The organism is Bradyrhizobium sp. JR3.5 (assembly GCF_054057015.1).
Genome location: NZ_JBSRYV010000002.1, coordinates 4,414,145 through 4,470,622 on the forward strand (window position 1 = coordinate 4,414,145; position 56,478 = coordinate 4,470,622).

At 65.4% G+C, this 56,478-nt stretch carries 47 protein-coding genes and 9 pseudogenes (2 of these 56 only partly in view); 23 read left to right on the forward strand and 33 right to left on the reverse strand.

Annotated features, from left to right (window positions below; genetic code table 11):
* The 13 genes and pseudogenes from ACVWW1_RS38075 to ACVWW1_RS38135 all read right to left on the reverse strand — a co-directional run.
* Positions 1-140: pseudogene (locus ACVWW1_RS38075) on the reverse strand (flotillin domain-containing protein); it reaches 2,753 nt to the left of the window's first position.
* 25 nt (positions 141-165) lie between these two features.
* Entirely contained in the window at positions 166-999 is an 834-nt protein-coding gene (locus tag ACVWW1_RS38080; protein WP_456659422.1) for a phosphoenolpyruvate hydrolase family protein, read from the reverse strand.
* A gap of 3 nt (positions 1,000-1,002) precedes the next feature.
* Positions 1,003-3,214: pseudogene (locus tag ACVWW1_RS38085) on the reverse strand (Tm-1-like ATP-binding domain-containing protein).
* Positions 3,207-3,989: an ABC transporter ATP-binding protein gene (locus ACVWW1_RS38090; protein ID WP_021075866.1), complete on the reverse strand. Its 783-nt coding sequence runs from the start codon at positions 3,987-3,989 to the stop codon at positions 3,207-3,209. The pseudogene ACVWW1_RS38085 and the gene ACVWW1_RS38090 overlap by 8 nt, the downstream one beginning before the upstream one ends.
* Positions 3,982-5,067 (reverse strand): branched-chain amino acid ABC transporter permease, encoded by a 1,086-nt coding sequence (locus ACVWW1_RS38095; RefSeq protein WP_456659423.1) that lies wholly within the window; start codon positions 5,065-5,067, stop codon positions 3,982-3,984. Before ACVWW1_RS38095 ends, ACVWW1_RS38090 begins: the two co-directional genes overlap by 8 nt.
* Position 5,068: 1 nt before the next feature.
* Positions 5,069-6,079 (reverse strand): branched-chain amino acid ABC transporter permease, encoded by a 1,011-nt coding sequence (locus tag ACVWW1_RS38100; protein WP_097673275.1) that lies wholly within the window; start codon positions 6,077-6,079, stop codon positions 5,069-5,071.
* A 121-nt stretch (positions 6,080-6,200) separates the two neighbouring features.
* Complete coding sequence (locus ACVWW1_RS38105) at positions 6,201-7,019, reverse strand: helix-turn-helix transcriptional regulator (protein ID WP_456659424.1); 819 nt, start codon at positions 7,017-7,019, stop codon at positions 6,201-6,203.
* Between the two features lie 138 nt (positions 7,020-7,157).
* Positions 7,158-8,409: pseudogene (locus tag ACVWW1_RS38110) on the reverse strand (ABC transporter substrate-binding protein).
* A 455-nt stretch (positions 8,410-8,864) separates the two neighbouring features.
* A complete protein-coding gene (locus tag ACVWW1_RS38115; RefSeq protein ID WP_456659425.1) occupies positions 8,865-9,587 on the reverse strand; it encodes an SDR family NAD(P)-dependent oxidoreductase in 723 nt (240 codons plus the stop codon).
* Between the two features lie 44 nt (positions 9,588-9,631).
* Positions 9,632-10,876 carry an acyl-CoA dehydrogenase family protein gene (locus tag ACVWW1_RS38120; RefSeq protein ID WP_456659426.1) on the reverse strand — a complete coding sequence of 415 codons (1,245 nt, stop codon included), beginning with the start codon at positions 10,874-10,876 and terminating at the stop codon, positions 9,632-9,634.
* Between the two features lie 112 nt (positions 10,877-10,988).
* Positions 10,989-11,297 carry a helix-turn-helix domain-containing protein gene (locus tag ACVWW1_RS38125; protein WP_456659427.1) on the reverse strand — a complete coding sequence of 103 codons (309 nt, stop codon included), beginning with the start codon at positions 11,295-11,297 and terminating at the stop codon, positions 10,989-10,991.
* A 127-nt stretch (positions 11,298-11,424) separates the two neighbouring features.
* Positions 11,425-11,925, reverse strand: a pseudogene (locus tag ACVWW1_RS38130) (AraC-like ligand-binding domain-containing protein); the annotation flags it as partial.
* 138 nt (positions 11,926-12,063) lie between these two features.
* The gene (locus ACVWW1_RS38135; protein ID WP_456659428.1) at positions 12,064-12,837 is read right to left on the reverse strand and encodes an SDR family oxidoreductase; all 774 of its coding nucleotides are present in this window, start codon (positions 12,835-12,837) and stop codon (positions 12,064-12,066) included.
* Between the two features lie 136 nt (positions 12,838-12,973).
* Between ACVWW1_RS38135 and ACVWW1_RS38140 the strand changes: the two are divergent.
* A pseudogene (locus ACVWW1_RS38140) lies at positions 12,974-13,883 on the forward strand (LysR family transcriptional regulator).
* 37 nt (positions 13,884-13,920) lie between these two features.
* On the opposite strand, the gene ACVWW1_RS38145 reads toward ACVWW1_RS38140, so the two are convergent.
* Together ACVWW1_RS38145 and ACVWW1_RS38150 are read right to left on the reverse strand one after the other, a co-directional pair.
* Complete coding sequence (locus ACVWW1_RS38145; RefSeq protein WP_456659429.1) at positions 13,921-14,070, reverse strand: hypothetical protein; 150 nt, start codon at positions 14,068-14,070, stop codon at positions 13,921-13,923.
* Positions 14,071-14,351: 281 nt separating this feature from the next.
* Complete coding sequence (locus ACVWW1_RS38150; RefSeq protein ID WP_456659430.1) at positions 14,352-15,785, reverse strand: TonB-dependent receptor domain-containing protein; 1,434 nt, start codon at positions 15,783-15,785, stop codon at positions 14,352-14,354.
* Between the two features lie 157 nt (positions 15,786-15,942).
* On the opposite strand from ACVWW1_RS38150, the gene ACVWW1_RS38155 reads away from it, so the two are divergent.
* Positions 15,943-16,206: a hypothetical protein gene (locus tag ACVWW1_RS38155; protein WP_456659431.1), complete on the forward strand. Its 264-nt coding sequence runs from the start codon at positions 15,943-15,945 to the stop codon at positions 16,204-16,206.
* Positions 16,207-16,297: 91 nt separating this feature from the next.
* Positions 16,298-16,573 carry a hypothetical protein gene (locus ACVWW1_RS38160; protein WP_456659432.1) on the forward strand — a complete coding sequence of 92 codons (276 nt, stop codon included), beginning with the start codon at positions 16,298-16,300 and terminating at the stop codon, positions 16,571-16,573.
* A 200-nt stretch (positions 16,574-16,773) separates the two neighbouring features.
* On the opposite strand, the gene ACVWW1_RS38165 is transcribed toward ACVWW1_RS38160, so the two are convergent.
* On the reverse strand, positions 16,774-17,145 hold the full coding sequence (locus ACVWW1_RS38165) for a DUF2946 family protein (RefSeq protein WP_456659433.1): 372 nt from the start codon (positions 17,143-17,145) through the stop codon (positions 16,774-16,776).
* A 197-nt stretch (positions 17,146-17,342) separates the two neighbouring features.
* Positions 17,343-18,548, reverse strand: a complete 1,206-nt coding sequence (tuf, locus tag ACVWW1_RS38170) for an elongation factor Tu (protein ID WP_456659434.1) — start codon at positions 18,546-18,548, stop codon at positions 17,343-17,345.
* Positions 18,549-18,689: 141 nt separating this feature from the next.
* Here tuf and ACVWW1_RS38175 point away from each other — a divergent pair, with 141 nt between their 5' ends.
* Together ACVWW1_RS38175 and ACVWW1_RS38180 are read left to right on the forward strand one after the other, a co-directional pair.
* Positions 18,690-19,532 (forward strand): hypothetical protein, encoded by an 843-nt coding sequence (locus ACVWW1_RS38175; RefSeq protein ID WP_456659435.1) that lies wholly within the window; start codon positions 18,690-18,692, stop codon positions 19,530-19,532.
* 131 nt (positions 19,533-19,663) lie between these two features.
* The gene (locus tag ACVWW1_RS38180) at positions 19,664-20,437 is read left to right on the forward strand and encodes an SDR family NAD(P)-dependent oxidoreductase (protein ID WP_456659436.1); all 774 of its coding nucleotides are present in this window, start codon (positions 19,664-19,666) and stop codon (positions 20,435-20,437) included.
* 191 nt (positions 20,438-20,628) lie between these two features.
* Here ACVWW1_RS38180 and ACVWW1_RS38185 read toward each other — a convergent pair whose 3' ends face one another.
* The 4 genes from ACVWW1_RS38185 to ACVWW1_RS38200 all read right to left on the reverse strand — a co-directional run bounded on the left by ACVWW1_RS38185 (position 20,629) and on the right by ACVWW1_RS38200 (position 26,526).
* A complete protein-coding gene (locus ACVWW1_RS38185) occupies positions 20,629-23,103 on the reverse strand; it encodes a TonB-dependent receptor (RefSeq protein ID WP_456659437.1) in 2,475 nt (824 codons plus the stop codon).
* Positions 23,104-23,428: 325 nt separating this feature from the next.
* Complete coding sequence (locus ACVWW1_RS38190) at positions 23,429-24,103, reverse strand: RraA family protein (protein WP_456659438.1); 675 nt, start codon at positions 24,101-24,103, stop codon at positions 23,429-23,431.
* A 33-nt stretch (positions 24,104-24,136) separates the two neighbouring features.
* Positions 24,137-25,162: an amidohydrolase family protein gene (locus tag ACVWW1_RS38195; RefSeq protein WP_456659439.1), complete on the reverse strand. Its 1,026-nt coding sequence runs from the start codon at positions 25,160-25,162 to the stop codon at positions 24,137-24,139.
* A complete protein-coding gene (locus tag ACVWW1_RS38200) occupies positions 25,159-26,526 on the reverse strand; it encodes an MFS transporter (RefSeq protein WP_456659440.1) in 1,368 nt (455 codons plus the stop codon). Before ACVWW1_RS38200 ends, ACVWW1_RS38195 begins: the two co-directional genes overlap by 4 nt.
* 311 nt (positions 26,527-26,837) lie before the next feature.
* Here ACVWW1_RS38200 and ACVWW1_RS38205 point away from each other — a divergent pair, with 311 nt between their 5' ends.
* Both ACVWW1_RS38205 and ACVWW1_RS38210 read left to right on the forward strand, forming a co-directional pair.
* Positions 26,838-27,680, forward strand: coding sequence for a LysR family transcriptional regulator (locus tag ACVWW1_RS38205; protein WP_456660773.1), 843 nt, complete (start codon positions 26,838-26,840; stop codon positions 27,678-27,680).
* A gap of 246 nt (positions 27,681-27,926) precedes the next feature.
* Positions 27,927-28,277: a hypothetical protein gene (locus ACVWW1_RS38210; protein ID WP_212315747.1), complete on the forward strand. Its 351-nt coding sequence runs from the start codon at positions 27,927-27,929 to the stop codon at positions 28,275-28,277.
* 9 nt (positions 28,278-28,286) lie between these two features.
* Here the strand turns inward: ACVWW1_RS38210 and ACVWW1_RS38215 are convergent, their stop codons facing one another.
* The gene (locus tag ACVWW1_RS38215) at positions 28,287-29,000 is read right to left on the reverse strand and encodes a type 1 glutamine amidotransferase (protein WP_456659441.1); all 714 of its coding nucleotides are present in this window, start codon (positions 28,998-29,000) and stop codon (positions 28,287-28,289) included.
* 73 nt (positions 29,001-29,073) lie between these two features.
* Positions 29,074-30,048 (reverse strand): hypothetical protein, encoded by a 975-nt coding sequence (locus tag ACVWW1_RS38220; protein WP_456660774.1) that lies wholly within the window; start codon positions 30,046-30,048, stop codon positions 29,074-29,076.
* A gap of 449 nt (positions 30,049-30,497) precedes the next feature.
* On the opposite strand from ACVWW1_RS38220, the gene ACVWW1_RS38225 reads away from it, so the two are divergent.
* Entirely contained in the window at positions 30,498-31,040 is a 543-nt protein-coding gene (locus tag ACVWW1_RS38225) for a cytochrome b (RefSeq protein ID WP_456659442.1), read from the forward strand.
* A gap of 67 nt (positions 31,041-31,107) precedes the next feature.
* Here ACVWW1_RS38225 and ACVWW1_RS38230 read toward each other — a convergent pair whose 3' ends face one another.
* A complete protein-coding gene (locus ACVWW1_RS38230; RefSeq protein ID WP_456660775.1) occupies positions 31,108-31,635 on the reverse strand; it encodes an Lrp/AsnC family transcriptional regulator in 528 nt (175 codons plus the stop codon).
* A gap of 87 nt (positions 31,636-31,722) precedes the next feature.
* Between ACVWW1_RS38230 and ald the strand changes: the two are divergent.
* A pseudogene (gene ald / locus ACVWW1_RS38235) lies at positions 31,723-32,839 on the forward strand (alanine dehydrogenase).
* 147 nt (positions 32,840-32,986) lie between these two features.
* Here ald and ACVWW1_RS38240 read toward each other — a convergent pair.
* The gene (locus ACVWW1_RS38240) at positions 32,987-33,775 is read right to left on the reverse strand and encodes an IclR family transcriptional regulator (RefSeq protein ID WP_176533260.1); all 789 of its coding nucleotides are present in this window, start codon (positions 33,773-33,775) and stop codon (positions 32,987-32,989) included.
* 145 nt (positions 33,776-33,920) lie between these two features.
* Here ACVWW1_RS38240 and leuC point away from each other — a divergent pair.
* From leuC to ACVWW1_RS38270, 6 genes and pseudogenes are all read left to right on the forward strand, one after another.
* Positions 33,921-35,329: pseudogene (leuC, locus tag ACVWW1_RS38245) on the forward strand (3-isopropylmalate dehydratase large subunit).
* Positions 35,329-35,994 (forward strand): 3-isopropylmalate dehydratase small subunit, encoded by a 666-nt coding sequence (gene leuD / locus ACVWW1_RS38250; protein ID WP_456659443.1) that lies wholly within the window; start codon positions 35,329-35,331, stop codon positions 35,992-35,994. The pseudogene leuC and the gene leuD overlap by 1 nt, the downstream one beginning before the upstream one ends.
* A complete protein-coding gene (leuB, locus tag ACVWW1_RS38255; RefSeq protein ID WP_456659444.1) occupies positions 35,991-37,124 on the forward strand; it encodes a 3-isopropylmalate dehydrogenase in 1,134 nt (377 codons plus the stop codon). Before leuD ends, leuB begins: the two co-directional genes overlap by 4 nt.
* 153 nt (positions 37,125-37,277) lie before the next feature.
* Positions 37,278-38,189 (forward strand): ABC transporter substrate-binding protein, encoded by a 912-nt coding sequence (locus tag ACVWW1_RS38260; RefSeq protein ID WP_456659445.1) that lies wholly within the window; start codon positions 37,278-37,280, stop codon positions 38,187-38,189.
* Positions 38,186-39,019 (forward strand): ABC transporter ATP-binding protein, encoded by an 834-nt coding sequence (locus tag ACVWW1_RS38265; protein WP_456659446.1) that lies wholly within the window; start codon positions 38,186-38,188, stop codon positions 39,017-39,019. Before ACVWW1_RS38260 ends, ACVWW1_RS38265 begins: the two co-directional genes overlap by 4 nt.
* Complete coding sequence (locus ACVWW1_RS38270) at positions 39,016-39,888, forward strand: ABC transporter permease (protein WP_456659447.1); 873 nt, start codon at positions 39,016-39,018, stop codon at positions 39,886-39,888. The genes ACVWW1_RS38265 and ACVWW1_RS38270 overlap by 4 nt, the downstream gene beginning before the upstream one ends.
* 75 nt (positions 39,889-39,963) lie before the next feature.
* Here the strand turns inward: ACVWW1_RS38270 and ACVWW1_RS38275 are convergent, their stop codons facing one another.
* Positions 39,964-40,170, reverse strand: coding sequence for a hypothetical protein (locus tag ACVWW1_RS38275; protein WP_456659448.1), 207 nt, complete (start codon positions 40,168-40,170; stop codon positions 39,964-39,966).
* Between the two features lie 218 nt (positions 40,171-40,388).
* Between ACVWW1_RS38275 and ACVWW1_RS38280 the strand changes: the two genes are divergently transcribed.
* Entirely contained in the window at positions 40,389-40,646 is a 258-nt protein-coding gene (locus tag ACVWW1_RS38280; RefSeq protein ID WP_097673301.1) for a hypothetical protein, read from the forward strand.
* A gap of 79 nt (positions 40,647-40,725) precedes the next feature.
* Here the strand turns inward: ACVWW1_RS38280 and garD are convergent, their stop codons facing one another.
* The 6 genes and pseudogenes from garD to ACVWW1_RS38310 all read right to left on the reverse strand — a co-directional run bounded on the left by garD (position 40,726) and on the right by ACVWW1_RS38310 (position 48,683).
* Positions 40,726-42,267, reverse strand: coding sequence for a galactarate dehydratase (gene garD, locus ACVWW1_RS38285; RefSeq protein WP_456659449.1), 1,542 nt, complete (start codon positions 42,265-42,267; stop codon positions 40,726-40,728).
* A gap of 107 nt (positions 42,268-42,374) precedes the next feature.
* Positions 42,375-43,826: pseudogene (locus ACVWW1_RS38290) on the reverse strand (aldehyde dehydrogenase family protein).
* A gap of 16 nt (positions 43,827-43,842) precedes the next feature.
* Positions 43,843-45,198, reverse strand: coding sequence for a glucarate dehydratase (gene gudD / locus ACVWW1_RS38295; RefSeq protein WP_456659450.1), 1,356 nt, complete (start codon positions 45,196-45,198; stop codon positions 43,843-43,845).
* 31 nt (positions 45,199-45,229) lie between these two features.
* The gene (kdgD, locus tag ACVWW1_RS38300; protein ID WP_456659451.1) at positions 45,230-46,171 is read right to left on the reverse strand and encodes a 5-dehydro-4-deoxyglucarate dehydratase; all 942 of its coding nucleotides are present in this window, start codon (positions 46,169-46,171) and stop codon (positions 45,230-45,232) included.
* Positions 46,172-46,298: 127 nt separating this feature from the next.
* Positions 46,299-47,204, reverse strand: coding sequence for a LysR substrate-binding domain-containing protein (locus ACVWW1_RS38305; RefSeq protein WP_456659452.1), 906 nt, complete (start codon positions 47,202-47,204; stop codon positions 46,299-46,301).
* A gap of 141 nt (positions 47,205-47,345) precedes the next feature.
* Positions 47,346-48,683, reverse strand: a complete 1,338-nt coding sequence (locus tag ACVWW1_RS38310) for an MFS transporter (RefSeq protein ID WP_456659453.1) — start codon at positions 48,681-48,683, stop codon at positions 47,346-47,348.
* A 214-nt stretch (positions 48,684-48,897) separates the two neighbouring features.
* Here ACVWW1_RS38310 and ACVWW1_RS38315 point away from each other — a divergent pair, with 214 nt between their 5' ends.
* Positions 48,898-49,929 (forward strand): alpha/beta fold hydrolase, encoded by a 1,032-nt coding sequence (locus ACVWW1_RS38315; RefSeq protein WP_456659454.1) that lies wholly within the window; start codon positions 48,898-48,900, stop codon positions 49,927-49,929.
* Between the two features lie 14 nt (positions 49,930-49,943).
* Entirely contained in the window at positions 49,944-50,897 is a 954-nt protein-coding gene (locus ACVWW1_RS38320) for a fatty acid desaturase (protein ID WP_456659455.1), read from the forward strand.
* Positions 50,898-50,900: 3 nt separating this feature from the next.
* Here the strand turns inward: ACVWW1_RS38320 and ACVWW1_RS38325 are convergent, their stop codons facing one another.
* Positions 50,901-51,512, reverse strand: coding sequence for a TetR/AcrR family transcriptional regulator (locus ACVWW1_RS38325; RefSeq protein WP_456659456.1), 612 nt, complete (start codon positions 51,510-51,512; stop codon positions 50,901-50,903).
* A 151-nt stretch (positions 51,513-51,663) separates the two neighbouring features.
* On the opposite strand from ACVWW1_RS38325, the gene ACVWW1_RS38330 reads away from it, so the two are divergent.
* The 5 genes and pseudogenes from ACVWW1_RS38330 to ACVWW1_RS38350 all read left to right on the forward strand — a co-directional run.
* On the forward strand, positions 51,664-52,689 hold the full coding sequence (locus tag ACVWW1_RS38330; RefSeq protein WP_456659457.1) for a histone deacetylase family protein: 1,026 nt from the start codon (positions 51,664-51,666) through the stop codon (positions 52,687-52,689).
* Between the two features lie 234 nt (positions 52,690-52,923).
* A complete protein-coding gene (locus ACVWW1_RS38335) occupies positions 52,924-53,853 on the forward strand; it encodes a Gfo/Idh/MocA family protein (protein WP_456659458.1) in 930 nt (309 codons plus the stop codon).
* Between the two features lie 2 nt (positions 53,854-53,855).
* The gene (locus ACVWW1_RS38340) at positions 53,856-54,926 is read left to right on the forward strand and encodes an aldose epimerase family protein (RefSeq protein WP_456659459.1); all 1,071 of its coding nucleotides are present in this window, start codon (positions 53,856-53,858) and stop codon (positions 54,924-54,926) included.
* 35 nt (positions 54,927-54,961) lie between these two features.
* Positions 54,962-55,841, forward strand: a pseudogene (locus ACVWW1_RS38345) (SMP-30/gluconolactonase/LRE family protein).
* A 58-nt stretch (positions 55,842-55,899) separates the two neighbouring features.
* Positions 55,900-56,478 carry the 5' portion of a TetR/AcrR family transcriptional regulator gene (locus tag ACVWW1_RS38350; protein WP_456659460.1) on the forward strand. It continues 168 nt past the right edge of the window, so the window shows 579 of its 747 coding nt (coding positions 1-579); the start codon lies at positions 55,900-55,902; the stop codon falls past the right edge of the window.

The following is a 56,478-nucleotide window of genomic DNA, read 5'->3' on the forward strand; positions in this document are numbered from 1 at the left end:
CCGAGGAAACCGGTCCGGACGAAGGAAGTTTCCTTCGATGAGCGGTGGTAGAGCCAATTCACCACATAGACGATGATGACGATCGCGACGATTGCGACGATGAGCCAGAGGATCAATTCACCGACCAGCATCCCCGACATCTCTTCCTCCCTTGGTCACGGCGCGTTAGCGCGCGCCGATCGCCTTGAACTTGCGAACCTGATCCGTCAGCGCCCGCTCGACCGGCAAGCGCTCCATCGAGGAGGCGCCGTAGAAGCCGTGGCAGTTGCGGGTCTTCTTCATGATGAAATCCGCATCCGCGGGGTCCGCGATCGGGCCGCCATGCGCGAGCACGATGATGTTCGAATTGACGCTGAGTGCGGCCTCGGCCCAGGCCTCGATGCGGGCAGGGCAGTCGGCGAGCTTCAGCGCGGTCTGCGCGCCGATCGTGCCGCCCGTGGTCAGGCCCATATGGCAGACGATGATGTCGGCGCCCGCGATCGCCATTGCGGTCGCCTCCTGCTCGCTGAACACATAGGGCGTGGTCAGCATGTTCTTGTCATGCGCCTTCGCGATCATGTCGATCTCGAGCGCATAGGACATCCCGGTCTCTTCGAGATTGGCGCGGAAGGTGCCGTCGATCAGGCCGACGGTCGGAAAGTTCTGCACGCCGGCGAAACCGATCGCCTTGAGCTGGTCGAGGAACACGTCCATGTCGCGGAACGGATCGGTGCCGTTGACCCCGGCGAGCACCGGCGTCTTGGTCACGACCGGCAGCACCTCGCCGGCCATCTCGACGACGATCGCATTGGCATCGCCATACGGCATCAGTCCGGCGAGCGAGCCGCGGCCGGCCATGCGGTAGCGGCCGGAATTGTAGATCACGATCAGGTCGACGCCGCCGGCCTCCTCGCATTTTGCCGATAGGCCAGTGCCGGCGCCGCCGCCGACGATTGGCTCGCCGCGTGCGATCATGGCGTGAAACTTCTTCAACAGCGCCGCGCGTTCAAACCTGGGCATGGGTCACCTCGCCACTCTCCGCCGGCCACCGGCGCGTCCGAGCAGCGGACGGAACGCGCTGACGATGGCGGCCGTGAACTCGGGATCGTTGATGTTGCGCTTGATGCGGATGATCTGCCGGTTGCCGGTCTGGCGTACGGTGCGCTCCAGTGCGCGGAACAGCGCCGCGCCGGCGTCGGGGTCCCAGAACGGCTGGCCGGGCGCATCGAGTGCTGAGACGCCGCCCTCGGCCAGGAAGAAACGCACCGGCCCGTCCATCTGGTTGAGACGTTCGCCGATCCAGCGGCCCATCCGCTCATTCTCTTCCGGCGTAGTCCGCATCAAGGTGACCTGCGGATTGTGGACGTGGAATTTGCGCTGCCGATAGCGTTCCGGAATGGTGTCGGGCGCGCCGAAGTTGACCATATCCAGCGCGCCGACTGAGCCGACATAGGGCACGCGGCTGCGGATGATGGCGCCGAAGCGGTCGTCGGTAGCCGGGAACACGCCGCCCATCAGGAGGTCGCAGACCTCGGTCGTGGTAAGATCGATGACGCCGGCGAGCTGGCCGGACTCGACCAGCTTCTCCATCGAGCGGCCGCCGACGCCGGTGGCGTGGAAGACGAGGCACTCGAAATCCTCGCGGAGGTCAGCTGCGATCTTCTGCACGGCCTGAGTGGTGACGCCGAACATGGTGATGCCGATGGCCGGAAGATGAGGGCCCGTATCGCGTGGCTTGCCGGCCTGTTCGTCGAGCCGCGCCTTGACCATGCCGACCATGGCATGGGGCGCCGTTGCCGAGCACCGTGCGCGAGATCGAGTTGAGACCTTGCACGTCGGTCACCGAATACATCATGGTGATGTCGGCGGGCCCGACATAGGGACCGACGTCGCCGGAGGCGACAGACGAGATGATGAGCTTCGGTACGCCGATCGGAAGCGCGCGCATGCCCGGCGCGACCAGCGACGCGCCGCCCGAACCCCCGGCGGAAATGATGCCGGCGACATTGCCCTGGCGGCGCAACCATCGCTCGAATGCGTCCGCCATCGCGGTCACTGAGGCGCCGCGATCGGTGCCGAATACGCTGGAGCCGCCACGGCCGTGGTTGAGGGCAATCTCCTGCGCGGTGACGTCGCAGCTCGTCGCCTTGCCGCTGGTCGAGACGTCGACCAGCCGGGTGCGCAGGCCGCTGGCCGCGATGATATCGCGGATGAAGCGCAGCTCCGCACCCTTGGTATCGAGCGTGCCGACGACCAGCACGACCGGCGGCCCCGATGTCCTCGACGTCGCCGGTTCGCGCCGAGAGCGGGTTGCTTCCTCGAGACGCGTGACGGCGATGGACTGCGTCCGTGCAGCGGCCTCGATACGAGCGATCGGCACCGGTTGCGACCAGCGCGTCGGCAGCACGGGATTGGAGACGTAGATGCGAGTCGGACCCTTGCGTTCCGGCTGCGGCGCGCCGGCCGCCTCAGCTTTTTTCGGCGCCGTCTCGGCATCGATCTCGTCAGCGCCGTGGGTGCCGACGCCGAGCAGCCGCTGCTGCAGCTCGCGGTCGGTCGCAAGGCGGGCGGAGTCGATGATGCGATTGATCCGGCCATTGACCATGATGGCGACGTTGCGCGACACCGCGGTCGCGACGCCGATGTTCTGCTCGATGACCAGGACGGCCATGTCGCCTTCGTCGCCGAGGCGCAGCAGCATCTCCTCGACTTGCGCGACGATCACAGGCGCAAGGCCCTCGGTCGGCTCGTCCATGATCAGGAGCTGCGGGTTGGTGAGCAATGCGCGCGAGATCGCGAGCATCTGCTGTTCGCCGCCGGAGAGCTGGTTGCCGCCGTTGTTCTTGCGTTCGGCAAGGCGCGGGAAGGTGTCGTAGATCCGCTCGATGGTCCAGGCGCCGCGGCGCAGGCCGCCGGCGAGCGCCAGGTGTTCGTCGACCGTCAGCGAACGCCACAGGCGCCGGCCCTGCGGCACGTAGCCGACGCCGAGCCGGGCGATCCGCGCCGGATTCAGCCGCGTGGCCTCTTCGCCGCGAATCCGGATCGAGCCACTGCTGGCGCGAACCAGGCCCATGATGGCCTTGCACAGCGTGGTCTTGCCCATGCCGTTGCGGCCGACCACCGAGAACACGCCGGCATCGAGCGTGAGGTCGACGCCCTGCAGTGCATGCGAATGCCCGTAGTAGACGTCGAGGCCTTTCACCTCGAGTGCGGGAACTGGGCGGCGTTCATTCATGGCCGCCTCCGAGATAAAGCTCCTGCACCTCGGGATCGGACTCGATTTCGCGCGGCAGGCCTTCCTTGAAGATGCGGCCGTTGTGCATCATCGTGACGCTCTCGACGACGCGCAGCGCAACGTCCATGTCGTGCTCGATGATGATGTAGCCGATATGCGCAGGCAGCGAGGTCAGGATCTCGATCAGCTCGCGCCGCTCGGTCGGCGACAGTCCCGCCGCCGGCTCGTCGAACAGGATGAAGCGCGGCGCGCCGGCCAGCGCGAGTGCGATCTCGAGCTGGCGCTGCTGGCCGTGCGCCAGCTCGGCGACGCGCTGGTCCTTGACGCCGGCAAGGTGCACGGCCTGCACCAGCGTTTCGGTCGCGTGCATCAGCGCATCGTTCTGCCCAGGGCGCAGCAACGAGAACCGCCCGCGGGAGACGCCGCGGCAGGCGAGATAGACGTTGTCCTGCACGGTGAGGCCGGGGAACAGCGCCGAGATCTGGTAGGTGCGGCGCAGTCCGCGGCGGATGCGTTCATAGGGCGGAAACTGGGTGATGTCCTCGCCGAAGAAGCGGATCGTGCCGGAGGAGGGCGGGAAGTCGCCGGTGATGCAGTTGAACAGCGTGGTCTTGCCGGCGCCGTTCGAGCCGAGCACCGCGCGCCGTTCGCCGGGCCGCACGGTGATGGTGACGTCGGTCAGCGCCGCCAGCGCACCGAACAGCCGGGTCACGCCGCGCAGCTCCAGGGCTGCGCCGGCGCCGACCACGGACAGTCGCTGCGCGACGCTATCCATGGCGGCCTCCGCCCGAACGTTGCGTCGCGGATGCGCTGCGCCGCCGCCAGCGTTCCCAGAGGCCGATCACGCCGTCGGACGACCAGAACACGATGGCAAGGAAGCCGAGCCCGATCAGCAGCCGGAAGCGATTGCCGTCGAGCCCGAACTTGATCAAGACGTCGAGCGCGAAGGTGCGCAGCAGCACGAAGATGAGGGCACCGATGAACGGACCGATCGGCCGGGTGATGCCGCCGACTACGGCGATGATCAGGACGTCGATGCAGGCGCCGACGCTGACCGAGCCGGGCGAGATCTGCCGGTAGTTCCAGACCTGCAGCACGCCGCCGAGCGCCGCGACGAAGGCGGCGAAGGCGTAGGCCGCGATACGATGCGCGTTCGGATTGAAGCCCAGTGCGGCCATGCGGCGGGGGTTGTCGCGGACGCCTTGCAGCGCGAGGCCGAACGGCGCGCGCGAGACATACTGGACGGCGAAGTAGCAGATCGCGGCGACGCCGAGGGTCACATAATAGAAGGCGATGTCGGCGCGCCAGTCGACGCCCCAGAAATGCGGGGTCGCGACGGTGTTGATGCCGGTGTGGCCGTTGAAGATCGCCCAGTTCTGGTTGGTGAAGTAGTAGAACGCCGCGCCGATCGCCAGCGTGATCATGATGGTGTAGATGCCCTCGGTGCGCACTGCGAGCGCGCCGCCGAGCGTGCCGAACAGCGTCGCCAGCGCCAGCGCCATCGGGGTGGCGAGCCACCACGGCCAGCCGAGGCTGATATTGGCGTTGCCGCTCATGCCGAACACCGCGACCATGTAGCCGGCGAAGCCCGCGATGGTGAGCTGCATCAGGCTGACCATGCCACCATAGCCGGCGAGGAACATCAGGCTCAGCGCGATGACGCCGAGGATCAGCGTGGTGGCGAAGATCTCGATCAGGAAGAAGCCGTTGGCGATCAGCGGCATGATCACGAGGAGCAGCGCGACCAGCCAGGCCGCCGGGTTCTGGAATTCCGGCCAGGTGCGGATCAGGGCGCGGCGGGTCGCGTTGGCGGATGGGTCGGGGCGGAACTGGGTGCTCTGCAGCAACGACATTTCATCGCCTCGCGAGCAGGCCCTGCGGCCGCAGCGCCAGCACCACGACCATGATCAGGAAGGTCACGACGATGGCGTAGGTCGGGATGTAGACCGAGCCGAGCTGCTCGGCGAGCCCGATGATGACGGCGCCGAGCGCAGCCCCCGGGATCGAGCCCATGCCGCCGACGATCACGACCACCAGCGAGGCGAGGAGGAAGCGCGTGTCCTCGCCCGGCGACAGCGACTGGAAGGTGCCGCCGACCACGCCGGCGATGCCGGCAAGGCCCGCGCCGAGTGCGAACACCAGCACGAACACCAGCTGGATCCGCACCCCGGTCGCGGCCAGGATGTCGCGGTCGTCGACCCCGGCGCGCACGATCATGCCGATCCGGGTGCGGTTGAGCGCCAGCCACATCGCGATGCCGATGACGACGGAGGCTGCGAAGATCACGAGCCGCACCAGCGGATACTGCAGATAGACCGGCTCGCCCGATGATTTGATCGCGGTGAGTAGCGGCAGCTGCACTGGGCCGATCAGCCAGCTCGGGGTCTGGACCTGGTAGAAGTCGCCGCCGAACACCCAGAGCATCAGATCCGCGAACACGATCGAGAGCCCGATCGTGACCATGGTCTGCCTGAGGTCCTGACCCTCCATGCGGCGGAACACGGCGAGCTGCAGGATCACGCCAACCAGCGCCGCCGCGATGAAGGCGACTATGAAGGAGAGGATCCACGATCCGGTCCAGGTGCTGATGGCGTAGCCGATATAGCCGCCGAACAGGTAGAGCGAGCCGTGCGCGAGGTTGACGTTACGCATCAGGCCGAAGATCAGCGTGAAGCCGCTCGCCACCAGGAAATACAGCCCGCCGAGCGTGATGCCGTTCAGCACCGCGTTGAGGAATACGCGCTTGCGGCCGATCGCGGCCTCCAGCCCCGGCGGCCAGATCGCGAACACCAGCCACAGCAGCACCGCGACCGCGATGATCACGATCAGCGCCCAGGCCGGATGGCGTTCGATGAACCTGGCCATCTCCGTCGCGTTCCCTCTGACGTGGCGACCGTCTGCCGGGCCGCGTGTCCTTTATCCTACCGAGGGCGAAAGCTTCGGATTTGATCGAGAGTATCTTTTATCGTTTCAGATGGAACCTCCGTTACGGCCGCAACACCTTGGCGGCGCGGCGATAGTCGGTCGGGGCCATGCCGACATTGGCGGCGAAGAAGCGGGTGAAACCGCTCTGCGAGGAGAAGCCGAGATCGAAGCCGATATCGGCGATCGGCGCCTCGGTCGCCACCAGCGCATCCAGCGCCTGCTCCATGATCAGCGTGTTCATGTAGAGGTGAGGGGTGACGCCGGTCTGGGTGCGGAACAGCCGGTAGAAATGCGGCCGCGACAGGCCCGCTTCGCGCGCGATCGCATCGAGCTCGATTTCGGCGCCGGGGCTTTCCGACATCAGCTTGATCGATTTGCGGACGCGGAAATCAGTCACGGCAGCAGCGGCGCGCGCGTCCTGCGCCGCCTGCCAGCTCTCCTCGTGGCAGGAATCGATCAGCTGCCTGAGCTCGCAATCGAGGCTGCGCAGTGACGGCGCGCCGCACACCAGTGCTGCGGTGCGGCGGATCAGCCGGTCGAGCGTCTCGGTGCGCGGAAAGAAGGTGCGGCCGAACCGCAGGCCCTGCGCGCTCGCGGGCTGTGGCGCGAACCATTCGGCATTGACATAGAGCACGAAGAAGATCGCGCCGTGGTCCATGTCGGTCGGCAGAAAATTGTGCGGTTCCCAAGGGTTGACCGCAACCACGGTGTCGTCCTTGAGCAGCAGGCGCTGCTCCGAGACATCGATCTGCGCCGGCGTTCCGCCGACATGAAAGATCAGGTGCCCTTCGCGGTGCGCATGCACGTTGAAGGGACGGTTCAACTGATAGACCGTCGCGCGACCGAACCGGCCGTGGAAGACGGCAAGCGCCCTGCTCATGCCTCCCCTCCCGCGGGATGTTCTTGTCTTTTCGACAAGCGTTCATCATCCGCCCGCGGAAAGCAAGGGCGAGCAGGGCTATTGATGCAACCGCGCGCCTTCGTCACGGCTGGCTTGCTCGCACCTGCAACAAATACGTCAGTACTTCTTGCACTCCGGGACCGTGCGGCTCGGCAGGCCGATCTTGGCGAAAACTGCCGGATCGTAGCCCAGCGTCTGGTTGACGTTCGGGATCACCTTCACGACCTTGCTGAACAGCGCGCCCTTGCCGTCATCGACCACCTCGGTGACGAAATTGGTGCCGATCGCCTGGCGGTTGGCGTCGAGCTTGATCTTGCCGTTCGGTGCGTCGATCTCGATCTTGGCCAGCGCGTCCTTCAGCTTGGCCTGGTTGTTGGAGAGATCGCCATTGACCTGCCGCAGCGCCAGGATCAGCGCCATGGTCGAGCCGTAATAGTTGGTGGCGAGCAGCGACGGGCTCGGGAAGCGTTTGCTCTCCGGGAACGAGTCCTGATAGGCCTTCACGAATTTCTGCCAGCCCGGATCCTCCCAGGTATCGGCCTGGCCGCTCGCGGCGATGGTGCCGATCAGCGCGTTCTTGGCGCTGCCCTTCGACGACAGGATGGTCTGGTCGATCATGATCGAGCCGCCCATCAGATGCGCCTTGCCGCCGGCCTGCTGATACTGGTTGAGGAAGTTGACGGCGTCGGCGCCGCCGAGGCCGAGATAGATCGCATCGACATCGTCGGGAAGTGCTGCGATCACCGAGGCGAAGTCCTTGGTGCCGAGCGGCACCCATTGCCGGTTGGTGACCTGGCCGCCGGCGCCGCAGAACTCGAGCACCAGGCCGAACACCTGGGTGTAGATGAAGGAGTAGTCCTCGCCGACTGTCGCGATCTTGCGATAGCCCTTGGTTTCATAGGCGTATTTGCCGAGGCCGACCTGCCACTGCGCGCCGTCCATGTTGTAGCGGAAGAAGTTCGGCGCCGGATCGACGTAGGTCGTCTCTTGCGCGCCGGAGGCGGCGTTGACGAAGGTCAGCTCCGGATGGGTCTTGGCAAAATTCTTCACCGCGATGCCTTCGTCGCCGGACAGCGGCGACAGCAGGATCTGCACCTTGTCCTGCTCGATCAGCTTGCGCACCGCGCGCACCGCGGAGTCCGGCGTCGCGTCGGTCGAGGCGACGACGAATTCGAGCTCCTTGTCGCCGATCTTCTTGCCGAGCACGTTGAGCGCGGTCTGGTGGGCCGCGCATGCCATCTTCGCCGAGCACCGTGTAGGTGCCCTCGAGCGTCGCGGTGACGCCGACCTTGATCTTCTCTTGGGCGAATGCCGTGCCCGAAAGCAACAGGCTGCTCAACGCAATCAGTCCCAAACTGCCTTTCAACATCGCTCTCCTCCCTCTGTGTTGTCACCGGCGTCCACCTGGCCTCACGAAGGCTGATGGGCGTCCGGTTGTTGCTGACGAAGCTAGCCGAAGCCAGGCGCGGCGCGGATGTCGTCGCTGCGGGGGTGCTTAACGGGTAGTCTCATTTTGATTGTTGCGCCGCAGCGCGGTTCGCGGCGCAATGTAGCGGAGGTTCGGCGTAGTAGTTCCGTCATCCTGAGGAGCGCGTAGCGCGTCTCGAAGGATCGACGGCCACTGGCCGGGCCGTGCATCCTTCGAGGCTCGCTGCGCTCTCGCCTCAGGATGACGGGATATGCGTTTGCGTTCTCGCGACATGATTTGTCCGAGCTTTTACTTTTCGTTTCGTCCGCTGTTCAGAGGGCGCAGGGAAAGCTCGGTGTCGATCGCACCCATGGGTCCCGTTCAACAAAGCACGGGAGGTAGGACCACATCGCCTGCTACGGCATATGGTGGCCGGCGGCCTGTCCGCCGTCGACGTGGAGCACCTCTCCGGTCACAAATCCTGCGCCATCGAGGTAGAGCACGGCGTCGACGATGTCGGAGATCTCTCCCATTCGGCCGACCGGGTGGAGCGCGGCCAGCGCTTGATGCGCCTCCGCCGGGTGCATCGGGGTCTTGATGATTCCGGGCGACACTGCGTTGACGCGGATTCCGGTCCTTGCATATTCGATCGCGAGCGCGCGGGTTGCGGCGTTCAGGGCGCCCTTGGTCAGCGAGGCGAGGGCGGCGGGAACGCTGCTCATCGGCTGGTCGACGAGACTCGTCGTGATGGTGACGACGTGGCCGTGGCCCTGCTTGCTCATCAGCTCCAGCGCGCGCCGGGTCATGTTGAAAAAGCCCCCGGTCACGTTGGTTGAGATGTAGCTGGCGTAGTCATCCTGCGTGTAGGCCGTGAAAGGTTTCGCCATGAAGATGCCGGCGTTGTTGACCAGCGTGTCGACGCGTCCGAAGCGCTCCAGCGCCGCCTTGAACACGTCCTCGGCCGTATCGGCTGCGCCGACATCGCCCGCCACCGTGACGATATCCGCGTCGGTGGCCGGCTTGATCGAGCGTGACGTCGCGACCACCCGGCAGTTGCGATCCCTGAAGGCCTGAACGATGCCGGCGCCGATCCCCTGCGATGCGCCGGTGACGATTGCCACTTTCCGTTCTGTGCTCATGATCGCACTCCTCTAAAGCCTGGCCCTTGGTTTGACGCGTCACGCTACGCCGCGCCGCTTGCAGCCAGCGGGCTGTAGTCGCGGCTCTTGAACATCGTGTGCAGTTGCCGCCGCCGGATGCCGAGATTGCCGCCGTCGAAGATCGGCAGCGCGAGCGCGTCCTGCAGCAGGCTGCCGAATGGCGCCTCATGATCGTAGCTGTCGATCCCGACCACCCGCATCAGATCGGTGATGACCCGCACGGCGGCCTCGGAGCCGAAGATCTTGGCCTGCACCGCCAGCTCCTCGGCCGCCGGCGACTGAGTGTCGAGGGCATGGCAGGCGCGCCAGCTGAGCGTGCGCGCCGCCTCGATCGTGGTCTTGGCATCGGCGAGCGCGTATCCGACCGCCTGATGCTCGATGATCGGATGGACGCCGCCGCGCTTTTCGCTGCGGGCAAAATCCAGCGCGAACGCGAAGGCCGAGCGCATCAGCGCGACGCCGAAGATTCCGACCAGGGCCGCGGTGCCGGTGAACGCCGCCGCGGTCAGCGCCAGGCCGGCACCTTGCTTTCCAAGCAGATTGTGGTGGGGCGCCGCGACATTCTGAAAGCCAAACTGTGGGACGAGGTGCGCGCGATGACCGATGCTGTCGATCGCGCGTTCGAACACAAGGCCGGTCACCGGTCCTTGCACGGCAATGATCGAGATCGCCGCATCGGGTGCCGCTGCCGGATCGGTCCGGCACACGACGGTCAGGAGATCGGCGCCCTCGCGATTCCAGCCGGTGGCCGAGGACACCCATTTCTTGCGGCCGTTGATCAGCCAGTTGTCGCCCTCGCGCCGCGCGGTGGTGCGGACGCCCTCGCCGGGTGGCGGCGAGGCGGCGTTGGCGCTGCCGCCCGGCTCGCTCGAGCAGAAGGCGGCGAGCGGGGCGCCGCTGGTCCTCAGGAACGGCGCAAGCAGCCGCTGGCACTGCTCCGGCGTGCCGCCGAGCAGCAGCGGCAGCAGGCCGAGCACGCTGCCGAGCATCGTGAGGGTCACGCTGGGGTTCACGCTGTAGAATTCCTCGGCGAGGATCGCCATGTCGATCATGCCGGCATTGTCGCCGCCCGCCGGCGCCGGAATGCATTTGCGCAGATAGCCGGCCGCCACCATCGCCTCGTAGGTCGGCTTGGTCGCGAGAAAGCGCTGCTCGGGCGTCGCCAGCTTTTCGGCGGCCCTGGCATCGGCCAGCACCTCCCTGGCAAACTTACGGGAGGCGAGCTGCAGCTCGCGCTGCTGTGCCGTGAGCGTGAAATCGATCGCCATGCCAATGCCCTCCGTGTCGGCGGTTCGGACTATGGCTATCGCGGTGTAGTCAGGAAATCTTGGACGGCAGTGCCCGATTTCTTGGCGCGGAGTGAACCTATCTCGTCGGGCTTCAGTGGGCGGCGGCGCGGCGGAACTCGCGCGGGGCGAGGCGATTGTGGCGCTTGAACAGGCGGTTGAAATGCGAGATGTCGCGGAAGCCCGCGGCAAAGGCGATTTCGGCAATGGTCTTGTGCGCTGAAGTGCGATCGAGCAGGGCGCGCGTACACGCGGCGATCCGCTGCTCGTTGACGTGTTCGCCCACGGAACGGCCGGTGCTCGCAAACAGGCGGTGCACGTAGCGCTCGGAGCAGCGGAATTTCGTAGCCAGCGCCGGCGCCCCGAGCTCGGGGTTCGTCGCTGTGACGCGCGATATGGTCAAGCATCATCGACAGCAGCACCGGCGTATGCACGCGCTCCGCCGCCAAATCGGCGAGGATGTCGGGTGCGTGCGCGATCAGCTCGGCGATATGCGTGCCGAGCATTGCCGAGGTTGTTGCGAGGCGACCGCCGCTCAGGCAGAGCTCGGCGTAGCTCGCCAGCGTCCGCGAGAGCGCGCGGCCGGTTTCGGTCGCAGACAGACCGAGCCGCGGGCGATCGAACAGCGTGTCCGGCAACAGGCGCCGCGGCACGGCAAAGCAGAACAGCTTGAAGTGATGCCGGTGGGCGATCTCGAACGGCTGGGTCGTATCGGCGACCGCGAGATCGCCGGGGGCGCTGATCTGCTCGTGGCCGCGCTGCGAGGTGCGTCCCAGCCCTTCGAGCTGGAGGTTGACGAAGCAAAGGTCGTCGGTGCCAGCTGCGATGTGCGAGGCGAGCCGGTGCACGATGTGTCCGCTCGCCGTGACCCGCGATATCTGCAACGGCGCGGCGTCGACCTTGCAGATCGCGCCGGCAAAGGATTCCTCGGCAATCCTGCGCGGCTCCAGTCGCACGAAGGCAGCTGCGAGGTCGTCTGCCCAACTGCCGAAGGGTTGATCCGGACGGGCCGGCCTGGTCGACCATTCCATGTGCGCCTCGAATAGACCGTCACTGCGAAGGGCCCAGCAAGGCGAACGATATCGCCGGCCAAACCGGCGGTCAAATTCCGCCGGCGGTCTGTTTCCCCTGCAAGGAAAGGCGCGTGCACGCAGGGAACGGTGACCTCCTCACTTCGTGGTGTAGCCGCCGTTGACGAGGATTGTCTGGCCGGTCATCCACCAGCCGTCCGACACCAGCAGGCGAATCCAGGGCACGATATCCTTGATGTCGGTGAGACCGGTCTTCGAGAAACCGGACAGCGCCGCGGCCGATTTGTGATAGGCGACCGCATCGGTGCCTTCGGCCGGATAGAAGAACGGCGTGTCCATCGGACCGGGGCCGATCGCGGTGACCGAGATGCCGCGTGCGCCGAATTCCTTCGAGGCCGCGCGGGTGAAATGCTCGACCGGCGCCTTGGTGCCGGCATAGGCGGCATAGAACGGCGTGTAGGCGCCGAGCAGCGACGTCACCAGGGTGCAGATCTTGCCGTTGTCGTTCAGATGGCGGCCGGCCTCCTTGAGGAAGAAGAACGGGGACTTGGCGTTGACCGCGCTCATCGCGTCGTATTCGGCCTCCGAGATCTCGACCATCGGTTTCTTCAATACCTTGCCGACGGTGTTGATCGCGATGTCGGGACGGCCGATCGCCGCGACGGCATCAGTGAACAGCTTCTCCATCGCGCCCGAGGTCGTGAGGTTGGCCTGGAACGCGACCGCGTTGGCGCCGGCAGCCTTGATCGCGGCGACGGTCGCGCCGGCGTCGGCCTTGGTCGCAGCGCTGTTGTAGTGGATCGCGATCGCCTTCGCGCCGTGGGCCGCAAGGTCGCGCGCGATGAGGCCGCCGAGGTTCTTCGCGCCGCCGGTGATGATGACGGTCTTGTCCTTGATGCTGTGGTCGGTCATGACGTTCGCCTCTCCAGATCTCGCGGCTGCGCCCTGCGGCCGCTTTCTGAGGGAAACGATATCGTCTAGGATTTCCTGATAAAGCCGTACATTCTGACGTCACTTGTCAGGAACGGCGAACAATCGGGGCCCAATCTTGGACCGCATCGATCTCTTCCGCATTTTCGCCCGCGTCGTCGAGTGCGCGAGCTTTACGCGGGCGGCCGACACGCTCGGGCTGCCGCGCTCGTCGGTCTCGTCGGCGGTCGCGCAGCTGGAGCGGCGCATCGGCGCCCGGCTGTTGCATCGGACGACGCGAAAAGTGTCGCCCACCCATGATGGCGCGGCCTTCTACGAACGGTGCCTGCGCGTCGTCGCCGATGTCGAGGAGGCCGAGACCCTGTTCCGCCATGCCGCCGCCGAACCGTCGGGGCGGCTCAGGGTCGACGTGCCCCGGGCGGATCGGACGCCTGATCATCGCGCCGGCGCTGCCCGCTTTCCTCGATCGCTATCCGCAGATCGACATCGATCTCGGCGTCACCGATCGCGCCATCAACCTGATCGCGGACTCTGCCGATTGCGTGGTGCGCGTCGGCCCGCTCGGCGATTCCGGCCTGATCGCGCGGCCGCTCGGCAATTTGACGCTGATCAATGTCGCGAGCGTGGGATATCTCACGCGCCACGGTACGCCGCGGACGCCAGATGATCTCGGCGCGCATTGGGCGGTCAACTACGCCTCGCCATCTACCGGCCGCATCGAGGAGTGGGAATGGTGTGAGCAGGGCGCCTCGCGGACCATCGCGATGCGTGGCCGCGTCACCGTCAACAGCGCCGAAGCCTATATCGCCTGCTGCCTCGCCGGCCTCGGGCTGATCCAGATTCCCGCCTACGATGTGAAGCGGCATCTCGATGCCGGCGAGCTCGTCGAGCTGATGCCGCAGCACCGCGCGGCGCCGATGCCGATGACCTTGCTCTATCCGCATCGCCAGCATCTGTCGCGGCGGCTGCAGGTGTTTGCCGATTGGCTGGCGGCGCTGCTGAAAGAGCAGCTCCGTGTCGCGGGCTAGAACTTCGGCGTGATGCCGGCCTAAAGGCCGCGGCGCGTCATCGCCTGCTGTTGGTGGCGCGGATCGAGGCCGTCCTCGCGCGCTTCACCTCGGCCTTGGGCTGGAAAAACAGGCCGGGCATCACCGAGACCAGTCCGAAGGTCATTCCGAGGAATGCCAGGAACGTATCGAGAAAATTCATCTCCATTTCAGTTGTCTCCATTCGGCTTGCACCGGGCCGACCCGGTGCAATGCGTTCAGTGAACTAGATATGGTGCGATACAATGCTCGGTACAATGGAAACATTGATCTCAGAGCAATACTCTCAATGCTCCGCGTCTAGGCAGCCATCCGACCCTGTTGAAGAGGGCAGGGGCGCCCAGGAAAGGCAGTCGAAAACTCTGTCAAAAGCCATCGAGCAGCGGCAGGCGCACGCTGCGCCTGCCGAACGAAGGAAGCCGGCAGCGGGGTTGGCGAACCCTGGCCTCGTCAGAACTTCTGCGTGATTCCGGCGTAGAAGCCGCGGCGCGGGCCGTATTGCGGCGCGAACACGCCGATGCCGGAGCCGTCGCGGATCTGGTAGACGGTGTCGAACAAATTGACGACGTCGAAGCGCAGCGTGGTCGGCTTGTTCGGCGCGACGATGTTGAAGTCGTGCGAGACGCCGAGATTGACCTGCGTGTAGGGTGGCACCGTGCCGGTGTTGGCGAAGCCGTCGCGCAGGCCTGAGCCGTAGATCAGCGACGCGCTGAACTTGGTGTCGCGCCACTGGTACCAGCCGCCGACCGATGCGGTCAGCGTCTGGGCATGGTCGGTGTTGACGTAATTGTTGGCGATGTAGGCCAGTTCGTCCGGATCGAACAGATACTGGTTCGAGACGACGTTGGTCGCGACCTGCCTTGCAATCGCGACATTGCCGTAGAGATGCAGATTGTCGTGGTCGTATCGTGCCGTCAGCTCGACGCCTTCGTTGGTACCTTTCGCATAGTTGAAGGCCGTGAGGACGTAGGCTTGGCCGAACTGGCCGTCGTCGAGCAGATCGGTCGCGATCTTGTAGTAGGCATCCATGCCGATCTCGAGGCCGGGGATCGCGTAGACCTTCTGCGTGACGCCGATGTCGAACACATGCGAGCGTTCCGGCAGCACGGGGTCATTGGCGGTGGTCGCCGGCTGCGCCGTCGTGTTCTGCACCAGCGCAAGATTGGTCGGTGCCGCCAGCACCTGTTCGGGCGGCGTGAAGTTGCGGGCGTAGCCGGCATGGAAGGTCGTACCGTCATAGGGCTTCCATGTCAGGCTGATCCGCGGGCTCAACTGGTTGGCATCGACATATTGCCACATCTGGTCGAAGCGCAGGCCGGCATAGAGTGTCAGCTGGTTCGTGATCTTCCATTCGTCGGCGATGTAGGTGGAGAACAGATATCCGGTCTTGGCGCTGGAATCGAACACCGAAAGCGGCGCATCGATCGGGTTGCCGGAATCGTCGAGCGGCAGCACGGTCGAGCCGTTGTTGACCAGCGAGCGCTCGGCGCTGACCGCGACGCCGAACTTCAGCGTATGCGCGAAACCCAGCCTGTAGGACGTATCCTCCTGGATGCCGTTGATGAAGCTCTGGCGATACACATCCGACGCGATCCCGTTGAACACGAGATCGCCGACCGGATCGGGCATGAAGTGCAGCTGGCTGTAGCGATTGAAATAGGCGACCTGGTAGTCGAACCCGTCGCCCGACTTCTGATAGGCCACGACGTTGAACTGGTTGAATTCGTGTTGCCGCTCGTTCAGCAACGCGGAATCGAAGTTCGAGACGCCGAAGGCGGTGAAGGCGGGAGCCTGGCCGGGATTGTTGGGGATCTGATAGCCTCCGTTGGAGACGCCGCCGATATAGGTCAGCCGGCTGGTCGGATCGATGGGCCGTCGAGACATAGGCGAAGCTCTTCTCCTGGTCGGTCCGGTCGTGGATGGCGTTATAGGCCGGCGTCGGGTTTTCGATGCCGACGTCGCTGCCGAAATAGCGGCCGGAGACGTAGTACTGGGTTTTTCCGATCGTGCCGCCATAGTCGACGCTGGTGGTGAAGGTGCCGTGGCTGCCGCCATAGACGCTGACGCTGCCGGAATTGTTGAAGGCGTCGGTCTTGGTCTGGATGTCCAGCACACCGGCAGTGCGCAGGCCATACTGCGCGGGCAGTGCGCCCGTGATCAGCGCCATGCTGCCGACGATCCCGGTGTCGATGATCTGGCCGAAGGCGCCGACGCCGTCCGGCAGCATGATCCCGTTGATACGGTATTGCAGGTTGGCGTGCTCGTTGCGCACGTGCAGCTCGCCGCTTGCGGCGGAGTCCTGTGAAACCCCGGGCGCCTGCAGCAGCGCCTTGTCGAGAGTGATGTTGGTCCCCTGTGGCAATGCCTCGAGGGCTTGCCGGCTCATCTGGTAGCTGTTGGCGCCGGTCGGCGCCAGCAGTGCGGCGCGGGCCTGGTCGAGCCGCGTGTTCTGGCCCGCGACGGCTTGCGCCTCGGTCTGTTCTGGAGATTGCGGCGTCGCCGATACCGCGCCGGTTCTTCGCGCGCGGCGACCGCCTCCGGTCGCAACGCGCGTCTTCGGCTTGTTCGACCCGGCCGGCGCGGTGTGGCGCTGCGGCGCCGTCACCGTGATGTCAGGAAGAGTCGTTGTCGGCGCGGTCGTCTGCCCGAATGCGGCGCCGTTGATCCCGTAGACCAAGAGCGATGCTGCGCCGGCAGCGGCGCGTCGTCTGATATGTCCTGACATGTTGGTTCCCGATCTCGCGAGGCTGCGATCCGGATCCTCACCGAAGGACACGGTCGAGCCCGCCGTCGATGCGCGACGGCGAAATTCCCCATTGATCAAACGGCAGCCGAATGGTGGCCGCGTTCGAAGTTCAGTCGTGCAGGGAGTTCAGGAGATCGGAGGCGCGCGCGGCTGATAGTGCAGCCGGCCGATGTCGAGCGGCGCAGCATAATTGTCGATCTGCCAGGCGAGCAGAGCTGCGGCATCCGGCAGCTGCAGTGGTGGCAGCGCCGGCGCCGACATTGCCGAGTTGACCATCGCCACGACGGCGCAGATGGCGCAGAGATCTACGGCCTGATCGGAATCAGGATTCGAACGAGGCTCGTCGCGCGAGGCGTTCTCGATATGCGCCGCGAACGACGCTGTCGCCTGTGCCGGCGCAATGGCATGAAAATGGCCGAACGACAGCACGAACTGGATCGACAGCGCCAACAGCGCCAGCCGAGCCCCGTGCCTGATGTTCGAACGAAACCACTTCATGACGACGCCATTTCCGCGTCGAGAGATCACAAGTCCGACGGACGGCGCCTGCGACGCGGTGTCGCACAGTTTCGAAAACGTGCCGGCCTGTCAATCCGCATTGCTTATTGATGCGATCAATTTCCAGGCGATCGGACGATCTTGCAACACCGCGACGTTGGCAAATGGGGACCCGGCTCGCGCCAGGTCCCCATCCGTCACTCCACGATCGCGGTCACGACACCCGCACCGATGGTGCGGTTGCCTTCACGGATCGCAAAGCGCGACCGCGCCTCGAGCGCGATCGGCTTGTTGAGCTCGATCGTGAACTCGGCGCTGTCGCCCGGCATCACCATCTCGGCGCCATCTGCGAGCTGGACGGTGCCGGTGACGTCGGCGGTCCGGAAGTAGAACTGCGGACGATAGTTGGCGAAGAACGGCGTGTGCCGGCCGCCTTCGTCCTTTGTCAGCACGTACACTTCCGCGCGGAAGGTCCGGTGCGGTGACGCACCACCCGGATGCGACAGCACCTGACCGCGCTGCACGAGAGCCTTGTCGACCCCGCGCAGCAGGCAGCCGACGTTGTCGCCGGCCTGCCCCTGGTCGAGGATCTTCCGGTAGCTCTCGATGCTGGTCACGACCGACTTGCGGGTCTCGCCGAGGCCGACGATCTCGACCTCGTCGCCGATCCTGATCGTGCCGCGCTCGACGAGCCCGGTCACCACGGTGCCGCGCCCCGCGATCGACTGCACGCCCTCGATCGGCATCAGGAACGGGCGATCCTTCGGCCGCTCGGGCAGCTCGATAAAGCGGTCGAGCGCCTCGAACAGTTCGAGGATCGCCTGATCCGCCAGCGGACCGTGCTCGCCGCGCAGCGCCTGCATCGCCGCACCGCGCACGACCGGCGCGTTGTCGCCGTCATACTGGTACTTCGACAACAGATCGCGCACCTCGATCTCGACGAGATCGACCAGTTCCGGATCGTCAGCGACGTCGCACTTGTTCAGGAACACCACGATGCGCGGCACGCCGATCTGGCGCGCGAGCAGAATGTGCTCGCGCGTCTGCGGCATCGGTCCGTCGACGGCGGAGACGACCAGGATCGCGCCGTCCATCTGCGCCGCGCCGGTGATCATGTTCTTCACATAATCGGCGTGGCCCGGGCAGTCGACGTGCGAGTAGTGGCGCGCCGCCGTCGAGAACTCGACGTGGCTCGTCGCAATGGTCAGGATCTTCGTATCGTCACGCGTACCTTGCGCGGCCGACGCCTTGGCAACGTCCTGGTAGGAGACGAACGCGCCCCAGCCGTGATCGGCTGAAACCTTCGTCATCGCTGCCGTCAGCGTCGTCTTGCCATGATCCACGTGGCCGATCGTGCCAACATTGCAGTTGGGCTTGAGGCGGATGAACTTCTCTTTGGCCATGGGACACCTGTGGTGTTCGAGCTCCCGTGCTGGGTTTGCACGACTCGTGGCACCGCGAGAGCCCGTTCGGCGCCAGGAGCCGCTTCCGCTCCGGGCTGCCTTCCAATGTCAGGTGTGACGTGAGGTCAGGTCCAAAGCAGAATGGCGGCGGACGAGGGCATTAGCCCTCCCGTCATCAGCATCGATGTTCGCTGTGACTGCCGCATGTTGGAAACCTGGGTCGCTCTTTCTACAAAAGGAGGCGAGTACATAAGGGGTGGCCGCGCGATTGGCAAGAGGCCGCCGTCGTTGCAGCGAAGCGCCGTGCTGGCATTGTCGACCTCAGACGGGTATAGTTTGCGGGCACAAGTGACGGTCTCCCGAATGTCGATCTTCGCAAGCAAATCCGGTCTCGCCATCATCGCCGCAGTGCTCTGTTTCGGCGCCCAGCAGGCCAATGCGCAGGCTGGACCTGTGCGGTATTGGACGCCGGGCTCGCTGTTCGGCTTCGGCGGCGGCCTGGCCGACGGCCAGAAGGCGGACACTTACGGCAACTTTCCGGGCTTTGACGCCACCGCCCCGCAAGGCGGCGACTTCTCGTATCTGAACGGCCGTCCGGATGGCTGGTTTATCGGCGGCGAAGGCGGCCGCTCCGGCTGGAACACGCTCGGTCAATCGGCGGCGTTCGGCTCGCTTGAATATCAGGGCGCGCAGGTCGGCTACAATTTCAAGGGTGTCGGTGATACGCCCGTGACGTTCTTCGCCGGCTTCGACTCGTTGAAATACAATCCGCCCGGCGCCGGCGGGCCGCTGGCGCCGTTCAGCGGCAATCCCGGCGTCAACGCCGGGTATACGGCGCGTGCGGGACTGGAGTTCCGCCCGACCTCGAATGTCACCCTGTCGTTCGGGGCTGGTTTTACCCAGCAAGGGGCGGAGCGCATGGACAGCGACATCCATTCGCAGCTGCTGCCCGGCCAGTCGCCGGTTCTGTTCGGCGGCCGCTAGCGCGTTCGAACAGATCGACGACATGAAGGTAGCGTTTCAGCGCAAGACTTCGGCGTTGCGGTCCTGATCCAACCAGAGCTTGAACCAGAACCAAGAAGGCTCGAGCTCGCGAGCACAGTCAGGATCGAACCATGGACATGCAAGGCAAGATCGCACTCGTCACCGCCGCGGCGTCGGGCGCCGGCCGCGCCGGCGCGCTCATTCTCGCGCGCGAGGGCGCGGCGGTCGCGGTCGTCGACCAGAACGAGAGTGGCGCGAAGGCGGTGGTCGACGAGATCAAAAAGGGCGGCGGACGCGCGCTGGCGCTGACCGGCGATCTGCGCGACGATAGCTTTGCGCGCGACATCGTCGCTGCAACCGTGAAGGAGTTCGGCGCGCTCGATTGCGTCTGGAATCATCTCGGCATTCCCGGTCCGTCTGTGATCGACGATCTGGAAGGCTGGGACCTCAGCATCGATCTCAATTTGCGCTCGCAGCTGATCACCACCAATGCGGCGCTCGGGCAGATGACGGCGCGGCGCAAGGGCAGCATCCTGTTCACCGCATCGACCTCGGGCCTGGTCGGTTCGCCATGGAGCCCGACCTATTCGGCGGCCAAGGCCGGCGTGATCGGCCTCGCGCGGGCGCTCGCCAAGCGCCACGCCAAGGACGGCGTGCGCGTCAATGCGATCTGTCCCGGCGCGATCGACACGCCGATGCTGCGGGTGTTCGTCAACCGGCCCGACCAGCCCGGCCACAACGAAGCCGACCCCGAGGAATTGATCAAGGCCGCGGTGACCCGCAATCCAATGGGCCGCGCCGCACGCCCGGAGGAGATCGCCGAGGTCGCGGTGTTCCTGCTGTCGGACAAGGCCTCGTTCGTCACCGGCATCGCGATGCCGGTCGACGGCGGGACGGTGGCGTAGCGCGCGGCATCAGTCAGGCTTGTGGGTTGCTCTATCCACGTCATTGCGAGCCACCCGGTCGGCGCATAGCGCCGCCGGATGACGGGCTCCGCGAAGCAATCCATCACGCCGCGAGCAAAGATGGATTGCTTCGTCGCTTCGCTCCTCGCAATGACGGCGTCGAAAGCATCGCGGGGCCGCAGGAAACTCCCCTAAAACTTCGCCCTGATGCCGGCATAGGCGGCGAGCGGCATGCCGGGCACGAAGGTGCGCGGATCGCTCAGCTGCGCCATCAGGTTGGGCATACCGCCGGCGCTGGTAAAGCCGCCCGTTTGATAGAACGCGCCGTGCAGGTAGTAGTGCTGGTTGAACACATTGTTGATCAGGCCGAACACCTCGATGTTCTTCGTGACCTGGTATGACGTGTGCAAATTGACGACCGAGTAGGCCGGCACCTTCGGGCTCTGGTTGGTGTCGTCATGGATGATCCACTGGCTGCCCACCACGTTGAGGTCGGCGCCGACCTTCCACGCATCTGTCACGTTGTAGTCGACGCCAGCCTTGAAGCGGTGCGCGGGAATGCCCGGGATGTGGTCACCCGGCGTGACGTTGACAAATTGCGCGCCGGCGTCGTTGGTCAGGGCATTCGGATTGTTCGGCGAGGACAGCGTGATCGCGCTTCGATAGGTCGCGTCGACATAGGTGTAGTTGGCGTAGGCGTTCCAGCGATCGAAGCGATAGTCGAGCTTGGCCTCGATACCCTGCCGCAGGGTCTGTCCGGCATTCTGGAAGAAGCCGAAATTGTTGACGCCGAGCGGGCTTGTCACCTGGATGATGTCGTCGTCGGACAGGGTGTGGAACACGCCCAGGCCCCAGCTCAGCACGCCGGTCCTGGCGTCGCGGCCCCAGCTGCCGCGCAGGCCGGCCTCGACGGTGTGCGCCACCACCTGCTTGAGCGGCGGGTCGGCCACCAGGAAGCTGTCGATCATGCAGGGATGATTGGGGTCGGAGCAGCCGAGCTCCAGCGGCGTCGGTGCGCGGTTGGCTTCCGAGTAGCCGGCATAGGCGGTGAGGTTCGACGTGATCTTGAAGGTGCCGCCGATCACCGGGTTGAAGCGCTGGAAGCGGTTGCTGCTGTTCAGCAGCGGATTGGTGCCGGTCTGGTCCTGCAGGTCTATCTGGGCGAGATTGAAACGTCCGCCCGCCGTCACCGAGAATTTGCTCGTCACGTCGAACGTATCGGTGAGGTAGACGCCGGTGTAGGTGTTGGTGGCGCGCAGATCGACCGGGCTGAGGCCGGCGTCGGGCTGGTTGATGAAGACCCCGGTGCCCGTCACGAACAGGTTGTTTGGATCGATCGTTCCGAGTTCGCTGGTCGCCGTGAATTTCGTGTTGCCGTGATCGACGCTGACGCCCATCACGACGTGGTTGTCGTGCCCGAACAGCCTGTCCGAGTTGGTTAACTGGGCTGTGCCGCCGTAGCTGTTGGTAGCGGCGCTGTTACGGTCGACTTCGCCAAGGAAAGCGTTGCCCAAGGTGTTCGGAACCGACGGACCTCCCGCCGGACCGAAGATCGGAAGGCCGTCGCCGATGCACAAACTCGTGGGATCGTCGCACGGCGCAACGTCGGTGCCGTTGCCGTCGACATGGGTCTGCCGGAAGCCGCGGAAATAGGCGTTGCCCTGGAACGACCAGGTGTCCGAGAAATTATGGCTCAGCGTGGCGTTGACGAAGGCGAGCTGCAGCATCGTCAATTGCGGCCAGGTGTAGACGCTCGACCAGCGCTGGTTGAGCATCTCGACCGGCGTTGCGGCGACGTTGCCGAGCAGATTGCTGGCGCCGGTGAAATTGACGTGGAATTCGGTGTCGTCGTTGCGTGCGCCGATGTCGACATACATGCGGTTGACGTGCGAGGAATTGGCGTAGTCGCGCCAGCCGCGGTCATAGGCGGATTCGAACGCGGCATAGGCCGAGATGTTGTCCTTCTGGCCGCCGGCCTGCACGCTGCCCTGCACGCGCCCGTATGAGCCGCCGAACACTTCACCCTCGACGCCCTGATAGGTGAAGCCGTTCTTCATCTGGATGCTGAGCGCGCCACCGATCGCGTTCAGGCCGAACACGGGATTATTGGGAACCAGTGACACCCGGTCGATGGCCTTTTCCGGGATGAAATCCCAGTTGACCACGTCGCCCCAGGATTCGTTGATGCGGACGCCGTTCTGATAGACCGCGATGCCCTGCGGTGTCCCCTGGACCGGCGAGGCGACGAAGCCGCGATAGTCGAGATTGCGCTGGAACGGATTGCCGGTCTGATCGGTCAGCGTGACGCCGGGCAGCTTGCGGTTCACCGAGTCCAGAAAGTTCGTCGAATAGTTGCGGCTGAAATCCGCCGAGGTCAGCACCTCGGTGTTGGACGGGATCTTGTCGCGGTCGAGCAGGCTCGAGTCTCGGTCGGAAGGGCCAGGGACCCCGGTGCCGCCCTCGGGCGCCGCCGCGGTTTGGGCCGGCGCGGCCCGTGTGCGGGCGGTTCGTGAGGTCCGCGCCACCGGCCGGGCGGCAGGCTTGATGCTGCGCGTGCCTGAAAGCGGCGAGGGGGCAATCACGGTGACCGGCGGCAGTTCGGTCGGGGCGGGGGTCTGGGCCTGCACCATTGTCAGCGGCGCTGCGGCTCCGATGGCGGTGAGCATGGCCGCAGCGCCGCGCGTAGTGAGCGAACCAGACAAAAATCGTGTTGCCGTACGCAACAACGCACCAGCCATAACGCCCACCCTGTTGTCCCGGTTCGGCTTTTATCCTCGACGAACCTTGGCTTTGAGACTGCGGGAGCGCTGATGCTTTGGCAAACAAGATGTGTCCCGTAGGTTCGGGATTCTTTTCGATCTGCAATCGGGAAAAATTCCCGATGCCGGTCGACGGGCCCGCCAACCGGCTGCGCGGTGGCGATTCTTGCCGGTTTTGCGGAGACTTATGCCCAAGAGGCAGGCATCCCGCCTCCTGGGCAGCGGCGGCAGGTTAGTCCTTGAACTCGCAGCCGAGGCGCTGCAGCGCCTCATCGACCCACCGGCGGTCGCTGGTGCCGGCGAGGATCTGCTGGATGGCCTTTTCCTCGGTCGCCTTCTTGGCCTCGGTCAGCTTGCAGACGGCCTCGGCGTCGTCATAGGGCACGCAGAGCACGCCGTCGTCGTCGGCCACGATGAGATCGCCGGGCTCGACGATCATGCCGTCGATCGAGATGGCGCAATTGATCTCGCCCGGGCCGTCCTTGTAGGGGCCGCGATGGGCGACGCCGGCGGCGAACACCGGGAACGATCCGGCGCGGATCGCGCCGGCATCGCGGATCGAGCCGTCGATCACGAAGCCCGCGACGCCCTTCTTCTCGGCCAGCGTCGACATGATCTCGCCGATGATGGCGTTGACCAGGACGCCGCCAGCGTCGACCACGATGACGTCGCCCGGCTGGGCCAGGTCGATCGCCTTGTGCACCATCAGGTTGTCGCCGGGCCGGGTCTTCACGGTCAGCGCCGGGCCGCCGAGCCAGCCGCCCGCATGCATCGGCCGCAGCCGGTTGGTACCCGCGATCCGCGACATCACGTCGCTGATATTGGCGACCGGAAGCGTGCGGTAGCGCGCGACGAGGTCAGGCGACACTTTCCGCTTCGCCTTGTGAATTGCAAATCCTATGGCCATCGGTGTTCTCCGGTGTGTTGTCGGCGCGGTCGCTCAATGGGCGCGGCGGTCGAGATGGGCGTCGAGGCGCGGATAGACGCGGCGGGCGTTGCCTTCGAAGATCTTGGCCTTGTCTTCCGCGCTCATGGGCAGCGCATCGATGTAGCGGCGGGTGTCGTCGAAGTGATGGCCGGTCTCGGGATCGATGCCGCGGACCGCGCCGACCATCTCCGAAGCGAACAGGATGTTCTCGACCGGGATCACCCTGGTCAACAGCTCGATGCCGGGGAGGTGATAGACGCAGGTGTCGAAGAACACGTTCTGCAACAGATGCTCCGACAGCGGCGGCAGCTTCATGTCCTGCGCGAGGCCGCGGTAGCGGCCCCAGTGATAGGGCACCGCGCCGCCGCCGTGCGGGATGATGAACCGCAGGGTCGGGAAGCGCTTGAACAGGTCCGAGGTCAGGAACTGCATAAAGGCGGTGGTGTCGCCGTTGAGGTAGTGCGCGCCGGTGCCGTGGAAGCAGGGATTGCAGGACGAAGAGACGTGAACCATCGCCGGCACGTCGAGCTCGACCATCTTCTCATAGAGGGGATACCACCATTCGTCGGTCAACGGCGGATCGCACCAATAGCCGCCGGCGGGATCGGGATTGAGGTTGCAGCCGACGAAGCCGAGCTGCGTCACGCAGCGCTCCAGTTCTTCGATGCAGTTGGCGGGCTTGACGCCCGGGCTCTGCGGCAGCTGGCACACGGGAACGAAATTCTGCGGAAACAGCGTGCAGACCCGGTGCACGAGGTCGTTGCAGATCGTGGTCCATTCACGGCTGGTCGCTTCCTTGCCGACATGGTGCGCCATGCCGGCGGCGCGCGGCGAGAAGATGGTGACGTCGGTGCCGCGCTCCTTCTGCAGGCGGAGCTGCGCGCCCTCGACGCTGGAGCGAATCTCGTCATCGGTGATGCCGAGATTGGTGGTGAGCGGCCGGCGCGATCTGTCGGCGAGGCCGGCGAGCTGCTTGTCGCGGAAGATCTGCAGCTTGGCCGGCTCGGTGGTGTAGTGACCGTGACAATCGATGATCATGGTTGCGTCCTTGTTGTTCCCCTTGGCAGGGTTGTCAGTGTGCGACGGATGACGGGATCGCGCCCGTCAATTCCGTCTCGCGCGGTTTGACGCGCATGGTGGCGGGCGATGGCGGATGCGACGAACAGGAAGCCGGCGATGCCGACCAGCGCCCAGGAGAAGCTTCCGGTGGAGTCCTTGATCAGGCCGATGCACCAAGGGCCGATCAGGCCGCCGAACTGCGCCAGCGTGTTGACCATGGCGATCGCGGCGGCGCCGGCCGCGCCGGTCAGCAGCGAGGCGTTGATGCTCCAGAACAGCGGATTGCCGGCGTTCAGACTGAAGCCGACGATGCACAGGAACACGAAGGCCAGCACCGGGCTCGCGACATAGGCGCTGCCGAGCATGGCGACGGCGGCGAGCAGATAGACGGCCGCAAGATGAAACTTGCGATCGCCCGTCTTGTCCGAGCTGCGGCTGACCACGATGGTGCCGACGACACCGAGCAGCGGCGGGATCGCCGACAGGAAGCCGACCTCGATGTTGCTGAGATTGCCCATGCCCTTGATGATCTGCGGCAGCCACAGCAGCAGGCCATAGATGCCGACCAGCGCGCAGCCGAACAGCGCCGCCAGCAGCCAGACCCTGATATCGAGCACGCATTCGATCAACCTGTGCTGCCCCTGTTGTTCGATCTCGGCCCGCTCGGCGGTGAGCTCGCCTTCCAGCCAGGCGGCCTGCTCTTTGGTGAGCCAGCTCGCCTTGGCGGGGCGGTCGGTCAGATAATAGAGCGTGAAGAGGCCGAGCAGAATGGTCGGTACGCCCTCGGCGATGAACATCCATTGCCAGCCATGCAGGCCGGACGCGCCGTCGAGAAAGGTCATGATGCTGGTCGAGATCGGCCCGCCAAGCACCGCTGAGAACGAGCCGGCGATGATGTATCCGGCGACCGCGCGGGCGCGATAGCGCGCGGGGAACCAATAGGTCAGATAAAGCACCACGCCGGGCATGAAGCCGGCTTCCGCGACGCCGAGGCCGAACCGCATGACATAGAGGCTCAGCGGATTCCAGACAAAGGCGGTGAGCGTGGCGACGAGGCCCCAGGTGATCAGGATACGCGCGAGCCAGATCCGGGCGCCGAGCCAGTGCAGCATCAGATTGCTCGGCACCTCGAGCACCATGTAGCCGAGGAAGAAGATGCTGGCCGCAAAGCCGAAGATCGCGGGGCTGAGGCCGAGGTCCTTGTTCATCGTCAGCCCGGCATAGCCGAGATTGATGCGGTCGAGATAGTTGAAGAACATCATGACGAAGAGGATCGGGATCAGCCGCCAATAGACCCGGCGGATGGTTTGCTGTTCGAGCTCGCTGACGGACGCTTGGCCCATTGGAATCCTCCCTTGCTTTTTGTTATCGCGCCTGTGATCCGAACCGGGCGGAGCGCCTGTTATTCGCGGCGATTTCGCATGGCTGACCGGCTGCGCGTGTTGCCCCTTGGAGCATCCGCGTTTTGGCGCCAAGATCGGGAAACGGACCTGGGAGGTCAAATACCGCTTTGACCCGTCACTTATAGGGAAACGGAATAAGCGATGGATTACAGGCAGCTTCGCTACTTCATCGCGGTGGCCGCAAACAAGAGCTCAAAAAAGAGCTCAGCTTCAGCCGCGCCGCCAAGCGGCTGCATGTCAGCCAGCCGCCGCTGAGCACACAGATCAAGGCGATGGAGGAGGAGCTCGGCACCCAGCTGTTGTCGCGGACACGGCGCGCGGTCGAGCTCACCCAGGCCGGCCAATTGCTGCTGGAACACGCGCGACGCGCCGTCAGCGAGCTCGACCTCGCGTCGGAGACCGTGCGCCGCGCAGCGCGCGGTGAAGCCGGCGCGGTCCGTGTCGGTTTCACCGACTCGGTTCCGATGCTCGACATGTTCGCCGAACTGTTCCGCAGCTTCCGCGGCAGCTATCCGCGGGTGAAGATCGAGCTCAGGCACATGTCGACGGCGAAACAGCTGCAGGCACTCGCCGACGCCGAGCTCGACGTCGCGATCATGCGGCCGCCGCTGGATTTCCGGCCCGCGGCCGATCTGCAGGTTCATGTCGTCTGGCGCGACCGGCTGATGGTGTTCCTGCCGATCGATCACCCGCTGGCCGCCGCGCCCGGCAAGCTCAGCGTTGCGGACCTCGCCGAGCACGAATTCGTCGGCATGGCCGAGAGCGGTTGCGGCGTCGGCGACCAGGCGGCGATGCTGTGCCGGCGCGCCGGCTTTGCGCCGCGGATCGCGCAGGAGGCGCATGAACTGCGCACGGTGCTCAGCCTCGTCGCCGCCGGGATCGGACTTTCGATCCTGCCGTCGTGTTACCAGCAGGCCGGCGTCATGAACGTTGTCGCGAAGGCGCTGGACACGCCGGATGCGGAGAGCCGCATGCTGGTGGCGATGCGCTCGAACGCCTCGCTGCTGCCGCGCCGGTTCGTCGAATGCGCGCTGCAGGCGGCGTCGCGAAGTGCGCCGCCGCTGGTCCCCGAGGTCGCTGCGGCGATCCGCTGATCGAGCCGTGCCGAAGGCGATCGCGCGCTTGAGATGGCGACCTGCCGTGCGTGGCACGCGACGGTCCGCGCTCCCATACTTTCGTCGGCCGTAGTCTCCCGGAATGCAGTCTGGCGTCGGTCTTGCATACTTGAATGCAAGGTGCTGGGGCGCCGATTCGTCGTGTTTCGCCCGCAACGGCAATGTCGCCGGCGAATGGTAAGTGATGCGCGCCCGCAGCTGGATCAGATCTGCGGAGACCACAACATGCACGCCATCACGCGTGCGGCACTGCTGCTGGGGGCGATGTGGCTGACATCGCCGACCCTGGCGCGCGACGACGGCCGCTACGCCAATTCACCTCTGAAGCCCTGGTTTGAAAGCCTGCACAGCGGCTACGGACAATGCTGTTCCGACGCCGACGGATCCGTGGTCGCCGATCCGGACTGGGAGTCGGACCACGGCCATTATCGCGTGCACATCGACGACGAATGGGTCGTGGTGCCGAACGAGGCCTTGATCACCGAGCCGAACAAGATCGGCCGAACCATGGTGTGGAAGCACTATATCGACGGCCACCCGCGCGTGCGCTGCTTCATGCCGGGCAGCATGACCTGAGGCGCTGTCTTACGCGGGCGTATGGCCGGTGAGGAAGCGTGTGACCACGCCGCCGAGCGTCGCGTGGTCGAGCGGCGCGGCGAGCGATGCCTTGGCCGTCTCGACCACGGTATCGGGCGCGAGGCCGCGGCGCAGATCGCACAGCGCGTCGGCGTAGTCGACGGTGAATTCCGGATGCGGCTGCACCGACAGTGTGGTGCCGTTGGCATAGAGCAGCCCGGCATGCGGTGTGAACGCGGACGCCATGATGGTGCGTGCGGAGGCGGGCGGGGTGATCACCTGGTCCTGATGCGAGGCGGCCGCCGCGATCGTCTCGCCGTCGATCAGCCCGTTGTCCGGCGCCAGCTGATAGACGTGGCGGCCGATGCCCCAGCCCTTTTCTGACTTGCGCACGGTGCCGCCGAGCGCTTGCGCGATCAGCTGATGGCCGAAGCAGACGCCGACCATCGGAACGCCCCTGTCATGGGCGGCGCGCACGAAGGCTTCGAGCGGGGCGATCCAGGCGACATCGTCATACACACCGGCCGCTGATCCCGTGATCAGGATCGCATCCAATGTGGCCGGATCCGGCAGTGGCTCACCGTTGGCGACGCTGACGACGTCGCAGGCGATCGACGGATCGGCCATGGCCACCATCCGCTGGAACATCTGCGGATAGCTGCCGTGGCGCTCGCGGAACTGCGGACTGACGAGCCCGGTTTCGATGATGGTGATGCGGGGCATGGCTAACGGATGGGCGGGATGCCTCAGCGTTTACACCGGAAGCGCTGACGGCCGCAAGCCGCGCGGCCGCCGCTCAATTCCGCGACGGCGCCGCCGCGTCGATCGTTGCGGTGTGCTGCGCCGCCGGCGTCGTGCTGACGATCGTCGGTGTCGGGCTTTCGATCGCCGGCGTCGTCGCGACGATCGCAGGCTCGGTGCGGTAACGCGGCAGCTGATCCTCGAGCGAGTAGCCGACGCAGAGCGCGAGGCTCGACCAGACCGCCATGCTGAAATACAGCGACATCCAGGCGATCTCCTCGCGCCACTCGGCGATGTCGTGGGTCACGACCCAGCGCCGGCTGACGTCGCGCAGGCCATCGAGTGGATGCAGCAGCGTGCCGCCGGCGGCGAGATTGGCGCGCCAGCGGTTCAGATACATCGGGACGTCGATGGTCATCAGGAAGGCGAGGAAGGCGGCGATGCCGACGATCGCGACGATGAAGGCCCAGCGCACCGGCCCATGAAACTCGGGCAGCAGCCGGCACAGCGCAATCCCGACCAGGAAGAACACCACGGCCCAGATCGAGTTCTCGATCGCGTTGCAGAGATAATGGGTGGTCAGCACCGCATACCAGGAGAAGCATTCCGCAATCACGATCAGCGGCACGATGATCCAGGCGATGTTGATGGTGGTCTCGGCGCCGGTCATGGTGCCGAGCTGATGCAGCACGATCGCCCATTGCGCGGCGAAGCAGACCTCGGCGACGGTCGCGACGGTGCGGCCGACCACGACGCTCGACAGCCAGGTGTCGAACAGGCAGATGCGCTGCACGTCGGCGCGCGGCAGCACCGAGCGGAACGCGCAGCCGAACACATAGGCCGCGCAGAGCAGCAGCATCAGGCCGATGCCGGACGTATTGCTGAGGCTGCCGTTCGACTGCTCGTGGAACTGTCGGTACAGCGCGAACCAGATCGCGATGTTGGCGGCACTGACGAGGCTCAGGAAGCCCCACCACCGGACCACTGGATTCGACCAAGCCAGCGAAACCGGCCGCGCCCGCCACTCCATGCTCATTCACCGCTCCGCGTGTAACCGAACTGATATCGAATTGTAGCAATTCTGTCATAGAAGACAGCGAATCACGACTAAAAAATGCGTGCGGAGCGGGGGGCGGGCGGCTCCGATTGTGACAGCGTTTGTGACAGCGGGCGCGGTTTGTGACAGTGAGCGCGTGGCTGCGCCGGACCCTCCGTTCGTCATTCCGGGGCGCGCGGAGCGCGAGCCCGGAATCCATTTCGCCGCGACGATGCGGCCCAATGGATTCCGGGCCTGCGTGCTGCGCACGCATCCCGGAATGACGAGGAGGGAGCGCAGGCCTCCAGCCTTCGCGATCGTGATCGAAGGTGACGCCCGCCCCCGTAGGCAGGCGTTGCGCGATCATCTATTGAACGGCTTCCTTTTTTCGGGCCGAACCCGCACGGGCTGGCTTCAAGCGAAGGCGCCTTGTGACGACGGACATGACGGCTAGCTACGATCCGCTGTTGCGCAGGATTCACTGGGCGACGGCGGTGCTGTTCATCGCGGCCATGCTGATCGGGCTTTATTGCGGGCTGCAGCCGGCCGGGACGTCGCCGCGGCGCGAACTGCTCGAGGTGCACAAGTCACTCGGCGTCACCCTGTTCTTCCTGGCGATCCTGCGGCTGATGGTGCGCGCCGTGACCACGGCGCCGCCGGAGCCGGGCTCGTTCTCACCGCTGGTCAGGATCGCGGCACGGCTCAATCACTGGGCGCTCTACGCCATCCTCTTCGTGATGCCGGTGACCGGATACATGTTCTCGTCGGCCGGCGGCTACTCGCTGCGCTATTTCTGGACCTTCAGCTGGCCGCGCCTGTTCGCCGACAACAAGGCGGTCGCGGAGGCGGGCGAGCTGGCGCATGGCCTGCTTGCCTACTTCGTTTATGCCGTGGTCGCGCTGCATATCGCGGCGACGCTCTGGCATGTCGTCGTCAAGAAGGACGAGACGCTGGCGCGGATGTGGCCGCGCGCGAGGGCGCAATGAGCAGGATTGTCCGCGGGCTCCGTTCACCTCTCCCAAGGGAGAGGTGAGTCGGAGCCGCACTCGGCGCTCAGCCGCGCAGCGCGGTTTCGGGAATGGTGCGGCGGACCACCTCGCGCATCGCGAAGCTGGAATGGATGCGGGCGACGCCAGGCATCCGCGACAGATGCTGCTTGTGGATCCGCTCGAAGTCGGCGATGTCGCGGGCAATGACCTGCAGATGATAGTCGTCGCTGCCCGACATCAGATGGCAGGACACGACGTCGGGGCAGCGTGAGATCGCGGCCTCGAAGGCTGCGAGATAATCCTCGCTCTGCTTCTCCAGCGTGATGGTGACGACGACGGTCGTTACAAGGCCGAGTGCCGTCGGCTCGAGGTCGACGCGGTAGCCGCGGATCACGCCGATCTCCTCGAGATGGCGGATGCGCCGCGCGCAGGCGGTCGGCGACAGCCCGACCTTCTCGGCGAGCTCGATCTGGCTGGCGCGAGCGTCGGCGACCAGCTCGGCAAGGATTCTGAGATCGATACGATCGAGACCGTCCACGCAGTTTTCCTTCGAAGGCTGAGCTGAAAACGAAGGATATGAGCGGGTCTGCATGTGCACAAGCCGGAATTCGCTGAGAAACGCCATGTGACGAGGAATAGCCTTGAGGCTAACGGAAACGAACCCTTCAAGGAGCGGACCATGCGCATCGGCGTGCCCAAGGAAATCAAGGTCGAGGAATATCGGGTCGGGCTGACGCCTTGCCTCGGTGCGGGAATATGTGGCGCACGGCCATGAAGTCGTGGTCCAGCGCGGCGCCGGTGACGGCATCGGTGCCGGCGATGACGTCTACACCCAGGCCGGCGCACGGATTGCCGACACCGCCGAAGAGGTGTTCTCGGTCGCCGAGATGATCGTGAAGGTGAAGGAGCCGCAGCCGTCCGAATGGATCCGGCTGCGCGAGGGCCAGATCCTCTTCACTTATCTGCATCTTGCGCCCGACGTGCCGCAGACCGCGGGGCTGATCGCCTCCGGCTGCACGGCGGTCGCCTATGAAACCGTGACCGATGCGCATGGTGGGCTGCCGCTGCTCGCGCCGATGAGCGAAGTCGCCGGCCGGCTGGCGATCGAGGCCGCGGGTGCTGCGCTGCGCAAATCCGCCGACGGCATGGGCAAGCTGCTCGGCGGCGTGCCGGGCGTTCCGCCGGCGCGCGTTGCGATCATCGGCGGCGGCGTGGTCGGCACCCATGCGGCGCGGATGGCCGCCGGCCTTGGCAGCGACGTTACCATCCTTGACCGCTCATTGCCGCGGCTCCGTGCGCTCGACGACCTTTTCCTCGGGCGTGTCCGCACCCGTTACGCCACACTGGAAGCGATCGAGCAGGAGGTATTCGCGGCGGACGTTGTGATCGGCGCGGTGCTGGTGCCCGGCGCCAGCGCGCCAAAGCTGGTGTCGCGCGCACAGCTCGCAGGCATGAAACGCCGTGCGGTGCTGGTCGACGTCGCGATCGATCAGGGCGGCTGCTTCGAGACCTCGAAGGCGACCACGCACCAGGCGCCGACCTATCTGGTCGACGACATCGTGCATTATTGCGTCGCCAACATGCCGGGCGCGGTGCCGGTTACCTCGAGCCACGCACTCAACCACGCCACCTTGCCGTTCGGCCTGGCGCTGGCGTCGAAGGGACTGCGGGCGCTGGTCGAGGATCCGCATCTGCGCGCCGGCCTCAACGTCCATCGCGGCCGCATCACCAACCGCGCGGTGGCCGAAAGCCAGCATCTGTCGGCCGTGATGCCGGAGGAAGCGCTGGCGTCGTAGGAATTTCGACGCGCATTTGTAGCCCGGATGGAGCAAAGCGAAATCCGGGGCCGATCTCTCCGCGGAGGGACTGCCCCCGGATTGCGCTTCGCTCCATCCGGGCTACGGTTCTATCGTCCGCGCGACGCGTTGAGCGTCTTGGAGAGGTCATTTTTCAACGACTCTCGGCCCGGCCACATCTGTCAGTTCTTTCAGCCGGCTCTGCATGACTTCAATGATCTGCTCGCGCTTTGCCGCGATCCGTTCGATTGGTCCGCCGATGCCTATCGCGAGCGGAGCGCGTCGCTTCGGCAGGGGAACAAGCATGCCGATTGTGTTTGCGCCCGGCGTCGTGCGGCCGCTCGACTCGGAGAAGCCGCGGCGGCGGATGCGCTCGACCTCTTCCAGAAAGGCCGCTTCGCGAACGCGCGCCGACTGGCTCGGCTCCTCAGCGTTATTGCGACGGATGATGCCGCGAATTTTGGTGTTCGGCATCTGGCTCAGCAGCACGTGTCCGAGCGCGGTGCGAACCATCGGTCGTACTTGACCGGCATTTGCAATGAACTGAAGCTGATTGCCGCCGGGGACAACGTGCAGATACCGCATCCCGGCGGCGCCGGCCTGTTGTCCAAGCATGACGGTCTCGCCGCCCGTCGCGGTCCAGAGTTCCTCCATCAGATCGGTGAGCTTTTGATCACGGAACGGAGAACGACGGATCCAATCACCGAGCAGATTGACCCGGTAGCTGGGGATGAAACGCCGGGTCCGTCGGTCGTACTCAAGGTAGTTTAATTCAACGAGGCTGCGAAGCAACACTGACGTACTCGATTGGGGCATCTCCAGCGCGGAAGCTATTTCAGTCACGGAAGCAGCCCGCTTTGTTTCCCGAAAGAACTCCAGAACTGCAAACGACCGCATGGCCGATTTGACGATGGCCGTCTTGTTCGCATTCGGCATGGCTGTCTCCGCGGCGGGGCAACGACCGCGCCTCCATCACATATGTGATGTTAGGGCAAAACTGCTTCACTTGACGACAACTTTGGCACAGATTGGCGCCAATTAGATCAAGCCGCATGGAAACGCGGAGAGCAGGGGAAGGCTGATGCCCGGACGAAGTTTGGTCGAGAAGATCTGGGACCAGCATGTCATCGCCCGCCTCAGCGAGGACACGGACCTCCTTTCTATCGACCGCCATCTGCTGCACGATCTCGGTGGCTCGCGCGGCCTGCTCGATCTCAAGAGCCGTGGCCTCAAGGTTCACAATCCCGAACTGACGTTTGCGACGCCGGATCACGCGTTGTCGACGGCGCCCGGCCGCGCCGGAACCAGCAAGATCGGACAGGAATTGCTGGCTGCGCTGCGGACCGAGACGGCGGCGAGCGGCATCACGCTGTTCGATGTCGACCAGCCCGGCCAGGGCATCGTCCACGTCATCGGACCGGAACTCGGCTTGAGCCTGCCGGGCGCGACGATCGTCTGCGGCGACAGCCACACCTGCACCCATGGCGGCCTCGGCGCGCTCGCCTTCGGCATCGGGTCGAGCGAGCTCACCCACGTGCTGGCGACACAGGCATTGATCCAGAAGCGTCCGAAGACGCTGCGCGCGCGCTTCGAGGGCAAGCTGCCGCTCGGCGTCACCGCCAAGGACATGATCCTCGCACTGATCGGGCATATCGGCGCCGCCGGCGGTACGGGTTACGCGGTCGAATATGCCGGCAGTGCGATCCGCGCGCTGCCGATCGAGGGACGGCTGACGATCTGCAATCTCTCGATCGAGCTCGGCGCCAAGATGGGCATGGTGGCGCCTGATGAGAAGACATTCGAATTCCTGCGCGGCCGTCCCTATGCGCCGCAAGGCGAGATGTGGGATCTCGCGGTCAAGGCATGGCGCGAACTGCCGAGCGATCCCGATGCGGTGTTCGACCGCGAGGTCGTGATCGATGTCGAAAAGATCATCCCGCAGGTGACCTGGGGCATCAGCCCCGAGCACGTCGTCGGCGTCGATGGCGTCATTCCCGATCCGAAGACGGTCGACGAGCCGGCGCGGCGTGCCGCGATCGAGACCGCACTCGAGTATATGGGCCTGCAGGGCGGCGCGCCGATCGCCGGCACGCCGGTCGACTGGGTGTTCATCGGCTCCTGCACCAACAGCCGGCTCAGCGATCTGCGCGCCGCGGCCGAAGTCGTGCGCGGCCGCAAGGTCGCGGCCGGGGTCCGCGCCTGGGTGGTGCCGGGCTCGGAAAACGTCAAGCGCGAGGCGGTGGCCGAAGGGCTCGACAAGATCTTCATCGATGCCGGCTTCGAATGGCGCGAGCCGGGCTGCTCGATGTGCCTGGCCGCCAATGGCGAGGTGGTGGCGCCCGGGCAGCGCTCGGTCTCGACCTCGAACCGCAACTTCGTCGGCCGGCAGGGGCCGCGCGCGCGGACGCATCTGGCGAGCCCCGCAAGTGCTGCGGCCTCGCGGCCATTGCCGGCGCGATCGCCGATGTCAGGATGATGGGACGCCAGTGATGCCAAAACCGTTCGACAAGCTCACTGCAACCGCCGCGCCGATCATGCGCGCCAATATCGATACCGATGTGATCATCCGGATCGAGCGCCTGGTCGGCAATTCGATCCGCGGCACGCTCGGCAAATGGGCGTTCGGCTCGCTGCGCTATCTGGCCGACGGCTCGGAGAATCCGGATTTCATCCTCAACCGCGAGCCCTACCGGCAGGCGGAGATCCTGGTCACGGGGCCGAATTTCGGCTGCGGTTCGTCGCGCGAGGGCGCGGTGTGGTCGCTGCAAGAGCGCGGCATCCGCGCCATCATCGGCTCCAGCTTCGGCGACATCTTCTTCGCCAACTGCTTCCAGAACGGAATTCTGCCAGTTCTCGTCGACAAGGCCGTGGTCGATCAGCTCGCCGCCGACACCGAGGCGACGCAGGGCGCGGGCAAGGTTTCGATCGACCTCGAGGCGCAAACCATCGTCTCGCCGTCGGGCGCTCGGCATTCGTTCGAGATCGATCCGCGGCGGCGCGAAGGGCTTTTGAAGGGGCTCGACGAGGTGGCGCTGACATTGCAGCGCGATGACGAGATCCACGCCTTCCAGGCTTCTGACCGCACAACGCGGCCCTGGATTCATTTTCAGAAGACACCCGCTTCAAGGACAGCCGTTTCAAGGACATCTGCATGAGCACGCAATCCAACATGGTCAAGGTCGCCGTCGTCGGCGGCGAGGGCATCGGTCCCGAGGTCACCGCGCAGTCGCGCCGTGTGCTCGAGTGGTTCGCGGCCAAACGTAACGTGCCGATGACCTTGCGCGAGGCGCAGTACGGCCTGATCCCGTATCTGGCGACCGGCAAGGTGCTGCCGGAGGACACCGCGGAGGCGATGGACGAGGCCGACGCCATCCTGTGGGGCGCAACCGGTGGACCGGAGACCACCGAAGTGCCGGCGGCGGCGCGCAAGGCCGGCAGCCTGCTGGGGCTGCGCAGCAAATACGATCTCTACGCGAACTTGAGACCGATCGTGGCGAGCCCGGCGTTGTCGGCATCCGCACCGCTCAAGCCCGAGGTGCTCGACGGCGTCGACTTCGTCATCATCCGCGAATTGACCAGCGGCATCTATTTCGGCGAGCCGCGCGGCATCGAGACATTGCCGGACGGCCAGCGCCGCGGCTTCAACACCGAGCAGTACACGACCAACCAGATCCGCCGCGTGGCGCGCTCGGCGTTCGAGCTGGCGCGGACCCGGCGCAACAAGGTCTGCTCGGTCGATAAAGCCAATGTGCTGGAGACCAGCGTGGTCTGGCGCGAGGAAGTGATCAGGCTGCACACGGAGGAATTCTCCGACGTCGAGCTGACCCATCTCTATGTCGACAACGCCGCGATGCAGATCGTGCGCGAGCCGCGGCAGTTTGACGTCATGGTGACGGGCAACATCTTCGGCGACATCCTGTCCGACTGCGCGGCGATGGCCTCGGGCTCGCTCGGCATGCTGCCGTCGGCCTCGCTCGGTCCGGTCGATCGCTTCGGCCGGCGCAAGGCGCTGTATGAACCGGTGCATGGCAGCGCGCCTGATATTGCGGGCAAGGGCATCGCCAATCCGCTCGGCTCGATCCTCAGCGTCGCGATGCTGTTGCGCCTGACGCTGAATCGCCCGGAGGATGCCGATCTGCTGGAGCAGGCGGTGCACGCCGCGCTGGCGTCCGGCGCACGCACCGCCGATATCGCCGAGGCCGGCGCGAAAAAGCTGTCGACCGTCCAGATGGGCGACGCGGTGCTCAGCGCGCTCGACAAGATTTCGGCCAAGGAGCACGCGTGATGGCGCGCCTCACCATGCCCCACCTTTCAAGGCGAACGGCGCTGACGGTGATCGCCGCTGGTGGCGCGGCGCTGGCGACCGGGCGTGCAGGGGCGCAGGCGGCGACCGGGCGCGCGATCTATCCTGTCGCAGTGCCGGTCTATCAGACGCAGTTTGGTTGCGGACCGTATCGGCTACTTCAAGGAAGCCGGGCTCGACTGCAAGCTGGTGCAGGGCGGCAGCGGCGTGAAGACCCGCGAGATCATCGCCTCGTCGCAGGGCGACATCGGGATCGGCGACGTCACCCATCCGATGCAGCTGACCAATCACGGCCGCGCCGCGCGCGTGCTGCTGCCGGTCGACACACGGTCGAACTCGGTGATGTTCATCCTGCGCAAGGACCTGAAGGACCAGGGCATCAACTCGCTGGAGGCCTTCACGCAATGGAAGCGGCCCGACGGCCGCAAGCCGATCGTCTCGGTCTCCTCGCTTGGCGGCACCAACCATGTCTGGGCGTCCTACTACATGGAAACCATGGGGCTTGACGACAAGGTGACCTGGATCGGCACCGGCAATGTCGACACCATGTTGGGATCGCTGAAGTCGAAGCAGGTCGACATCCTCGTCAGCTCGCTGTCGCTGCTCAACGAGGCGCAGCAGCAGGGCTGGGGCGAATTGGGGCTGTTCGACGGCACCGACGAGGCGATCTGGAACAAGCATATCGGCGGCAAGGTGCCGGTGACCGCGCATTTCACGTTGCAGGCCACCATCGACAAGGACCCCGCCAAGATGCAGGCCTACGTCAGCGCGCTGTGGCGCGCATCGCAATGGATCAAGACGCACAAGGCGGCGGAGGTCTACGACGCCATCGAGCCCTATGTCGGCAGCACCTCGCGCGACGCCAATCTGCTGGAGATATCAGCGATCCAGAAGGTCGCGGACTATGAGGGTATTGTCGACGCGGCGAGCTTCGCGCGCGGCGAGAAGGTCTGGTTTCGCGAGATGACCGGCATCAAGCCGCTCAAGATCGCTGATGTGGTCAACTCCACTCTCATCGACACGGCGCGAAAGGCCTATCCGGGTTGAGCGCGCTCGAGACGAGCGCAACCTTGTCGCCGCACGCCTCGGCCGACCGTCGCGTCGAGGTCAAGGGCTTGAGCAAGTCGTTCCAGCTCGCGAAGGCTACAATCGAGGCGGTTCGCGATGTCAGCTTCGACGTGCGACGCGGCGAGTTCGTCGCGCTGCTCGGGCCGTCGGGCTCCGGCAAGAGCACGGTGCTCAACATGATCGCCTCGCTGATCCGCCCGACCGGCGGCGAGATCCTGATCGACGGCAAGCGCGTCGTCCCCGGCAAGGCGACGCCAGATGTCGGCTATGTGTTCCAGCGCGACACGCTGTTCCCCTGGCGGACTGTCGCCGACAATATCGGCTACGGGCTGGAGCTATCCGGCGTGCCGGCTCCGGAACGGAAAGAGCGCATCGCGCAATGCGTCGCGCAGGCCGGGCTCAAGGGATTCGAGAGCGCCTATCCGTCGGCGCTATCGGGCGGCATGCGGCAGCGCGCGGCGTTGATGCGGACGCTGATCGTCGAGCCGCAGATCCTCCTGATGGACGAGCCGTTCGGCGCGCTCGACACCCACACCAAGATCGACATGCACGAGGTGCTGCTTCGGATCTGGGAGCGCGAGCAACAGACCGTGCTGTTCGTCACCCACGATCTCGGCGAGGCGCTGACATTGGCCGACCGCATCATCCTGTTCTCGGCGCGGCCGGGCCGTATCAAGGATATGTTCGAAGTCGACTTCGCGCGCCCGCGCGACGCGGTGAAGGTGCGCGAGACCCCGCATTATGCCGAGCTGTTCCAGCACATCTGGCACTCGCTCGGCGAGGAATTCGTCAAGGGTCGCAGCGCATGAGGCGACACGGCATGCTCAGTACGATCGGCTGGCAGGTCTTGATCTGCGCGATCGTGCTGTCGGTCTGGCAATGGGGCTATGACCTGCGCACGAAGCTGCCGTGGCTGGTGCCCGACCTGCTCGATCCGTACTTCATCTCGAAGCCGTCGATGATCTTCGACAACTTCCTGATCCAGAGCTGCCTGACCACCAAGCTCGGCGTCTTCAACGGCTGGTTCAACGGCGAGTTCGCAAAATGCCTGGCGCGCAACGAGAACAATCTCTGGGCCGCGACGGCGATCACCCTGAAGAACACCTTCTTCGGCTTCGTCACCGGCGTGGTCAGCGGCTTCGTTGCCGGGCTGATCCTCGGGCGATCCGACCGTCTCAGCGCGATCTTCCAGCCGTTCATCACCGCGGTGAATTCGATCCCGCGGATCGCGCTGGCACCGATCATCGTGCTGGCGTTCGGGATCGGCGACATGTCGAAGATCGTGACCTCCTGGATCGTGGTCGTGTTCCTGGTGTTCTTCAACACCTTCGAGGGCGCGCGCTCGATCGACGAAGGTTTCACCAACGCGGCGCGGCTGCTCGGCGCCAGCGAGTGGCAGATCACCCGCACCGTGGTGATCCCCTCGACCATGGCCTGGGTGTTCGCCTCGCTGACGCCCGCGATCTCCTTCGCGCTGATTGGCGTGATCGTCGGCGAGTTCATCGGCGCCGAGCGCGGCATCGGCCGCCTCATCATCGAGTCCGAGGCGCGAGGGGAAGCCTCGGGCATGATGGTCGCGGTCGTGGTCTTGATGCTGGTCGGCGTCGTGCTGTCGGCAATCATCTGGCGGCTGCAGGCCTATCTGCTGCGCTGGCAGCGGCAGCGCAGCGCCGAATAAGAAGCGGCCCGCGGCGACGTTTCATTTGTCGCGCGCGGGCCATTTCCAGATCTGGGATTTTCAGACCTGGGATTTTCAGACTTGGGCTGCGGTTTCCGACGGAGCTGCGGCTGCGGTCTCCGACGGCGAGGTTTCGCCGTCGAGCCAATCCTGCTCCTTGGCCAGCGCTCGCCAAGCCGCCTCCATGCGCTTGAAGCGATTGTAGGTCGGCTCGTCGTCGGCGCGCTCGGCAAGCTGCGCGCAGTTCTCCGCATTGTCGAGGAAGTGCTGCGATTGCTTCATGGAATGTCCTCCTGTTGATGGGGACATGGGCCATCAAATCGGGCTATTCAACGCGTGGAACATGAGCATTTCGCCACACAGGTGAATGTCTGTTCAGCGAGGTTCCCGACGCATTGTTCCGCATCTGCGCGTGAGCATCTGCACCAAGATCGATATAGGAACGCTATGTCGCACCCGACGTTCCTCCTCCTCATCGCCACTCGAGGAGGAGAGACGTCATGAGAAAGTATCTGTTTGCCGCGGCCATGGTGACCGCGATCGCTTCGCCCGCATTCGCCGATGAAATCGGCGTTCGTGCCGGCCCCGTCGGCGCCGGCGTCACGGTCGGCGAATCACATGAATATCGCGATCGGGATCGCGACCGCACCACCGTGATCAGGGAGCGCGAGCCGCGTCATGACCGGACCACGGTCATCAAGAAGCAGGACGAACTCGGCAATCGCAGCAAGACCGTCATTCATCACGACGACGATTGATGCCGATCAAGAGAAATGGAAGTCCGCCGCTGACCTCGTCGCGGCGGACTTTCCGTGCGCAGGTTGGCCTGCGCTGTTGCTAGGTCACCGGCGCCGGGTTGAACAGCGTGAGATCGTTGTGAATGCCCCAGCGGTCCGACCACGGCTTGGTCCGTCCGCTCGCGACGTCGAGGATCAGGCGGAACAGGTCCCAGCCGGTTTCCTCGATCGTCTTCTCGCCGGTCGCGATGCAGCCGGCGTCGAAATCGATCAGGTCCTTCCAGCGCCGCGCCAGCTCGCTGCGGGTCGCGACCTTGATGACGGGCGCCGCCGCAAGGCCATAGGGCGTGCCGCGGCCGGTGGTGAACACCTGCAAGGTCATGCCGGAGGCGAGCTGCAAGGTGCCGCAGATGAAATCGCTGGCCGGTGTCGCGGCGAACAGCATGCCCTTCTGCCGTGCCTTCTCGCCCGGCGACAGCACGCCCGCGATCGGGCCGGAGCCGGACTTGACGATCGAGCCGAGGGATTTTTCGACGATGTTGGCGAGCCCGCCCTTCTTGTTGCCCGGCGTGGTGTTGGCGCTGCGGTCGGCGCCGCCGCGGGCGAGATAGGCGTCATACCAGGCCATTTCGCGGATCAGCGCGCGGCCGACATCCTCGTTGACGGCGCGACGGGTCAGCAGCTGGATCGCGTCGCGTACCTCGGTCACTTCCGAGAACATCACGGTCGCACCTGATCGCACCAGCAGGTCGGCCGCGAAGCCGACCGCAGGGTTGGCGGTGACGCCGGAGAACGCATCGCTGCCGCCGCATTGCAGGCCGATCACGAGATCGGCGGCCGGGCAGGTCTCGCGCGTGCGGGCGTTGAGCACCTTCAGCCGCGCCTCGGCCTGGGTCATGATGGCGTCGATGATGGCGCCGAAGCCGTCAAAGGCTTCGTCCTGCATCCGCACGATAGCGTCGCTGACACCTTCCGGCACCAGCCGTTCCGGCGCGAGCTTCTCGCAGCCGAGCCCTATGACCAGGATCTCGCCGCCGAAATTCGGATTGAGCGCGAGGTTCTGCAGGGTACGGATCGGCACCACGGCGTCGGGTGCGGTAATGGCGACGCCGCAGCCATAGGCGTGGGTCAGCGGCACGACGTCGTCGACATTGGGATATTTCGGCAAGAGCTCGGCGCGGATGCGCTTGACGGCATACTCCATCGTGCCCTTGACGCATTGCACCGAGGAGGAGATGCCGAGGATGTTCTTGGTGCCGACCGAGCCGTCGGGATTGCGATAGCCTTCGAAGGTAAAGCCTTCGAGCGGCGGCAGTGCCGGCGGCACCGCGGTTGCGATCTCGAGCTGATCGAGCGCCGGCGCGTCGGGCATCCGGATGCGCGCTTCGTCGACCCATTCGCCGGCCAGGATCGGCGACAGCGCATGGCCGATCACCTCGCCATAGCGGATGATCGGCGCGCCCTCGGCGATGTCGTCCAGCGCGGTCTTGTGGCCCTGCGGCACGAAGGCGCGCAGCGTCAGGCCCGAGGGGAAGCGCGAGCCGGCAGGCAGGCCGAAATCATTCACGACGATCGCGACATTGTCGCGCGCGTTGAGCTTGATGTAGCGGGGCTGCTCCTGCGTGCCGATCGACTGGTCCATGAGGGCTCCGGAAGTTTGTAGGGCGGGTTAGCCGAAGGCGTAACCCGCCATGTTTGATGTGCGGTGCCGGTGGTGGATTACGCTGACGCTAATCCACCCTACGAGTCTCAGCCCGGGAAGGTGTAGGCCGTCTTCACCGTGGTGTAGAACTCGCGGGCATAGGCGCCCTGTTCGCGCGCGCCGTAGCTCGAGCCTTTGCGGCCGCCGAACGGCACGTGGTAATCGACGCCGGCGGTCGGCAGGTTGACCATCACCATGCCGCTCTCGCTGTTGCGCTTGTAGTGCGAGGCGTATTTCAGGCTTGACGTGCAGATGCCCGAGGCGAGGCCGAACTCGGTGTCGTTGGAGATCGCGAGCGCCTCCTCGTAGTCCTTGGCGCGGATCACGCAGGCGACCGGGCCGAAGATCTCCTCGCGGGCGATCCGCATCCGGTTGTTCGCCTCGGTGAACAGCGCCGGCTGCAGATAGAAGCCGGGCGTCTCGCGGTTCAGCAGCTCGCCGCCCCAATGCAGGCGGGCGCCCTCGTCCTGGCCGATCTTGATGTAGCGGAGGTCCTGATCGAGCTGGCTCTGGTCGACCACGGGGCCGACATGCACGCCGCTCTTCAGCGCGTCATCCACCGAAAGTCCCTTCATGCGCTCGGTCATCGCGGCGACGAAGCGGTCGTGTATCCCCGCGGTGACGATCAGGCGCGAAGACGCCGTGCAGCGCTGGCCGGTCGAGAAGTAGGCGCCGTTGACCGCGACCTCGACCGCGACCTTGACGTCGGCATCGTCGAGCACGACCAGCGGGTTCTTGCCACCCATCTCGAGCTGGAACTTCTTCATCGGATTGGAGAGCACGCAGGCCTGCGCGATCTTGCGGCCGGTCTGCACCGAGCCGGTGAAGGAGATCGCGGCGACGTCGGGATGATCGAGCAGGGTCTGGCCGACCACCGAGCCCGAGCCGACCACGAGGTTGAAGACCCCGGCCGGAATGCCGGAGCGCGCGATGATCTCGGACAGCGCATGCGCGGAGAGCCCGGCACCAGCTCGGCCGGCTTGAACACCACCGTGTTGCCGTAGCAGAGCGCGGGCGCGATCTTCCAGGCCGGGATCGCGATCGGGAAATTCCAGGGCGTGATCATGCCGATGACGCCGACCGGCTCGCGGGTGATCTCGACATCGAGACCGGGGCGCACCGACGCACCCTTCTCGCCCATCAGCCGCAGCGCCTCGCCGGCGAAGAACGCAAAGATCTGCCCGGCGCGCGCCACCTCGCCGATGCCTTCCGGCAGCGTCTTGCCTTCCTCGCGCGCCAGCAGGCGGCCGAGCTCTTCCTTGCGGGCGAGGATTTCGACGGAGATTTTGGTCAGCGCGTCAAAGCGCTCCTGCGGCGTCGAGCGCGCCCAGGCCGGGAAGGCGGCTTTCGCCGCGGCGATCGCCTTTTCGGTCTGCGCCTTGTCGGCCTTGGCGTATTCGCCGACCACATCGGCCGTGTTGGAGGGGTTGATGTCCCGCGTGATGCTTGTTCCGTCGATTCCATTCGCCGGCGATGAAGTTCTTCTGGTGAGCGGTCATGTTTCCACCTTTCTTGTTAGCGCACGAGGCAGGGACGCTTGTCGTCGAAGGTCCAGCCGGGGATCAGGAACTGCATGGCCAGCGCGTCGTCGCGGGCGCCGAGGCCATGCTGCTTGTATAGCGCGTTCGCCGCCTCGATGGCAGCGCGATCGAGCTCGATGCCGAGGCCCGGCCGATCCGGGATCGCGATCTTGCCGCCCTTGATCTGCAGCGGCTCCTTGGTCAACGCCTGGCCGTCCTGCCAGATCCAGTGGGTGTCGATCGCGGTCACCTTGCCGGGCGCGGCGGCGCCGACATGGGTGAACATCGCCAGCGAAATATCGAAATGATTGTTGGAGTGCGAGCCCCAGGTCAGGCCGTTGTCGCGGCAGGTCTGCGCCACCCGCACCGAGCCCTGCATGGTCCAGAAATGCGGATCGGCGAGCGGAATGTCGACCGCCCCGAGCCGCAACGCGTGGGAGAGCTGGCGCCAGTCGGTCGCGATCATGTTGGTCGCGGTCGGTAGCCCCGTGGCGCGGCGGAACTCGGCCATGATCTCGCGGCCGGAGAAGCCGGCCTCCGCGCCGCAGGGATCCTCGGCATAGGCGAGCACGCCATGCATGTTGCTGCACAGCCGGATCGCCTCGTCGAGCGACCAGGCGCCGTTCGGGTCGAGCGTGACGCGGGCTTTCGGAAAACGCTTGGCGATCGCCGTGACGGCCTCGATCTCCTCTTCACCCGCGAGCACACCGCCCTTGAGCTTGAAATCGGCGAAGCCGTAATGCGCCTGCGTCGCCTCGGCGAGGCGGACGATCGCCTCCGGCGTCATCGCCACCTGATGGCGCAGGTTGAACCAGTCGGGCTTGCCGGTCTCGCCGTCGACATAGGGAAGGCTGGTCTTCTTGCGGTCGCCGACGAAGAAGAGATAGCCAAGCGTCTCGACGCTCGCGCGCTGCTGGCCTTCGCCGAGCAAGGCTGCGACCGGGAGATTGAGATGCTGGCCGAGCAGATCGAGCAGCGCGGATTCCACCGCGGTGACTGCATGGATGGTGACGCGGAGGTCAAAGGTCTGCTTGCCGCGTCCGCCGGCGTCGCGGTCGGCGAAGGTCCGGCGCATCGACGCCAGGATGTTGTTGCACGCGCCGATGCTGTGGCCGACCACGAGGTCGCGGGCGTCCTCGAGCGTCTTGCGGATCTTCTCGCCGCCCGGCACCTCGCCGACGCCGGTGTGGCCGGAGTTGTCGGTGAGGACCACGAGATTGCGGGTGAAGAACGGCGCATGTGCGCCGCTCAGATTGAGGAGCATGCCGTCGCGGCCGGCGACCGGGATCACCTCCATCGCCGTGATGACGGGGGCGCCGGCAAAGCCGGTGCGGATCGTGTCTTGAATCATCTGCTCCTCCCTTGGTCGTTGGCCGTTCGGCTTATTCCGCCGCCTGCCGGGCCGCGGCCTGCGGCAGCTTAGCCACCAGCGCCGCGAGCTCGGCGATCTCCTGCTCGGTGAGATCGGTGAGCGGCGGGCGCACCGGGCCGGAATCGCGGCCGATCACCTTCATGCCGGCCTTGATGATCGACACCGCATAGCCCTTCTTGCGGTTGCGTATCGCGATCAGCGGCAGGATGAAATCCTTCAGGCCCGCATGGATGGTCTGATGATCGCGACGGCGCACTGCGGCGTAGAACTTGGTCGCGAATTCCGGCACGAAGTTGAACACCGCCGACGAATAAGTGGTCACGCCCATGTCGAGATAGGGCAACGCAAAGGTTTCCGCCGTCGGCAGGCCGCCGATATAGGTCAGGCGGTCGCCGAGCCTGGTGTAGACGCGGGTCATCAGCTCGATGTCGCCGATGCCGTCCTTGTAGCCGACGAGGTTCGGGCAGCGCTCGCAGAGGCGCGCCAGCGTGTCGGGCTGCAGGATCGCATTGTCGCGGTTGTAGACGATGACGCCGATCTTGACCGACGAACACACCGCCTCGACATGGGCGGCGAGGCCGTCCTGCTCGGCATGGGTGAGATAGGGCGGCAGCAGCAAGAGGCCGTCGGCGCCGGCCTTCTCGGCGCCAACAGCGATCTCGCGCGCGATTGCGGTGCCGTATCCGGTGCCGGCCAGCACGGGAACGCGGCCCTCGGTCTCTTCGACCGCGATCTTCACGACATGCGGAACCTCAGACGGCGTCAGCGAGAAGAACTCGCCGGTGCCGCCGGCGGCGAACAGGCCGGCGACGTCATAGCCGCACAGCCAGTCCATGTTGGCGCGATAGGTCGCCTCATCGAACGAATAGTCCGGCTTGAACGGGGTCACAGGGAAGGACAGGAGGCCGCCGCCGATCTGCCGGGCCATCTCCTGAGGGGTCATCTTGCTCATCGCGCCACTCCTTGAATGATGTTGGGATAGGGGATGCGCGAGCAGCGCGCGTCCATGACCGAATTCTTAGGGAATGCTTCGATGCGCGTCCAAGCCAAACGCGGTATCGAGCGATGCACAATCGGCATCAATCGCCGCGCAGATGCGGTGCGGCGATTTCGGTTGCGACCTCGATCAAGGACGGCAGCAACTGGTTCTCGTGATCGCGCCGCCACACCATGAACAGCTCGACCGGCACCGGCGTGCGCAGCTTCAGCGGCTTCAGCCGGACGTCGGATATCTTCAGGCTGGCGGCGGCCTCCGGCACGATCGCGACGCCGAGCCCGGCGCGCACCATGGCGAGGATCGAGTGGATCTGGCTGAGCTGCTGCACATAGCGCGGCAACACGTCGGCGCGTGTGAACAGCGACACCAGGAGATCGTGGAAGTAGCGCGCCTCATAGGGCGAATACATCACGAAGGGCTGGTCGTCGAAATCCTTGATGCTGACGGTCTCGGCTGTGGCCAGCGGATGCTTCTTCGGGATCGCGGCGAGCAGCGGCTCGGCCACGACGCGGCGACTTGCGAATTCCGGCCGCGCGATCGGCGGGCGCAGCAGCCCGGCATCGATCTGGCCGGTGGTGAGCGCCTCGAACTGATCGCCCGAGACCATCTCCTTCAGGGAAAAATCGACCTCGGGCAGGCGGGAACGGGCGGCTGCGATCAGATCGGGCAGGAAGCCATAGGCGGCCGCGGCCGTGAAGCCGATCTTGAGCGAGCCGGTCTTGCCGAGCGCGATGCGGCGGGCGACTTGCGAAGCGGATTCCGCGAGCTTGAGGATGCGCCGCGCCTCGGGCAGGAAGCTGCGTCCCGCCGGGGTCAGCCGCACCGAACGGCTGGTGCGCTCGAGTAGCGGCGCGTCGATGATGTGCTCGAGCACCTGGATCTGCCGGCTGAGCGGCGGCTGCGTCATGTTGAGCCGCGCCGCGGCGCGGCCGAAGTGCAATTCCTCGGCCACCGTAACGAAACAGCGAAGCTGGTTCAGGTCGAACATCGATGCTAGCCTGGAATGGATCGGTCGAGGATTTGTTCGTTCTAGCATCGATGCCTCCCACTGGCCAAGAAGACAAACAAGAAGACAAAGACGGCGGCCGAAGCCGCCGTTGATTGATTGGTTGTTGCTGCGGCGGTCCGGTCAGGCCGCCTTCAGCTGCACCCGCTTGATCTCGCCGACGATGAACAGATAGGCGATCGCCGCGACCAGCGCATTGGCGCCGACGAACACCAGCGCGCCGTTGAACGAGCCGGTGGCGGCGAGGATGTAGCCGATGATGATCGGCGTGGTGATCGAGGACAGATTGCCGAAGGTATTGAACAGGCCGCCGGAGACGCCGCCGGCCTCCTTCGGCGAGGTGTCGGAGACGACAGCCCAGCCGAGCGCGCCGATGCCCTTGCCGAAAAAGGCAAGCGCCATGAAGCCGACCACCAGCGCCTGGCTGTCGACGTAGTTGCAGGCGATGATCGTCATCGACAGCAGCATGCCGCCGACGATCGGGATCTTGCGCGCCATGGTCAGCGAGCCGGTGCGGCGCAGCAGATAGTCCGAGATGACGCCGCCGAGTACGCCGCCGATGAAGCCGCACAGCGCCGGCAATGTCGCGACGAAGCCGGCCTGCAGGATCGAGAGCCCGCGCTCCTTCACCAGATAGACCGGGAACCAGGTCAGGAAGAAGTAGGTCAGCGTGTTGATGCAGTACTGGCCGATATAGACGCCGAGCATCATGCGATTGGCGAGCAGCTGGCGGATATGATCCCAGCTGGGGCCGCTGTCGTGAGCCTTGCCGGACTTCGCCGCATCCATGTCGACCAGCGCGCCGCCCTGCTTGATGTAGTCGAACTCGGCCTCGTTGATTGCGGGATGGTCCTTCGGCTCATAGATCGTCTTGATCCAGGCGATGCCCATCACGATGCCGAGCCCGCCCATCACATAGAACACGTGGCGCCAGCCGTATTCGTGCGCGATCCAGCCCATCAGCGGCGCGAAGATCACGGTCGCGAAATACTGTCCAGAGTTGAAGAACGCCGATGCGGTGCCGCGCTCATTGCCGGGGAACCAGGCCGCGACGATGCGGGCATTGGCCGGGAACGATGGCGCCTCGGCGAAGCCGACCAGGAAGCGCAACCCGAACAGCAGCGCCACGGCGGCGCCCGCCGAGAGGAACCCGACCAGGCCCTGCATCGCGGTGAAGATCGACCAGACGATGATGCTGATCGCATAGACCCATTTGGAGCCGTAGCGGTCGAGCAGCCAGCCGCACGGCACCTGCGCGATCACATAGGACCAGCCGAACGCCGAGAACACGTAACCCATCGCGACGGGATCGAGATGCAGTTCCTTGGAAAGGGCAGGGCCGGCGATCGAGAGCGTGGCGCGATCGGCATAGTTCACGGTGGTGACGAGAAACAGCATCGTCACGATCAGCAGCCGGACGCGGGATCGCCGCGCGTCCGTGGCGGACACAATTGCGCTCATTCGCGCCTCCTTGAAAGATTTCCTCGGGGACTGTCCTAGAGAGATGACGACAATGGGTCCAAGCCGAAACGGGTATTGATCGATACCAATTTTGAATGGATCGGCCTGGTGCGATGCCACCTTCGCCGCCCTTGCTTCGGCTCCGAATTAATGTACAATAAGTACAGTTATTGAGGGCTCAGCGTCGCGCCCTGCCGATCAAGGTCGAATGCGCATGACCGCGTCACGTGACTACGAGGTGTTCGAGGCAGGTCGGGTGACCTTGCAGGGCGGCGCGGTGTTTCCGCAGCTTGCGCTCGCCTACAAGACCTACGGCACGCTGAACGCGGCCAAAGACAACGTCATCCTCTATCCGACCTCGTTCGCCGCGCAGCACACCGACATCGAATGGCTGGTGCAGCCGGGCGGGGCGCTCGATCCCGAGCGCTACTTCATCATCATCGCGAACCAGTTCGGCAACGGCCTATCATCCTCGCCGTCGAATTCGAGCGAGCTGCTCGGCGGCGCACCGTTTCCCGCCTTCACCTATCATGACGCCGTCGCCATCCAGCGGCGGCTGCTGGTCGAGCGGTTTGGCGTGACCAAGCTCGCGCTGGTCTACGGCTGGTCGATGGGCGGCATGCAGGCCTATCACTGGGCCGCGCGCTATCCTGACATGGTGGAGCGCGCGGCGGTGGTCTGCGGCAGCGCAAGGTGCTCGCCGTATAATCATGTCTTCCTCGAAGGTGTGAAGGCTGCGCTGACCACCGACCCGGCCTACCAGGATGGCCGCTTCGTCACCAAGCCGACGGCGGGCCTTCGCGCGATGGGGCGCGTCTACGCCGGCTGGGCGATGTCGCATGAGTTCTATCGCGAAGAAGTCTGGCGCGAGGCCGGCTTCAGCTCGTTGGAGGACTACCTCGCGGGATCGTGGGACGGTGCCTTCGCGCGGCGCGATGCAAATAATCTGCTGGCGCAGATTGCGATCTGGCAGGCCGGCGACATCAGCCGCTGCGACGAATTCGGTGGCGATTTCGACCGTGCGCTGGCCGCGATCAAGGCGCACGTGCTGCTGATGCCAGGACGTACCGACCGCTATTTCGATCCGCGCGACAACGAGGATGAATTCGGCCGCCTGGTCAATGCCCGCTCCGCGGCGCTGCACGCGATCCCCTCGATCCATGGGCACCGCGCCGGCAATCCGGTCAACAACGCCGAAGACCGTGCCTTCATCAACGCTGAAATCTCGGCGCTCTTGCAACGCTGACAGGTGAGACGACCATGAGCACCGCAGAGACCAGTGATGCCGGACCTCGCCTGAAGCCGCTCAGCCCGCTGATCTTGCGCGACCTGTCCACCAAGTCGAACCTTGCCGGCGCGGTGCGCGCGGCAAGTCATTACGGGATGATCGTTGTGGTCGGCGCGCTGATCTGGCTGGTCTCGTCGCGCGATGGTCTCGCGTGGGCGATGCCGCTGATTGCCATCCAGGGCTACTTCGTCGCGTTCCTGTTCATGGTGGTGCACGAGACCGCGCACAAGACTGCGTTCCGCAGTCATGCGCTCAATCTTGTGGTCGGCAATCTGTCCGCCTTCATGATCGGATTGCCATACCAATATTACTGCCTGTTTCACTGGGACCATCATCGCTACACCCAGGATCCGGAGAAGGACCCGGAGTTGATCGTCGGCCCCAAGCCCGCGTCGGACACCCAGCTTGCGATCGCCTATTTGGGGCTGTTGCAGGTGCTGGTTCGGATCCGGCTGATGTTCCGCCATGCACTCACCGGGAAGGTGACCGTGCCGTGGATTCCGCAGCACAAACGCGCCTCGATCGTGCTGGAAGCCAGGCTTTATCTTGCAGGTTACCTGCTGTTGCTCGTGGCATCGCTCGCGCTGCACAGCGCGATCCTGCTCTGGGTGTGGATCGTGCCGCTGCTCGCCGGTCAGCTCATCCTGCGCCCGTATCTCTATGCAGAGCACACCGGTTGCGAGCGGACGCGGAGTGCGTTCGAGAACACGCGCACCACGATGACAGGCCGGATCATGAAATGGTTCGCCTGGAACATGCCGTATCACGTCGAGCATCATGCCTATCCGACGGTGCCGTTCCATGCGTTGCCGAGGGGGCTGAACGCCATGGTCGATGGCCACATCGTGTATCGCGGCAGCAACTACCGCGCCGTGACGCGCGAGACCTGGGCCTGGTTCCGCCGTCAGCGGCAGCGCTCGGCTTGATGCTCACGCCTCGGCGTGCGGCCGCAGCACCAGATTGACGAGGTTGCGGGCATAGGCCGGCGTCAGCGGCTTGATGCCGAAGACATACCGGTAGAACAGGCTGCCGTAGATCGCGTCATAGATATCGCCGGGTACGCCCGGTGCGCCGATGCTGCCGTCCTTCTGGCCGGCAGCGATGATTTCCAGCATCCGGCTGCGACGAAGGCCGAGATAGCGCTCGTAGAACAGTTCGGCCGTGCCGGTCTGCGAGATGCATTCCGAGATCACCGCGAGCTGCACCCGTCCGAACTCGCCCTGCAACGCCTCGACATACGTCGCGACGTGGCGGCGGATACGGGCGACCGGATTGCCCGCTTCAGGCAGCGGCACCGCGCGCGAGGCCTGGTCGAGGAAAGCATCGATCAGCAAGGCCTCGCGCGACGGCCACCATTTGTAGATCGTCATCTTCGAGACGTTGGAATGTCTGGCGATCGCGTCAATCGTGGTGGCGGCAAGGCCGGTGGTCGCCATCAGCGTATAGGCGCTGTGCAGGATCGCGGCCGTGGTCACGGCGGAGCGTGGCCGGCCGCGCCGACCCGTTGCCGTATCCTCCGTCTCCGCCTTGCTTCCCGCCATGGCTGGGATTCGTATCCTGCGTGCTTGAATCATTGCGTGCCCTGCGAACATAGCATGAAATCGCGCGCTGTTTCAGATCATCGCCGCCGCTGATACTGTACAATTCGCCAGCGAAGGCTCAGCTCAACTGCTCACCGAACAGGAGTATCCCGTGAAGGCCGTCTACAGTGATCTGCACCGCAGCCATGATCCGCAATTCTTCCTGGTCCGCGGTGTGGTCCAGCGCACCACCGAGCAGCCCGAGCGCGCCGACCGCCTGCTGGCGGGCCTGAAGGCCGGCAAGCACACGCTGATCGAGCCGACCAAATTCGGGCAGGGCCCACGGGCGCGGGTGCACAGTCCGGAATATCTGAGCTTTCTCGCTGACGCCTGGGACGAATGGGCGGCGCTCGGCAATGCTGGACCGGAGATGATCGCGAACATGCATCCGGTGCGCAACGCCGGCACGTACCCCACTCACATCGTCGGCAAGCTCGGCTGGCATACGGTTGACACCGCGGCGCCGATCGGCCCCGGCACCTGGGCCGGCGCCTGCGCCTCGAGCGACGTCGCAGTCACCGCGGCGCAGATGGTGCTCGACGGCGAGGACGCCGTCTACGCGCTGTGCCGTCCGCCCGGTCACCACGCCTATCGCGATCTCGCCGGCGGCTTCTGCTTCCTCAACAACAGCGCGATCGCGGCCGAGCACCTGCGCCAGAAACACGAGCGCGTCGCGATCCTCGATGTCGACGTGCATCACGGCAACGGCACGCAGGGCATCTTCTACGAGCGGGGAGATGTCTTCACGGTCTCGATCCACGCCGATCCGTCGTTCTTCTACCCGTTCGTCTGGGGCTATGCGCATGAGCGTGGCGCCGGGGCCGGCCTTGGCACCAATCTCAACATTCCCCTCGCCAAGGGTACCGGCGACGACGACTACATCAAGGCGCTCGCGGCGGCGGAGAAGGCGATCCGCTCCTTCGCGCCAACCGCGCTTGTGGTCGCACTCGGTCTCGACGCCTCCGAGAAGGACCCGCTCGCAGGCCTCGCCGTCACCACCGACGGCTTCCGCCGGATCGGCGAGGCGCTCGCCCGGTTCGGCCTGCCGACCGTGCTGGTGCAGGAGGGCGGCTATCTCTCCGACATCCTCGGTGCCAATCTGACGGCGGTGCTCGGCGGATTCGAAGCCGCCCGCTAGCGCGGTTTCGAGAGGAGCGGTGACCGGTTCGCGCGAAGAAAACCCGTCAAAACAACAGTCTGGAGCATCGGTTGTGATGGATCAGGACCGATGCCCCCGGCCGTGCGGCGCACAACAAGGCGTCGTGGAGTTGCGCCTTTGCAACCAAAGCCGGATCATGCCGTTGGTATCCGGTGCTGGCCTATGACCTTGCCTGGCGGCATCGGCCGGGCGGGCAGCAACGCGAGGACGGCCATGAGCGATCTGCTTCGCATCGCCATCGTCGGTTTCGGGGAGATCGCGTGCCGGCAGCACGTGCCTGCGATCGCGAAGACATCAGGCGCGGCACTCGTCGCGGTGGCCGATCCGGCCAAGACCCCATCCTGCCTGCCGCATTTCCGCGACTTGCAGGAGTTGTTGCGCGACGGTCCGGAGATCGATGCGGTTGCGCTGTGCACGCCGCCGCAGGCGCGTCACGCGCAGGCTGCCGCAGCACTCGCCGCCGGCAAGCATGTGCTGCTGGAGAAGCCGCCCGGGTCTACGTTAAGCGAACTCAGGCCGCTGATCGCGGCCGCGGGCGAGGCCGGCCGGACATTGTTTGCGACATGGCACTCGCGCTACGCACCCGCGGTCGGACCGGCGCGGCAATTGCTCGCCGGCCGCACGATCAACAAGGTGACGATCATCTGGAAGGAAGACGTCCGCGTCTGGCATCCAGGCCAGGCCTGGATCTTCGAGGCGGGCGGCTTCGGCGTGTTCGATCCCGGCATCAACGCGCTGTCGATCCTGACCGAGATCCTGCCGCGTCCAGTCTTTGTCAGGAGTGCGGTCCTGGACGTTCCTTCCAACCGGGAGGCGCCGATTGCAGCAGCAATCGAACTGTCCGATGAGAACGGCCTGCCGATCCACGCCGAATTCGATCTTCGCCAGACCGGGCCGCCGAGCTGGGACATCCTGTGCGAGACCGAGGCTGGGCCTGTGACGCTGTCGAAAGGCGGACGGCAGCTGCGCGACGGCAGCAGGTTGGTGGTCGATGCCACGGATGAGGAATATCCCGCGCTGTACCGCCGCTTCGTCGCGCTGACGGCGGACGGAAAGTCCGAGGTCGACCTCGCGCCCTTGCGGCTGGTCGCCGATAGCTTCATGCTGGGGCGACGGCGCTCTGTCGAGGCGTTCGGGGACTGACAATGACATCAGCCAGCATTGCTCGCGCGCCCTTCGGCAAATTGCCCGACGGCACCGTGGTCGAGCGCGTGACGCTGCGCGGCGAACACGGCTTCGAGGCCAGCATCCTTCCGTTCGGCGCCACGCTGCAAGCGCTGCTCGTGCCCGATCGCGGCGGGCATTGCGACGACGTCGTGCTGGGCCATGACGAATTCGACGGCTATCTCGCGCAGCGCAAATTCTTCGGCGCGACCATCGGGCGCTACGCCAACCGGATCGCCGGCGCGCGCTTCGTGCTCGATGGCGAGACGGTGAATCTCGCCGCCAACAACGGCCCCAACGCGCTGCATGGTGGCCTGCAGGGCTTTGATCGCAAGCTGTGGCGGATCGCCGAACTATCCGACGAACCGGGGCCGACGCTGGTGCTGGAGCGCGAAAGCCCGCATGGCGAAGAGGGCTATCCGGGCAATCTTCAGACCCGGGTGACGTATCAGGTGCGCAACCCGATGGAACTCGCGGTCACCTACGAGGCGACCATCGACCGGCCGACCTACGTCAATCTCACCAATCACAGCTTCTTCAATCTAGACGGCGCGTGCTCAGGCACACAAATCCTCGATCACAGGCTGACGATCGTTTCCGATCATTTCCTCGCGGTGGACGTCACGGCGATCCCGTTGCCAGAGCCGCCACGGCCGGTTGACGGCACGCCGTTCGACTTCCGCAAGCCCACCGCGATCGGCGCGCGGATCAGGATGAATGACGAGCAGCTGCGGCTCGGGCGCGGCTATGACCACAATTTCTGTCTGGCCTCGGGGGCAGGCTTTCGCCTCGCCGCGCGCCTCGAGGCGCCGCACAGCGGTCGCGTGATGGAGCTGTTCACCGATCAGCCGGGGTTGCAGTTCTATTCCGGCAACTTCCTCGATGGCTCGAGCGCCGGCAAGGGCGATCGGCTCTATCGCCAATCCGACGCGCTATGTCTCGAGCCGCACGCCTGGCCGGATACGCCGAACCGGCCTGACTTCCCGTCGGCGCGGCTCGACCCCGGGCAGATCTACCGGCGCATCGCAATTTATCGATTCTCGACCATGTGAGTGACGCCATGACCGACCGCGCCGCAGAGCCGCTGATCGAAGAGGTGCCGACATCCGTGCTGTCTGCCGAGCGCTGTCATCTCGGCGAGGGCCCGACCTATGACGCGGCGACCGACACCGCATGGTGGTTCGACATCCGCGAGCGTCGCCTGTTCGAGCATCGTTTTGCAAGCGGCCGCACCGTCGTTCACGAATTGCCGAAGATGGCGAGCGCATTGGCGCGGATCGACGGCGAGCGGCAGCTGATCCTCACTGAGGATGGGCTTTACGTCCGGCAGGTCGCCAGCGGTCGCATGGAGCTGTTCGTCGCACTCGAAGCCGACAATCCCGTGACGCGCTCCAATGATGCGCGCGTGCATCCGTTCGGGCACCTTTTGGCTCGGCACCATGGGGCGCCAGGCCGAGCACGGCGCAGGTTCGATCTACGCGCTGCATCACGGCCACATCACGCGGCTCTATCCCGGGGTCACGATCCCCAATGCGATCTGTTTTTCGCCCGCTGGCGACGTCGGCTATTTCGCCGATACCGCGACCAACGTGCTGCATCGCGTACCGCTCGATCCATCAACCGGACTGCCGACCGGCGAGCCGATCGATTTGATCAGACATCAAGGCACCGGCGGGCTCGACGGTGCGATCGTCGATGCCGATGGGTTGATCTGGAACGCGCGCTGGGGCGGTGGCTGCGTCGATGTCTACGATCCCAGCGGCCGGCACCTGCGCTCGCTGAAGGTGCCGGCAAGCCAATCGAGCTGCCCGGCCTTTGTCGGCCGCGATTTCGCGCGCGTGCTGGTCACCTCGGCCTGGCAGGACATGGACGAGGCCCAGCGCGCGGCCGATCCCGGCCACGGTCAAACCTTTCTGCTCGATGCCGCGGCACGCGGCCGTGCCGAGCCTGACGTCAAACTGTTCTGAACGCGGGCCTGCCGCCGCCTTGTTGACGTGACCTGAATATTTGGACGATAGTACAAATATGGTCCGCAAACCTGCCAAGCCCGGCATGAAGGCCGACGCCAAGGTCGCCAGCACCCGCAAGCCGAACATGCGCGAGGCGATCCTCGCCGCGGCGGAGGAACTGTTCTCGACCTACGGCTTCAACGCCGTCTCGGTACGCGACATCGCGCAGGCGGCCGGCGCCAATCCCGGTAGCGTGACCTATCACTTCAAGACCAAGGACGGCCTGCTGCTGGAGATCTATCGTCGGCATTGCGGCCCGATGAATCGGCGGCGCTCGGAGCTCCTGGCGGCGGCGCGGCGGGTGCGCGACCTGCAGGACCGGCTGGAGGCGATCGTGCGCGCCTATGTGCTGCCGGCCTTCACTTCGGGCAGCGATCTTGCCGGTGGCGGGACGCGGTTCACGCGGTTGCGCGCGATCATGTCGGCCGAGGGCAACGAGGTCGTGCGCAAGATTATCGCGCAGACCTTCGACGACACCAGCCACGCCTTCATCGACGCGATCCATGAAAGCCTGCCGCATATTCCGCGCACCGATCTGGTCTGGCGCGGCCACTTCCTGCTCGGCGCGCTCTACTACACGCTGGTGACGCCGGAG

What these genes read in the sequence shown, in the direction of transcription:
- ACVWW1_RS38080 (WP_456659422.1), bottom strand. Translation starts at nt 999, where the DNA reads ATGCCCAGGTTTGAACGCGCGGCGCTGTTGAAGAAGTTTCACGCCATG.
- ACVWW1_RS38090 (WP_021075866.1), bottom strand. Translation starts at nt 3,989, where the DNA reads ATGGATAGCGTCGCGCAGCGACTGTCCGTGGTCGGCGCCGGCGCAGCC.
- ACVWW1_RS38095 (WP_456659423.1), bottom strand. Translation starts at nt 5,067, where the DNA reads ATGTCGTTGCTGCAGAGCACCCAGTTCCGCCCCGACCCATCCGCCAAC.
- ACVWW1_RS38100 (WP_097673275.1), bottom strand. Translation starts at nt 6,079, where the DNA reads ATGGCCAGGTTCATCGAACGCCATCCGGCCTGGGCGCTGATCGTGATC.
- ACVWW1_RS38105 (WP_456659424.1), bottom strand. Translation starts at nt 7,019, where the DNA reads ATGAGCAGGGCGCTTGCCGTCTTCCACGGCCGGTTCGGTCGCGCGACG.
- ACVWW1_RS38115 (WP_456659425.1), bottom strand. Translation starts at nt 9,587, where the DNA reads ATGAGCACAGAACGGAAAGTGGCAATCGTCACCGGCGCATCGCAGGGG.
- ACVWW1_RS38120 (WP_456659426.1), bottom strand. Translation starts at nt 10,876, where the DNA reads ATGGCGATCGATTTCACGCTCACGGCACAGCAGCGCGAGCTGCAGCTC.
- ACVWW1_RS38135 (WP_456659428.1), bottom strand. Translation starts at nt 12,837, where the DNA reads ATGACCGACCACAGCATCAAGGACAAGACCGTCATCATCACCGGCGGC.
- ACVWW1_RS38145 (WP_456659429.1), bottom strand. Translation starts at nt 14,070, where the DNA reads ATGGAGATGAATTTTCTCGATACGTTCCTGGCATTCCTCGGAATGACC.
- ACVWW1_RS38150 (WP_456659430.1), bottom strand. Translation starts at nt 15,785, where the DNA reads ATGTCTCGACGGCCCATCGATCCGACCAGCCGGCTGACCTATATCGGC.
- ACVWW1_RS38165 (WP_456659433.1), bottom strand. Translation starts at nt 17,145, where the DNA reads ATGAAGTGGTTTCGTTCGAACATCAGGCACGGGGCTCGGCTGGCGCTG.
- tuf (WP_456659434.1), bottom strand. Translation starts at nt 18,548, where the DNA reads ATGGCCAAAGAGAAGTTCATCCGCCTCAAGCCCAACTGCAATGTTGGC.
- ACVWW1_RS38175 (WP_456659435.1), top strand. Translation starts at nt 18,690, where the DNA reads ATGGCGGCGGACGAGGGCATTAGCCCTCCCGTCATCAGCATCGATGTT.
- ACVWW1_RS38180 (WP_456659436.1), top strand. Translation starts at nt 19,664, where the DNA reads ATGGACATGCAAGGCAAGATCGCACTCGTCACCGCCGCGGCGTCGGGC.
- ACVWW1_RS38185 (WP_456659437.1), bottom strand. Translation starts at nt 23,103, where the DNA reads ATGCTCACCGCCATCGGAGCCGCAGCGCCGCTGACAATGGTGCAGGCC.
- ACVWW1_RS38190 (WP_456659438.1), bottom strand. Translation starts at nt 24,103, where the DNA reads ATGGCCATAGGATTTGCAATTCACAAGGCGAAGCGGAAAGTGTCGCCT.
- ACVWW1_RS38195 (WP_456659439.1), bottom strand. Translation starts at nt 25,162, where the DNA reads ATGATCATCGATTGTCACGGTCACTACACCACCGAGCCGGCCAAGCTG.
- ACVWW1_RS38200 (WP_456659440.1), bottom strand. Translation starts at nt 26,526, where the DNA reads ATGGGCCAAGCGTCCGTCAGCGAGCTCGAACAGCAAACCATCCGCCGG.
- ACVWW1_RS38210 (WP_212315747.1), top strand. Translation starts at nt 27,927, where the DNA reads ATGCACGCCATCACGCGTGCGGCACTGCTGCTGGGGGCGATGTGGCTG.
- ACVWW1_RS38215 (WP_456659441.1), bottom strand. Translation starts at nt 29,000, where the DNA reads ATGCCCCGCATCACCATCATCGAAACCGGGCTCGTCAGTCCGCAGTTC.
- ACVWW1_RS38220 (WP_456660774.1), bottom strand. Translation starts at nt 30,048, where the DNA reads ATGGAGTGGCGGGCGCGGCCGGTTTCGCTGGCTTGGTCGAATCCAGTG.
- ACVWW1_RS38225 (WP_456659442.1), top strand. Translation starts at nt 30,498, where the DNA reads ATGACGGCTAGCTACGATCCGCTGTTGCGCAGGATTCACTGGGCGACG.
- ACVWW1_RS38230 (WP_456660775.1), bottom strand. Translation starts at nt 31,635, where the DNA reads ATGCAGACCCGCTCATATCCTTCGTTTTCAGCTCAGCCTTCGAAGGAA.
- ACVWW1_RS38240 (WP_176533260.1), bottom strand. Translation starts at nt 33,775, where the DNA reads ATGCCGAATGCGAACAAGACGGCCATCGTCAAATCGGCCATGCGGTCG.
- leuD (WP_456659443.1), top strand. Translation starts at nt 35,329, where the DNA reads ATGCCAAAACCGTTCGACAAGCTCACTGCAACCGCCGCGCCGATCATG.
- leuB (WP_456659444.1), top strand. Translation starts at nt 35,991, where the DNA reads ATGAGCACGCAATCCAACATGGTCAAGGTCGCCGTCGTCGGCGGCGAG.
- ACVWW1_RS38270 (WP_456659447.1), top strand. Translation starts at nt 39,016, where the DNA reads ATGAGGCGACACGGCATGCTCAGTACGATCGGCTGGCAGGTCTTGATC.
- ACVWW1_RS38275 (WP_456659448.1), bottom strand. Translation starts at nt 40,170, where the DNA reads ATGAAGCAATCGCAGCACTTCCTCGACAATGCGGAGAACTGCGCGCAG.
- ACVWW1_RS38280 (WP_097673301.1), top strand. Translation starts at nt 40,389, where the DNA reads ATGAGAAAGTATCTGTTTGCCGCGGCCATGGTGACCGCGATCGCTTCG.
- garD (WP_456659449.1), bottom strand. Translation starts at nt 42,267, where the DNA reads ATGGACCAGTCGATCGGCACGCAGGAGCAGCCCCGCTACATCAAGCTC.
- gudD (WP_456659450.1), bottom strand. Translation starts at nt 45,198, where the DNA reads ATGATTCAAGACACGATCCGCACCGGCTTTGCCGGCGCCCCCGTCATC.
- kdgD (WP_456659451.1), bottom strand. Translation starts at nt 46,171, where the DNA reads ATGAGCAAGATGACCCCTCAGGAGATGGCCCGGCAGATCGGCGGCGGC.
- ACVWW1_RS38305 (WP_456659452.1), bottom strand. Translation starts at nt 47,204, where the DNA reads ATGTTCGACCTGAACCAGCTTCGCTGTTTCGTTACGGTGGCCGAGGAA.
- ACVWW1_RS38310 (WP_456659453.1), bottom strand. Translation starts at nt 48,683, where the DNA reads ATGAGCGCAATTGTGTCCGCCACGGACGCGCGGCGATCCCGCGTCCGG.
- ACVWW1_RS38315 (WP_456659454.1), top strand. Translation starts at nt 48,898, where the DNA reads ATGACCGCGTCACGTGACTACGAGGTGTTCGAGGCAGGTCGGGTGACC.
- ACVWW1_RS38320 (WP_456659455.1), top strand. Translation starts at nt 49,944, where the DNA reads ATGAGCACCGCAGAGACCAGTGATGCCGGACCTCGCCTGAAGCCGCTC.
- ACVWW1_RS38325 (WP_456659456.1), bottom strand. Translation starts at nt 51,512, where the DNA reads ATGGCGGGAAGCAAGGCGGAGACGGAGGATACGGCAACGGGTCGGCGC.
- ACVWW1_RS38335 (WP_456659458.1), top strand. Translation starts at nt 52,924, where the DNA reads ATGAGCGATCTGCTTCGCATCGCCATCGTCGGTTTCGGGGAGATCGCG.
- ACVWW1_RS38340 (WP_456659459.1), top strand. Translation starts at nt 53,856, where the DNA reads ATGACATCAGCCAGCATTGCTCGCGCGCCCTTCGGCAAATTGCCCGAC.